Raw genomic sequence first — 57,671 nt, forward strand, 5'->3', positions numbered from 1 at the left:
ACGATATGGTGAACGGAATGATGTCGCGCACGTTCTCGTCGATGCGAATGTCGCGGTCGAGGGGCGGGAAGGCCCTGAGGTCGCAGTCGCGCCGCGGACAGATGCGGCACGACACCCCGAGCGAGGCCACCGGCGCCGCCTTAAGGTCGAGGCCGTCCGCATAGACCATGTCGTGGGCGAAGGAGACTTCGCACCCAAGGCCCAGCGCGAAGGCGCGCACCGGCCCGCCGTGGCGCAGCGGCGGCGCGGTCACCGCCCGCGCCAGGCAGATGTAGCGCACCCCATCCGGCATCTCCCCCACCTGCACAAGGGTGCGGCCGGGCATCTCGAACGCCTCGTGGGCGTTCCAGGCGGCGCAGGCGCCGCCGTGGCGGGCGAACTGGAAGCGCGTCGCCGAATGGCGCTTGGTGATGTTGCCGGCGCGGTCCACCTTGGCGAAGTAGAAGGGCACGCCCTTCGCCCCCGGCCGCTGCAGGGTGGAGAGGCGATGGCACACCTGCTCCAGGCTGGCCCCGGTTTCCAGCACCAGCCGGTCGAGGTCATGCCGCAGCGCCCGGGCGAGGTCCAGGAAGCGGCGATAGGGCAGCATCACCGCGCCGGCGAAATAATTGAACAGGGCCAGCCGGCAGATGTCGGCGGCGGTCTGGCTGCGGAAGCGGGCCGAGGCCACCGTTTCGGCCACCAGGTCCGCGTGCTCCAGCTGGGCGATGGTGACCGCCATGCGGAAGGCCCGCGTCGGCGCCGACAGCACCCCGGACAGCTTCAGCCGCCGCAGGCGTGGGTCGTATTGGGAGAGCGGCGCCGCCGGGTCGGCGTGGCCGACCTCCACCGTCACCCCGTGCCGCTTCGCCAGGTGGGCGACGAAGGCGGTGGCGGGGTCGGCGCCGTCCAGCACCCCCAGGGCGAGGGCGGTGGCTTCCGCGGCACGGTCCAGGCGGTCCACGTAATTGTCGATGTAATGGAAGAAATCGCGCACTTCCTCATAGGGAATGAGCTTGGCCTCGTCGGCGCGGGGCGGCACGCCGGCGGTCAGCATGTCGTCGAGGGAGGCGCGCCATTCGGCGGTGCGCCGCAGCGCCACATGCATGCGCAGCACGGCATGGGCGAAGGCCGGGGACAGATTGGCCACCGCCTTCACGTCCTGCAGGCCCAGGCCCAGGTCCTCGAACAGCGGGTCGGCGGTCACTTCGCGCAGGTCCGCCACCAGGCGATCCAGGTCCTCGGCGCCGAAGCTGGTGATGTCCACAGCAAAGGTGCGGGAGATGGAGATGAGCACCGAGGCAGTGAGCGGGCGCTGGTTGCTCTCGATCTGATTGACGTAGGAGGGGGACACGCCCAGCCGCTGCGCCAGTTCACCCTGCTTCAGGCCCAGCTTCTCGCGCAGGCGCCGCACCGCGTGGCCGGCATAAACCTTCTGGCGCAATCCACCCTCCCCCGGCGGCGGCTCGACACATCGAGATTGTGAAGCCTTCACAAATCACAACACAAAACTTTTACATATTCAAATCGATCGAGAGTGCTGCTAGCGACCAAGCCGGCAAAACGCCGGTCAGGGTGCGAAGGAAGGTGCGCGCGTCGTGCTTTCCTTCGCGCTGGCCGCCGCTAAACTCGGCTTCCATATACACCCGCAACTGGGGGGCGCGTCGCATGAAGGAAATCCTCGAAGAGCTGGAAAGCCGCCGCGAAATCGCGCGGCTGGGCGGCGGCGAACGGCGCATCACGGCGCAGCACAAGCGCGGCAAGCTCACCGCCCGCGAGCGCATCGAGCTGCTGCTCGACCGCGGCACGTTCGAGGAATACGATACCTTCGTGCAGCACCGCTGCGTCGATTTCGGCATGGAGGATCAGCGGATCCCCGGCGACGGCGTGGTCACCGGCTGGGGCACCGTGAACGGCCGCAAGGTGTTCGTGTTTGCCAAGGACTTCACGGTGTTCGGCGGCTCGCTCTCGGAAGAGCACGCCCGCAAGATCACCAAGATCCAGGACATGGCGCTGAAGACCCGCGCCCCCATCATCGGCCTGTTCGATGCCGGCGGCGCCCGCATCCAGGAAGGCGTCGCGGCGCTCGGCGGCTATGGCGAGGTGTTCAAGCGCAACGTGCTGGCCTCGGGCGTGATTCCGCAGATCTCGCTTATCATGGGCCCGTGCGCCGGCGGCGACGTCTATTCGCCGGCCATGACCGACTTCATCTTCATGGTGCGCGACACGAGCTATATGTTCGTGACCGGCCCGGACGTGGTGAAGACCGTCACCAACGAGACCGTCACCTCGGAAGAGCTCGGCGGCGCCAAGGTGCACACCACCAAGTCGTCGGTTGCGGACGGCTCGTTCGAAAACGACGTGGAGATGCTGCTGGAGACCCGCCGGCTCATCGACTTCCTGCCCGCCAACAACCAGGAGGGCGTGCCCTCGTGGCCCTCGTTCGACGACCCGGGCCGCTATGACGAGAGCCTGGACACCCTGGTTCCCGACAATCCGAACAAGCCCTACGACATCAAGGAACTCATCCTCAAGGTCGTGGACGAGGGCGATTTCTTCGAGATCCAGGCCGCCTACGCGAAGAACATCGTCACCGGCTTCGGCCGCATCGAGGGCCGCACCGTGGGCTTCGTCGCCAACCAGCCGATGGTGCTGGCCGGCGTGCTCGACTCGGACGCCTCCCGCAAGGCCGCCCGCTTCGTGCGCTTCTGCGACGCGTTCGAGATCCCGATCGTGACCTTCGTGGACGTGCCCGGCTTCCTGCCCGGCACCGCGCAGGAATACGGCGGCCTCATCAAGCACGGCGCCAAGCTGCTGTTCGCCTATTCCCAGGCCACCGTGCCGCTGGTCACCGTCATCACCCGCAAGGCCTTCGGCGGCGCCTATGACGTGATGGCCTCCAAGCACGTGGGCGCCGACGTGAACTACGCCTGGCCCACCGCCCAGATCGCGGTGATGGGCGCCAAGGGCGCGGTGGAAATCATCTTCCGGGCCGACATGGACGACCCGGAGAAGATCCAGGCCCAGACCAAGAATTACGAGCAGCGGTTCCTTTCGCCCTTCGTGGCGGCGGAGCGCGGCTATGTGGACGAGGTCATCATGCCCCACTCCACCCGCCGGCGGCTCGCCCGCGCGCTCGCGATGCTGCGCACCAAGAAGCTCGAGCAGCCCCCGCGCAAGCACGACAACCTGCCGCTCTGAGCGGCACCGGCGCCCCGCCCGGGGCGCCTTTCTCCACCCTCCCCCGCAAGCGGGAGAGGCCGGTCTTCCCGGCGCGACGCCGCTCCCCCTCCCCGCCCGCGGGGGGCCGTTCGGGGCGGGGCGCGCCGGTTGACGGACTGGCCAAGGCTTCTTCAGATTTCAGCGCCCATGGCGCGGGAGACATTTGAATGTTCTCGAAAATCCTGATCGCGAACCGGGGCGAGATCGCCTGCCGCGTCATCAAGACGGCGCGCAAGATGGGCATCAAGACCGTGGCCGTCTATTCCGAGGCGGACAAGGACGCGCTCCACGTGGAGATGGCGGACGAGGCCGTGTTCATCGGCCCGCCCCAGGCCGCCCAGTCCTACCTCATCGCCGAGAAGATCGTCGAAGCGTGCATGCTCACCCACGCCGAGGCGGTGCACCCCGGCTACGGCTTCCTCTCCGAGCGCGCGTCCTTCCCCAAGCTCTTGGCCGAGCACGGCATCGTCTTCATCGGCCCGAACCCCCATGCCATCGACGCCATGGGTGACAAGATCGAGTCCAAGAAGGCGGCGGCGGCGGCCAAGGTCTCCACCGTTCCCGGCTATCTCGGCGTCATCGAGAATGGCGAGGAAGCCGCCCGCATCGCCGATGAGATCGGCTATCCGGTGATGATCAAGGCTTCCGCCGGCGGCGGCGGCAAGGGCATGCGCATCGCCCATTCCCGCTCGGAAGTGCAGGACGGCTTCGACCGCGCCCGCTCGGAGGCCAAGTCCTCGTTCGGCGACGACCGCGTGTTCGTGGAGAAGTTCATCGTCGATCCGCGGCACATCGAAATCCAGGTGCTGGGCGACAAGCACGGCAACGTCATCTACCTGGGCGAGCGCGAATGCTCGATCCAGCGCCGCAACCAGAAGGTGGTTGAGGAAGCCCCCTCTCCGCTGCTGGACGAGGCCACCCGCAAGAAGATGGGCGAGCAGGCCGTGGCCCTCGCCAAGGCGGTGGGCTATGACAGCGCCGGCACCGTGGAGTTCGTCGCCGGCCAGGACAAGAGCTTCTACTTCCTGGAGATGAACACCCGCCTGCAGGTGGAGCATCCGGTGACCGAGCTCATCACCGGCATCGACCTCGTGGAGCAGATGATCCGGGTCGCCGCCGGCGAGCCCCTCTCCATCACCCAGAACGACGTGAAGCTGACCGGCTGGGCGGTGGAAAGCCGCATCTATGCGGAAGACCCCTACCGCAACTTCCTGCCCTCCACCGGCCGCCTGGTGCGCTACCGGCCGCCGGTGGAAGGCAAGACCGGCCCCATCACCGTGCGCAACGACACCGGCGTCTACGAGGGCGGCGAAATCTCGCTGTTCTATGACCCGATGATCGCCAAGCTGGTCACCCACGCCCCCACCCGCGCCCAGGCCATCGAGGCCCAGGCGGTGGCGCTCGACGCCTTCGCCATCGACGGCATCGGCCACAACATTCCCTTCCTCTCGGCGCTGATGGCGCATCCGCGCTGGCAGGATGGACGCCTGTCCACCGGCTTCATCGCCGAGGAATATCCCGACGGCTTCTTCCCCCGCGTGCCCGATGGCGAGCTGGTGCACACCCTGTCGGCGGTGGCGGCGGTGATCGACCACATCCACAACACCCGCAAGCGGCAGATTTCCGGCCAGACCTCCGGCGTACCGGTGGCCTTCGCCAAGCGCCGCATTGCCCAGCTCACCGCCGGCGAGGACATCATCGCCACCCCGTGCGAGGTGGATGCGGTGGACGGCGGCTACAAGGTGCAGATCTTCAATGCCGATGGCACTCCCGGCCATGCGCACCTGCTGCGCTCGGACTGGAAGCCCGGCGACGCGGTGTGGAGCGGCACCATCGACGCCGATCAGGTGGCGGTGCAGGTGCGCACCATTCCCAATGGCTACGCCCTCGCCCATCGCGGCATCGCCACCAAGGCCCGGGTCTACACCGAGCTGTCGGCCGGTCTCGCCGCCCTGATGCCGAAGAAGGAGAATGCCGGCGGCGGCAAGGAACTGCTCTGCCCCATGCCGGGCCTGGTGGTTTCCATCGCCGTCGTTCCCGGCCAGGAGGTGAAGAACGGCGAGATCCTCGCCATCGTCGAGGCCATGAAGATGGAAAACGTGCTGCGCGCCGAGCGCGACGGCATCATCAAGGCGGTCCATGCCAAGGCCGGCGACAGCCTCGCCGTCGACGCGGTGATCCTGGAATTCGCCTGATGCCTGTGGCGTCCCCGGCCCCGCGCCTGCCCGCCTCCGCCGTTTCGCCCCCACCCGGGCGAAACGGACGGCCGGGCATGCGCGGCGCAGCCCCCCTCACCGGGGCGGGGACCGGCTTCCGTCCGGCGCGGCCGGATGCGATGGTGCGCGGCGTGGCGCTCCCGGCAATGCGCCACGCCCCCCTGATCGCCGCCCGGAACCTCTGACATGCGCCTGCTCTCCCACCTCCTGAAGCGCTTCGTGGAGAAGGGCCGGCTCACGGTGCTGACCGTGGACGGACAGCGCCACGTGTTCGGCTCCGGCGAGGGTGGGCCGTCCGTCACCGTGCGCCTGCACGACAAGCGGCTGGAGCGCGACCTGTTCTTCAATCCCGAGCTCACGGCCGCCGAAGCCTATATGGATGGCCGCCTGACATTTGAGGATGGCGCCGGGGCGTTCGAACTGCTCTCGCTGTTCTCGGTCAACCGCAAGGGTCTCGGCAGCCACCCGGTGCAACAGGCGCTGCGCCAGGCCTGGCGCTCGGTGCGGCGGTTCCAGCAGGCCAACCCGGTGGGCAAGGCCAAGGAGAACGTCTCCAGCCACTACGACCACCCGGCCGCCTTCTACCGGCTGTGGCTCGATGAAACCATGACTTATTCCTGCGCCTATTTCCGCGCGCCGGATGAGCCTCTGGCCGAGGCGCAGCGCAATAAGTTCCGCCACATCGCCGCCAAGCTGAAGATCACCCCCGGCATGACGGTGGCGGAGATCGGCTCCGGCTGGGGGGCGCTCGCCATCTATCTGGCGCGCGACTGCGGCGCCAAGGTCACCGCCATCAATGTCTCGCCCGAGCAGCTGGCCGAGAGCCGGCGCCTGGCGCAGCTGGCCGGCGTGGCCGACCGCATCGACTTCCGCGAGGTGGACTATCGCCACCTGAAGGGCAAGTTCGACCGCGTGGTGTCCATCGGCATGATGGAGCATGTGGGCGTCGCCCATTTCGATGCCTACTTCACCACCATTCGCGCGCTGCTGAACGAGGGCGGCTTCGCCTTGGTGCACGCCATCGGCCGCATGTCGCCGCCCGGCACCACGGCCCCCTTCATCCGCAAGTACATTTTCCCCGGCGGCTATGTCCCGGCCCTGTCCGAGGTGTTCGCCTCCACCGAGCGCAGCCATCTTTGGGTGAATGACTGCGAGGTGCTCCGCCTGCACTATTACTGGACCATTCGCGCCTGGCGGCGAAACTTCATGGCCCGCCGCGCCGAGGCCGACGCCATGATGGGCGAACGCTTCGGCCGCATGTGGGAATTCTATCTCGCCGCCGTGGAGCTCGGCTTCCTGCACGGCTCCAACATGGTGTTCCAGCTGCTGCTCAGCGACCGGCGCGACGACGTGCCGGTGCTGCGCGACTACATGATCGACGACGAACGCCGGCTGGCGGCCCAGGAGGGACGATGATGGCAGTGCCACCCGCCCCCGCCGCCGCGCCGTGCCCCCTCTCCCGCCTGTTTCCGGAGGCCCAGCCATGACCACCCTGCCCTTCGCCACCGACCTGCCGCCCGTGACCCGCGAGGACTGGCTGAAGCTGGTGGACGGCGTGCTCAAGGGCGCGCCCTACGACAAGAAGCTCGTCACCGCCACCTACGAGGGCCTGGCCCTCGACGCGCTGCCGCCGCGCAAGCCCCAGGCGCCGATCCTGGCCGGCCGCGCCGCCGGCGCCCCCTGGATCATCTCCCAGCGGGTGGACCAGCCCGACCTTGCCGCTGCCAACGCCCAGGCGCTGGAGGATCTCGACGGCGGCGCCTCCGGCCTGTCCCTGGTGTTCGCGTCCGCCCCCGAGGCGCGCGGCTTCGGCCTGCCCGACGGCGCCGACCTGGAGGTTGTGCTCAAGGACGTTCTGCTCGACCTGATCGAGACCCGGATCGAAAGCGGCGCCTTCGTCGGCCGCGAGGATGCGCTGGCCTTTGCCGCCGTGGTGGAGGCCCGCGGCCTCGACCCCAAGGCGGTGTCGGTGTCGTTCGGCCTTGATCCCCTGAGCGATTTTGCCGCCGCCGGCACGCTGCCGCTGGCGTGGCCGCTGCTGGCCAAGCGCTTCGCGGAAACCTCCGCCCTGCTCGCCGCCAAGGGCTTCCAGGGGCCCCTCGCCCGCGCCTCCGGCACGGTCTTCCACGCCGCTGGCGCCTCCGACGCGCAGGAGCTGGCGGCGGTGCTCGCCGCCGCCGTGGCCTATCTGAAGGCCTATGCCGAGGCCGGCGTGCCGCTGGAAGAAGCGGCGACCCGCATCGAGGCGGCCCTGGTGGCCGACGTGAACCAGACCGCCACCATCGCCAAGTTCCGCGCCATCCGGCTGCTGTGGGGCGCGGTGCTGCGCGAATCCGGCCTGCCGTCCACGGCGCTGAAGGTGCATGCCACCACCGCCTGGCGCTCGCTCACACGCCGCGACCCCTATGTGAACCTGCTGCGCACGACGGTGGCGGCGTTCGCGGCCGGCGTCGGCGGCGCCGACAGCGTCACCGTGCTGCCCTTCACCCAGGCGCTCGGCCTGCCGGATGCGTTCGCCCGCCGCCTCGCGCGCAACACCCAGGTGATGCTGATCGAGGAATCCAACGTGCACCGGGTGGCCGACCCCGCCGCCGGCGCCGGCGCGGTGGAGGCCTATACCGATGGCCTCGCGCAGAAGGCCTGGGACCTGTTCCGCACCATCGAGGGACGCGGCGGGCTCGCCGACGTTCTGTCCGATCGCTGGCTCCAGGGCGAGATCGCGGAGGTGAAGGCCCGTCGCGACAAGGATGTGGCCACCCGCAAGGCGCCCATCACCGGCACCTCCGAATATCCCATCCTGGTGCAGGAAGCCCCCGAGGTGCTGGCACCCCTGGCCGCCCGGCCGGCCCCGGCTGCCGATGGCGCGCTCCAGCCCTACCGCGTCTCGGAAGCCTTCGAAGCCCTGCGCGACGCCGCCGAGGCCGCGCCCCGCACGCCCACCGTGTTCCTGGCGACCCTGGGCCCGGTGGCCGCGTTCACCGCCCGCGCCACCTTCGCCAAGAACTTCTTCGAGGCCGGCGGCATCGCCGCGGCCGTGCCGGACGGCTTCGCTGACCTCGACGCGCTGGTGGCCGCCTTCAAGGCGGCGGGAACCCCCTTCGCCTGCCTGGCGTCCTCCGACGAGGTCTATGCGTCCGACGCGGCAGCCGCAGCCACGGCGCTGCAGGCCGCCGGCGCGGGTGCGGTGTGGCTTGCCGGCAAGCCGGCGGCGATCGAGGCCGAACTGAAGGCCGCCGGCGTGAGCGGCTTCCTGTTCGCGGGCTGCAACGTGCTCGACACCCTCGCCGCCGCGCAGGCTGCGGCCGGGCTGGAGTGAGCTCAGGGAGGCCAGTGCCATGTCGCCCGCGCTGAAGATGGCCGCGTGCCTTGCCGCCAGCGTCGCGCTGGCGGCGCCGGCAGCGGCCGCCTCCCGCCATGACGGCACCTGGAGCATCACCACGTCGGCGGAGGATGGCGCCTGCGCCACCAATTTCGACTTCAAGCTCAAGGTGCGGGATGGCAAGGTGACCTACGCCGGGTTTTGGCCGGTGAAGGCCACCGGCGGCATCAGCCGGCTCGGCGTGGTGCGCATGACCCTCGCCCACGGCCGCCAGCGCGTGCTCGCCACCGGACGGGTGGAGGGCGACGCCGCGTCCGGGGACTGGACATCGCCACAGCCGAAATGTTCCGGCTCGTGGTTCGCCAAACGCGCCTGACTGCGCGCACGGCGCGGACGGGTCACCGGATGCACCGCGCCAGGTGCTGCGGCAGCGCCCCCCGCGCGGGGCGCAGGGAGAGTTCGCCAGATGCGCCGCACGGCGCGGACGGTTCGCCGAATGCGCCACACGGCGCCAGATGAGTGCAGGCGGGTGCGCTGGGCAAGCCGCGACCCGCGCCAGAAGCCGACGTCTTCGAGGGGACAGAACCATGAGCCAGATCCCGAATTTCGCCGCCATCGACTGGCGCGCCCCCGAACTGCAGGCGCCGGCTGCGGCGCAGCCTTTCCCCGCCGGTGGCGGGGTGTGGACCACGCCAGAGGGCATCGACGTGAAGCCCCTCTATGGTCCCGCCGACATCGCCGATCTCGGCTATATCGACACCTATCCCGGCATCGCCCCGTTCCTGCGTGGCCCCTATGCCGGCATGTACGCCACCCAGCCCTGGACCATCCGCCAGTACGCCGGCTTCTCCACGGCGGAGGATTCCAACGCCTTCTACCGGCGCAACCTGGCCGCCGGCCAGAAGGGCCTTTCGGTCGCCTTCGACCTCGCCACCCATCGCGGCTACGATTCCGACCATCCGCGTGTCGCCGGCGACGTGGGCATGGCGGGCGTCGCCATCGACAGCATCTATGACATGCGCACCTTGTTTTCCGGCATCCCGCTGGACCAGATGAGCGTATCCATGACCATGAACGGCGCCGTGCTGCCGGTTCTGGCGCTCTATGTGGTGGCGGCGGAAGAACAGGGCGTCTCCCACGCCAAGCTCTCCGGCACCATCCAGAACGATATTCTTAAAGAATTCATGGTGCGGAACACCTATATCTATCCGCCCGCACCCTCCATGCGCATCATCTCCGACATCTTCGCCTATACGTCCAAGGAGATGCCGCGCTTCAACTCCATCTCCATTTCCGGCTACCACATGCAGGAAGCCGGGGCGACCCAGGACCTGGAGTTGGCTTATACCCTGGCGGACGGCGTGGAATATGGCCGCGCCGGCTCCAAGGCGGGCCTGCCCATCGACGTGTTCGCCCCGCGCCTCAGCTTCTTCTGGGCCATCGGCATGAATTTCTACATGGAGGTGGCCAAGCTGCGCGCCGCCCGCCTCCTGTGGACCCGGCTGATGGGCGATCTCGGCGCCAAGAATCCCAAGTCGCTGCCGCTGCGCACCCACTCGCAGACCTCCGGCTGGTCGCTCACCGCCCAGGACGTGTTCAACAACGTCATGCGCACCGCCATTGAGGCCATGGCGGCCACCCAGGGCCAGACCCAGTCGCTGCACACCAACGCCCTCGACGAAGCGCTGGCCCTGCCCACCGACTTCTCCGCCCGCATCGCCCGCAACACCCAGATCCTGTTGCAGCAGGAAAGCGGCACCACCCGCCAGATCGACCTCTGGGGCGGCTCCTATTATGTGGAGAAGCTCACCTACGACCTCGCCGCCAAGGCCTGGGCCCACATTCAGGAGGTGGAGGCGCTGGGCGGCATGGCCAAGGCCATCGAGGCCGGCATCCCCAAGCTGCGCATTGAAGAGGCCGCCGCCACCACCCAGGCCCGCATCGACGGCGGCGCCCAGACCGTGGTGGGCGTCAACAAGTTCAAGCCGCACAAGGACCGCCTCATTGACGTGCTGAAGGTGGAAAACGCCACCGTGCGCGCCGCCCAGATCGACAAGCTGAAGCGCCTGCGCGCCGAGCGCAGCCCGGCCGAGGTGGAGGCCGCCTTGACCGCCCTCACCAATGGCGCCGCCGGCGGCGGCAACCTGCTGGAGCTCGCCATCAATGCCGCCCGGGTGAAGGCCACCGTGGGCGAGATTTCCGACGCGCTGGAGAAGGTGTTCGGCCGCCATCGCGCCGAGATCCGCGCCATTTCCGGCGTCTACAAGCGGGAGGCCAGCGCCATGAATGACAAGGTCGGCAAGGTCCAGAAGCTGGTGGAGGCGTTCGAGCAGGCCGAAGGCCGCCGGCCGCGCATCCTGGTGGCCAAGGTGGGCCAGGACGGCCACGACCGCGGCCAGAAGGTGATTGCCTCCGCCTTCGCCGATCTCGGCTTCGACGTGGATATCGGCCCGCTGTTCGCCACCCCGGAGGAGGCCGCCCGCCAGGCGGTGGAAAACGACGTGCACGTGGTGGGCATCTCCTCCCTCGCCGCCGGCCACCTCACCCTGGTGCCGGCGCTGAAGGCGGCGCTCGAAGCCGAAGGGCGCGGCGACATCATGGTGGTGGTGGGCGGCGTTGTGCCGCCGCAGGATTACGAGGCGCTCAAGGCGTTCGGCGCCGAGGCCATCTTCCCGCCCGGCACCGTCATCGCCGATGCCGCTGGGGAATTGCTGAACACGCTGTCGCACCGCCTCGGCCACACCCTGGAAGCCGCCGAGTGACATTCCCTGCTCCCGGCGGCGCGGACGCCCCCGCCGCCGGGACGGCCCCCCTGGCGCCCCTGGGCTCCACCTTGCGCCTCCTGCAGCCGGCCCCCCACGTGCTCGCCTTCTATGACGGGCGCGTTCCCGGCACACGGCTCCATAGCGCCGCCGAGAACTGGCTGGACGACGGCGCCTATGCGCTCGGCATCGCCTCCTATGCGGTGATCGACGGCGCCGAGGCGCTGCTCTATGACAGCCACATTTCCCTCACGCACGCTCACATCATCCGCCAGGCTCTGGAGAAGCGGGGCGTCCGGACCATTCGCCTTGTGCTGAGCCACTGGCACGACGACCATGTGGCCGGCAACGCCGTGTTCGCCGATTGCGAGATCATCGCCAGCGTCGAAACCGCCGCCGCGCTCGAAGCGCATCGTGCGCGGCTCGAGGCCGCCGACCCACCCATCCGGCCCCTGGTCGGGCCCACCCGCACCTTCTCCGGCCGCCTGGACTTGAGCGTGGGGGAACTGGCGGTGCAATTGCACCACATGGACATTCACAGCCGGGACGGCGTGGTGGCGCTGCTGCCCGGCGGCCTGCTGCTGGCCGGCGATACGCTGGAAGACCCCATCACCTATGTGGACGAGCCGGACCGGCTCGCCATCCACCTGTGCAACCTCGATGCCCTGGCGGCCCTCGGCGCGCGACGCCTCCTGCCCAACCACGGGGCGGCGGAGGTGATCGCCGCTGGCGGCTATGGCCCGGACCTGATCGCCGCGACCCGGCTCTATGTGGCGCGCCTGCTGCGGCTCAAAGCGGAACCGGAGCTGGCGGCGCTGGACCTGCGCACCTTCGCCGCCGACGCCTTTGCCACCGGCGCCATCACCTATTTCGCGCCCTACGAGGCCGTGCATCGCAAGAATGTCGAGGCGGTGATGGTGCCCCGGTAGCACGCGGCACCTGGGCGGCGGGCCAAAGAGGTGGACCAAAGAGGTGGACCAGGAGAGGCGGCGAGGGGCGGCGGCCACGGGTGGGGAATGATCCGCATGCGGTTTGCGACGGGTGCCGCATCGGCCGGCACCACAGCGGGACGCCCGATTCGACCGGGAAGCGACGCATGGGAAGCGCGCCCTTTGATGCGATCGGCCCCGGTCTTCGACGGGGGCCAAGCGGGTCCTCTCAACTGGGTCCGCTCAAGCCCCGCGGGGGCTTGACCAAAAGCCCATGTGTCACGCTCAGGGGCCTTTGGTATCGGCCCGTCTTCAGCGCCCTACATATTGTCTATTAAATCTATATACTATATAAAATGATGGCTTTCCCGCCGCTCTCGCGGCGGCGAGGACGGAGAGCGCCGCGCCATGGCCCATGCCTGGCGATCGACAGGAGACGCCGATGCCATCTTCCGCAGCCGCCCAGTCTCATGCCCCCGCACCCGGCACCCAGGAGGCCCACGCTCCGCTGTCGCCGGCCGAGCGCGAGCGCTACGAAGCCAATTACCTCGCCCTGTTCGGCGGGGCCTCGGACACCGCGCGCCGGCGCTGGGACGTCACCTCCCGCCACGGCCGCGCCGACGTGGCCCGCCTGATCGAAGACGTGCGGATCAAGGTCATCCACGAGAACCGGCTGGACCTGAAGGTGCAGCAGCTCGTGCACTTCGCGCAGTTGCTCGCCCTCGGCAAGAAGGCGGCGGCCGAGCACCACGCCCAGGCGGCCCTGAAGGCCGGCGCCAGTGTCGAGGACCTGCTCGGCGTGGTGGAAACCGCCTTCATCACCGGCGGCGTGCCAGCCTATTCCATCGGGATCGAGATCATTTCCGAGATCGACGCCGCCGACGCGAAATGACACCCGGAAAGGGCGCCCGCTCCGGCACGCGGCGCCCTTCTCCTATCCGGCGCGCCCCCATGGCGATACACGCAAGCGGGCGGCGGCCGCGCGATGATGGCCTTGGAGCGCGACCGCCCCAAGGCGGATCGCCCAAAGGCGGATCGCCCCAGCCTCGCCGCATCAGACCATCGGCCCCGGTCTTCGACCGGTGCCAAGCAGATCCCCTCAAGTCAGTCCGCTCAAGCGCCGCGCGGGCTTGACCAAAGGCCCAGGTGTCACGCTCACCGGCCTTTGGTGTCAGCCGTCGCCTCAACCGGCCTTGGCCCGGCCCCTCTCCGCCTGCCCTGCGCGTAGCAGCCCCTCGGCCTTGGTGAGGATGGCGTCGGCGTCGAGCCCGGCCTCAGCCAATTGGCGGGCCTGGGTTTCCTGGTCGATATAAAGGTCCGGCAGCACCATGGCGCGCGCCTTCAGGGCGCCGGAGTCCAGCGCGCCTTCATCGGTGAGGAGCTGCAGCACATGGCTGCCGAAGCCACCCACCGCGCCCTCCTCCACGGTGATGAGCGCGCGATGGCCCGCTGCCAGCTTCAACAGCAGGTCGCGGTCCAGCGGCTTGGCGAAACGGGCGTCGGCCACGCTCACCTTGAAGCCCTTTGCCTCCAAGCGCTCGGCGGCCTTCAGGCAATCGCCAAGGCGCGTGCCGAGGGACACGAGCGCGACATCCCCCTCGCCGGAACCGGCCACCAGCCGGCCCTTGCCGATGGGCAGCACCGCGCCCCGGTCCGGCCGCTCCACCCCCACCCCCTCGCCGCGCGGAAAGCGGATGGCGAGTGGCCCGGCGTCATGGGCCACGGCGGTGGCGATCATATGGGTCAACTCGGCCTCGTCGGCCGGCGCCATGACCGTCATGCCCGGCAGGCACGCCAGGAAGGCGATGTCGAAGGCGCCGGCATGGGTCGCCCCATCGGCCCCCACCAGGCCGGCGCGGTCGAGGATGAAGCGCACCGGCAGGCCCTGCAGGGCCACATCATGCACCACCTGGTCGTAGCCGCGCTGCAGGAAGGTGGAATAGATGGCGCAGAACGGCTTGAAGCCCTCCGCCGCCAGCCCGGCCGCGAACGTGACCGCGTGCTGCTCGGCGATGCCCACGTCGAAGGTGCGGCCGGGATGCACCTGACCGAACAGATCGAGCCCGGTGCCCGAGGGCATGGCGGCGGTGATGGCCACCACCTTGTCGTCGCGCCCCGCCTCGGCGATCAGGCTCTCCGCGAACACGCGGGTATAGGCGGGGGCGTTGGACTTGGCCTTCTGCTGGGCGCCGGTGAGCACGTCGAACTTGACCACGCCGTGGTACTTGTCGGCGCTCGCCTCGGCGGGGGCGTAGCCTTTGCCCTTCTGCGTCACCACATGCACCAGGATCGGCCCGGTCTTGGCGTCGCGCACATTGCGCAGCACCGGCAGCAGGTGGTCGAGATTGTGGCCGTCTATGGGACCGACGTAATAGAAGCCCAGCTCTTCGAACAGGGTACCGCCGGTCCAGAAGCCGCGCGCGAACTCCTCGGCCCGCTGCGCCCCGCGCTCCACGAACTTGGGCAGGCGGCCGGCGATCTGCTTGCCGATCTCGCGCAGCGAGCGATAGGTGTGGCCGGAGATGAGCCGCGCCAGATAGGCCGACATGGCCCCCGTGGGCGGGGCGATGGACATGTCGTTGTCGTTGAGGATGACGATGAGGCGCGAATCCATGGCGCCAGCATTGTTCATGGCCTCGTAGGCCATGCCCGCCGACATGGCGCCGTCGCCAATCACGGCGACCACGTTGCGATCCCCGCCCGAGAGGTCGCGCGCCACCGCCATGCCCAGCCCGGCCGAGATGGAGGTGGACGAGTGGGCGGCGCCGAACGGATCGTACACGCTCTCCGCGCGCTTGGTGAAGCCCGACAGTCCGCCGCCCTGGCGCAGGGTGCGGATGCGCCCGCGCCGGCCGGTGAGGATCTTGTGCGGATAGCACTGGTGCCCCACGTCCCAGATGAGCCGGTCGTGGGGCGTGTTGAACACATGGTGCAGGGCCACCGTCAGCTCCACCACGCCGAGCCCGGCCCCCAGGTGCCCGCCGGTCACGGAGACCGCGTCGATGGTCTCCGCGCGCAATTCGGCAGCGAGCTGGGCCAGCTTGTCCTGGGGCAGGCGCCGCACGTCGGCGGCATCGGTGATGGCATCGAGCAACGGGGTCTTCAGGGGCGTCACAGAACCACTCCGCGCCGGACCCGCCGGCGACAAGCGAGGCTTACACAGGGAAATGATATGGCGCAACGCGCGGCATTAACCATTAGACCTGTGGCGGGGCGCATCTTGTGGCGCCCCGGTGCGGCGGCTTCAAGGCGCGCGGCGGGGCGCCGGGGGCCTCACAGCCCCGGCACGAAGCGGGCCAACTGGCGCTGGACCTGCCACACGAATCCCTTCGGCAGGTGCGCGCCAGGCTTCAGGTGACCGGTCAAATGCTGCCACGGCGCGACGAAATCGGCATCCGCGGCCAGGTCGGAAACCTTCAGCCGGCGGCCGTCGGCGATACGCTTTTCCAGCTGGATGCCGACCGTCGGGCGCACATGGGCGAGACGAATGGAGCGCTCCACCAGCTCCGGCGAAACCGCGCCGTCGTCCACCGCCGCGAACAGCGCCTCGAACCACACCCACCCCAGCGGATTGTTGTGCGACACCCAGGGCTGGTGAATCATGTCGGTGTAGTGGATGAGGCTGGTGACGCCGGGCTCGTAATGTTCCAGGTCGTTCCAGACATGGGGGATCACCCGTTCCGGCGGGCGATTGTTCACCACCATGTCCTCCATCAGCCTCTTATAGGTGATCTCGCCCCGGTCGAGGCGGGCGACGATGTCGCCGATCTCCCATTTCAGCCGGGCGCAATTGAGCAGCAGCACCGAATTCTGGGCCACACGGCCGGAACCGGGGCGCAGCTTGACCGTGCGCAGGTCGAAGTCATCGTCGGAAACCGACCAGAAGTTGCGGATGTCCTTGAACACCTGCATATCGGAATCCACATAGACGCCCAAGCCCTCGTAGCCGCACAGCTGCGGAATGAGGAAGCGCTGGAAGCTGAACGGCGTCTTGCCCCGGTTGGCCGGGTCCCTGGCCTGGGGAATGGGGATGTTGGCCTCGGCCAGCGACACCACGTCCACGGCAATGGAGGAGAAGCGCTGAATGGAATCGGCCAGCACCTCCACCGCCAGTTCCTGCTCGGGCTCGGCGCCCACGAACACCTTCACCGGGGCCTGGATGCCCAGCGGATGAAGCCGCGCCTTGGTGCGGTAGAGAATCTGGGCGAACTTCTCGAACTGGATGTCGAAGCTCTGCTGCGCGTTGGACAGCCGGGTGCTGGCCTCCAGGTCCTTGAAATCGCGCGCATAGGCGGTGCCGCCGTCAATGCCGATGGTATGGATCGTCTTCTCGCCGCCCAGCGCCAGCAGGCCGAGCGCCGCCTCGGCACTGAAATAGGAGAGCGGCACCACCGGCCCCTCACCGCGGCGCTGGCTGGCGGGCGCGGTTTCCGCATCATAGGTCAGCAGCCGGCCTTCCTTCTGCAGCTTGGCCAGGATCGGCAGCTCGCCGACATAATCCTGGAGCGTCTTTTCGCGCGGGCGGAACTCCTTGTGGGGAATCCACGGCACCACCAGGAAGCGCGCGTTGGCGTCGATGGCCTCGGCGCAATCGGCCACCACGTCGATGTCCACGGCGTGGGTGAGCAGCACCGGCCGGTCGCGCACCACGTGGTTCAGGCCGAACAGGTGATAGCCCTCGGGGCCGAACGCCCCGATGTTTCCATAGGTCGGCCCCTTGCCGACGATGAGCCAGGGCTTGGCCCGGCGCTCCGCGAAACGGTCGAACCATTGGAAGAAGTTCTGCACAGCACGCTTCCCTGTGTGCGGCCCGACACGGCGGCGTGCCGGGCAAGTCCTCACATGCCCATCCCGGCGCACGCGCCTCGGCACCAGGGCCGATCATGCCGCCGCCGGCTGCGGGTCATCACCATGTGAGCACCCGATTTCAACGATCCGGCGCGGAACCGCGCGCCAGCTTCCAGGGCGCCTCCGCCCGGCCACGACGGCTCCGGGGCCGGCCGTCAGGTGGGGCCAGCATAGCGAAGCGAAAATCGAATGGGAAACGGATCGCGCGGTCCATAATGCCGCTGCCGCCCTGTCCACCCCCCGCCGCGGAGACATCGAGGCCCCGGGCCGCGGGGCGCGCCTGCGCGGGTTCCGCACCGGCCCGTCACGCCACCAGCAGCGCCGCCGCCGGCAACGGCTGGGCGCCGAGATGCAGGTTCAGCGCCGCAAGGTCGAAACCGCCGGCCTGGAGCGTCGCGCGCCAACCCGACAGGTCGATCTTGTAGGGATTGTCGCGCAGAAGCTGCACCTTCACCAGGGGCAGGCCGCCGGCGAGCAGCGCCCGCCAATGGGTGAGCGTGGCGTTGCCGGCGCCGGGCACCTGCGCCAGCACCTCCACCCGGGCGCCACCCGCCTCCAGCGCGGCCTGAAGCGGCACCTCGTAGGCGCGGATCACCGCATCCTTATCGGCCAGGGCGCGAATGCCGGCGAAGAAGGCGCGGGTGCCGGCCCGCTCCAGGGCCGCGCGCTTGAGCACGAAGAAATAGCTCTGCACATGGGGCGCGAACAGGTCGCAGCCGGTGGCCGCCACCGCCGGCGCGGCGGAGCCCGCGACCCGCGCCGCAAAGGCGGGAAACAGCGCCGGGGAATGATAGACGCTGTCGTTGGCGAACCACAGCGCCTCGCTCTCCCACAGCCCCGGCCACAGCCGCAGCACGCTGGCCCAGGCGGCGAAATCGTAGCCGTGGTTGGCGCGCACCACCACCGCGTCGGCCACCTGCGGCCCCGGATCGAGGCAGCGCAGGTCGGCCCGGTCGGTGGTGGCGATCAGCACCACCCGGCAGCCGGCGGCCCGCAGGCTGCCGGCATAGTTCAGCAGATGCGGCCAGAAGCGGCCGTCCGGGCTGAAGCTCACCAGCAGGCACACCGGGCCGGTTCCTGGCGGCAGCGCGCGCACCACGGCGAGGCGCTGCGCGTCCACCTCGGTGTCGCCGGCAGGCCCGGCCACCACCGCGGTGCGCCCCGCCTGGAGCAGCGACAACGCCTTGCGCAGATTGAACGCCGGGTCGCGCCGCGCCAGCAGCTTCAGCGCGGCGGTGGCGAGATGGCGCGCCGCGCGCGGGCGGTCGATGGCGTCTTCAGGCTCGGTCATGGCGCCTCACTTCCCCGGTGCCACCGGCAGCGGGTCGAACAGGCCACGCAGCTTGCCGGCACGCACCGCCACCCGGTGGGGATTGAACAGCAGCCCCGCCAGCACGCAGCCGGCCGCGAGCTTCAGCGCCACCGCCGCGCGCGAGGGCAAGCGGCCGTATTTCGCGCGCACATAGCGCTCGGACTGCTGCTTGAAACGGTTGATGGCGAAGGTCTGCGCGAAGCTCGGCGTGGAGGAGCGCCCGCCCGCATGCATCGCCCGCGCGCCTGTCACCACCACGATCGGCACCCCGCGGGCAATGGCGCGCAGGGAAAAGTCGTCATCCTCGTGGTACAGAAAGATGGCCTCGTCGAAGCCGCCGAGATCGAAGAACGCCTGGCGCGCCATCAGGAAGGCGGCGCCGTGGACGAACCGGGTGCAATAATCGCCGGCGATCTCCCCCGCCCGCAGCCGGGCCCGGCGGGGCACCGGCTCCAGGATGGTGCCTTCCTTGCGCATCAGGCGCCCATCCTCGCCGACGATGGCCGGCATCAGCACCGCCGGATCGCCATAGGCGCGCACGGCGGCGAACAGCACGTCGATGGCGTCGTCCGCCAGCACCGCATCGGGATTGAGGAACATCACATAGGGCGTGGTGGCGCGCCGGGCACCGGCGTTGCAGGCGGCGCCGAAACCGGCGTTGCGGCCCATGTCCACCACCTGCGCCGGCCGCGCCAGCCGCTCCCGCCACCGCGCGCCATCCGGGCTGGCATTGTCGACGATGATGACCGCGCAATCACCCGGCACGCTCGCCACCGCGCGAGCGATCACGGCGCCGCTGTTATAGGTCACGAACACCACGGTGAGGCGCGGCGCGGCGACGGGGGATGTGGCGGGCACGGGAACAGCCTCGGATTCGCCCGGCGGCCGTCGATCGGGCGGCACCGGCGCGCCCTTCCTGCCCCCGCCGGGCCGCCAAGACAAGCCCCCGCCTCCGCGCGCCGCAGCGACCGGGGGCCCGCGCGCCGGCGCGCGGGCCCCACAACACACCGCCCCCCGGACGGCCTGCGCTGCAGTGGAAACGGCGCTGCGGCGCTGCGGAAAGGATGAGCCCGAAGCCCGGCATCTGGCCTAATCCCTCGGCGCAGCGCGCGAAGCACGCCCGCTGCGCCCCGGAAAAGCCGCCCCCGCCAACCCTGGCGGGCACCGCCGCGCCCACCTTGGTCCCCAATGGCGCGCTTGCCTCGGCTGCGTGGCGGCGCGGCCCGGCCAATGGAGCGCAGCGGAAGCCAGAGCTCCCGGCGGCCCCTACTTGCCCCAGCTGTCGTACGGAACGCACGCGACCGACAGAACAGGACGCAAACCAGATGACCTCGGCGGCCCTCGCCGATGCGGGAACGGCACCCCAGCGCCGCCCGCTCCACCGCAGCGGAAAGGACGAGCCAGAGGCCCGACATCTGGCTTCTCCATCGGCGCAGTGCGCCTGATATTCCCGCTCGGCAGCCCCTGGAAAGCCGCCTCGCCAGCGCTGGACACCATCACCGAGCCCCCTGACCCAGGGGGGGCGTGTGCCACGACCGCGTTGCGGAACTGCCCCGCCCGACCCTAAAGGAGCGAGGCCAAGCCCCCGGCGCCCCACGCCTGCCTCGGCTGTGGCGCCGGACGCGCGCCCGACAACGCAGGGAGCAAGCCAGGCGACCGCAGGCCGGCCCCAAAACCGGAATGCCCCTCCAGCGCCGCGCGCGCCATCGAAGCGAAAGGGGCGTGCCAAAAGCCCGGCATCCGGCTTTTCCATCGGCGCAGTGCGCGAAATACGCCCGGGAGCGGGGGCCGCAATGCGGGCGTGCCGCGCCCGACGCGGTGGCAGCGGCGGCGCAGCGCAGCGCGATTGCCGCCCCAGGCGGCGGGACCGAAGCCGCCGCTTCGGCATTTGACCTTCCACCGGCGCAGCGAAATGCTCTAGAAGCCCCGCCCATGCGGGACGGTTCGAGCGGGCGCGTGATGCGTCGCCATGTGTTTTTCGCGGCGGGGTATCACCCCATGAGCGTGGCTGAGCACTTCCGGGTGTTCACGCGCGAGCTCGGCCGCTTCGCCGGCGTGTGGTCGGTGGAGGCCTGCGGCCTGGATGCCGCCCCCGAGCCCACGGCCACCGGCGCCTGCTGGCGCGCGCGGGCCACCGGGCCGGGCTGGACCACCCACGTCACCTACGAAATCCTGGCCTGGGACGACCTTGCCCGCGCCGACATGGCGCGCTCGGGCTGGTCCCATGCGAAGGGACAGGTGAAGGCGGTGGCCGACATGGTGGCGAGCGGCACCCTCGCCCGCTACTTCCGCGCCAGCCGGCGCTATGGCCTGTTCTTCGTCTTTACCTATCTGCTGCTGGCCGGGCTGTGGACGTTCGCCGCCGGCATCGGCCTGCTGGCCGGGCTGGCGCTGGCGCCCACGGCCGGCGCCCCGGCGGCGGCGCTGGCCGGCGGCGCCATCGCGCTCGCCTGCGCCCTGCTGCTGATGCGCTGGCCGGGGCGGCGGCTGCATCTCAAGCAGTCCCTCGATCTCGCGGAATTCTCGGTGGACTTCGCCCACGGCCGCCACCACGAGGTGGACACGCGGGTGGCGGCGTTCGCGGAGCGCATCCGCGCCGTGGTGGCCACCGCCGCCGAGCAAGGCCTGGACGAGGTGGTGATCGCCGGCCACAGCCTCGGCGCCATGCACGTCATCTGCGCCCTGGCGCAGGCGCTGCGGGACGAGCCGGCGCTGGGCCGCGCGGTGCCAGTGCGGCTCATCACCCTCGGCAGCACCACCGCCAAGTTCGCCCTGCACCCCGCCGGCATCCGGCTGCGGCAGGCGGCGGAGCAGGTGGCGGCGGCGCCCGCCATCGGCTGGCTGGAAATCCAGTCGCGGGATGACATCGTGAGCTTCTACAAGGTGAACCCGGTCACCCTCGGCCCGGCCGAGATCATCGACCGCAAGCTCAGGCGCGGCGACTTCACCCAGCGGCCCCTGGTGCGCCACGCCGCCATTCGCGACATGATCACCCCCGCCACCTACCGCCGCTTCCGGTTCGACGTGATGCGCCTGCACTGCCAGTGCTTCCTGGCCGGCGACCTGCGCGCGCCCCACGATTTCTACGCCTATGTCTGCGGCCCCCTGCCGTTCGACGCGCTGGCTGCGGACACGGGCGGCCTTCTGTCCTATGTGGATGCCAGCGGCCGGCTGAAGCCACGCCCCGCCGCCGCCCCGGATTCTTCAAACCCCTGAGAGCTCGATGACCCTCCTCGCCTTTTCCAAGATCGCCTGGGCGGTCGGCGTCGTGGCCTGGTATGTGCTGCGCATCCCGTTCGAGCGCAAGGCGCGCCGCATGGCGGTGACCAACGCCCGCCATCGCACCGCCCGCGACATGACGCTGCTCACCATCTCCACCCTGGGGCTCGGCGTCACCCCGGCGGTGTACGCCCTCACCGGCCTGCCGCGCTTTGCCGCCTACCCCCTCGGCCCGCTGCAGGTGGCCGCCGGCATCGCCGTGTTCGTGTTCGCGCTGTGGCTGTTCTGGCGCACCCACAAGGCCATCGGCCGCAACTGGTCGGTGACGCTGGAGATCAAGGAAAAGCACGAGCTGGTCACCACCGGCATCTATGCCCGGGTGCGCCACCCCATGTATTCCGCCTTCTTCCTGTGGGCCCTGGCCCAGGCGCTGCTGCTGCCCAACTGGATCGCCGGCCCGGCCGGGCTGGTCGGCTTCGGCATCCTGTTCTTCTTCCGCGTCGGACGGGAGGAGCAGATGATGCGCGAAGCCTTCGGCGCCCAGTATGACGCCTATGTGCGCCGCACCAAGCGCATCATCCCCGGCCTCTATTGACGCACGACCGGCCCACCGGCCCCACGGGAACAAACGCCGAAACCGCGCGGACCAGCGATTCGCTCCCGCTGCGTTCCCGTTTCCGCCCCCGCACCGTCCCGGATCGGGACGGCCGACCGGCCAGCCCGCGGGACGAAGCGGGAACCCGGCAGGTGCCGCGATTCGCCCCGGCTTTGTTCCCGCTCCCCCCTCGCGGCGCGCCGGCCCGGTCCCGGTGCGGGACGCCGGCCGACGGGGGAACAGCTGCGGAACCGGCGGCGGGACGCGATTCGGTCTCCACCTGTTCCCGCCGCGTCCCGCCCCACCGCTCCGCCGTGCCAGGGTGGGACAGCGTGACCCTCAGTTCTCCGGATCGAGGGGGGTGAGACCGGCCGGGCGGCCCTCGGCGTCGCGGGTGATGGTGTCGACCCGCGCCTCGGCCTGCTTCAGCAGCGCCTCGCACCTCTTCTTCAGCGCCTCGCCGCGCTCGTAGATGGCGATGGATTCCTCGAGCGGCACGTTGCCCTTCTCCAGGCTGGCAACGATCGCCTCCAGTTCCGCCAGGGCCTGCTCGAAGGTGAGACCCGCCACGTCCGCCGCCTTCGCCGCCTTGGCACCCTTGGTGGCGCCGCCCGTTCCCGCTTCGGCCATGGCCGTCTCCCGCTGATTCCGTGGCCGCCACCATAGACGAGCCGCGCCGGCTCCTTGAAGGGCGGCGCGACGGGGTGGCCCAACCGCGCCCCCTTTGGTAGAAGGCCCGCACTCAGATGGAAACCAGCCCCATGTCCGCCGCGGCGCCCGCGTCCCCTCCCCCGCACGACCCCCGCGTTCTCGAAGAGGCCCTCATTGCCCGCTTCGACGCCGCCGGCTATGTGCGTCTCGATCCGCCCATCCTGCAGCCCGCCGACGTGTTTCTGGACCTGTCCGGCGAGAGCATCCGCCGCAGCCTGTTCCTCACCGCCGATGCCGAGGGGCGCGACCTGTGCCTGCGGCCGGACCTGACCATCCCCGTCGCCCGCGCCGTGCTGCAGAATGCGCTGCCCCTGCCCGCGGCGGTGAGCTACCTCGGCCCGGTCTTCCGCTTCCGCGACGTCGGCTCCGGCGAATTCCGGCAGGCGGGCGTTGAATCCTTCGGCCGCGCCGACACCGAGGCGGCGGACGCGGAAATCCTCGCCCTGGGGCTCGATGTCTGCGCCCTCTACGGCGTGGAGCAGCCGGAAATCCGCCTCGGCGACGTCGGCCTGTTCGCCGCTCTGCTGGACGTGCTGCCCCTCGCCCCGGCGCTGCGTCGCCGGCTGCTGAAGGACTTTGGACAGGGACGGCTCGGCACCGATGTCGCCCGGCTCGCCACGGACAGCCCGGCCGCGACCCATTCCGGCGTGCTGAACGCACTCGCGGGCGCGGACCCGGCGGCGGCGCGGGCCCTCATCACCGACCTGCTCTCCATCGCCGGCATCTCCACCGTGGGCGGGCGCACGGTGTCGGAGATCGCCGAGCGTTTTCTCGAACAGGCCTCGCTGGAGGCCGGCGGCCTCTCCGACGAGACCGCCACGATCCTCTCGCGCTATCTCGCCATCCAGGGCGAGCCGGACGACGCCTGCGCTCAGCTGCGCGCCCTCGCCGGCGACGCCGGGATCAACCTCGCCCCCGTGCTCGACCTGTTCGACCGCCGCACCGGCTTCCTCACCGCCCACGACGTGAACCTGACCGACGTGCGTTTCTCCACCGCCTTCGGCCGACCGCTCGATTACTACAGCGGCATGGTGTTCGAGCTGCACGACCCGGACGGACGCGGCGGCGGCGCCCTGGTGGCCGGCGGGCGCTACGATCGCCTGCTGTCGCGCCTCGGCGCCGGATCGGCGGTGCCGGGTGTCGGCCTCGCCGCCTGGGTGGATCGCCTGGCCGGCCTCGACGCCCTTTCCAGCCGCGGGAGCCAGCCATGACCGCCCCACGCCCCGCTCGTCCCCTCATCCTCGCCGTTCCGTCCAAGGGACGCTTGCAAGAGAATGTCCACGCCTTCTTCGCCCGGGCCGGCATGCCGCTGACCCAGGCCCGCGGCGCCCGCGACTATCGCGGCGCGCTGGCCGGCGTCGAGAATGTGGAAGTGGCCTATCTCTCCGCATCGGAAATCACCGCCGCCCTCGCCGCCGGCACCGCCCACCTGGGGGTGACCGGCGAAGACCTGGTGCGTGAGAACATCCTCGACGCCGAATCCCGCGTCGCGCTGCTGGAGAAGCTCGGCTTCGGCCATGCGAATGTGGTGGTCGCGGTGCCACAGGCCTGGATCGACGTGCGCACCATGGACGATCTCGACGATGTGGCTACCCATTTTCACGGCCGCACCGGCCGGCGCATCCGCGTCGCCACCAAATACGTGAACCTCACCCGCAGCTTCTTCGCCCGCGCCGGCATCGTCGACTACCGCATTGTCGAAAGCGCCGGCGCCACCGAGGGCACGCCGGCGTCCGGCTCCGCCGAGCTGATCGTGGACATCACCACCACCGGAACCACCCTGGCCGCCAACGGCCTCAAGGTGGTGGACGACGGCGTCATCCTGAAATCCGAAGCCAATCTCGTGGCCTCCCTGACCGCGGACTGGAGCCTTGAGGCCCGCGCCGCCGCCCGCGCCATGTTCGATCGCCTGGAAGCGGAGAAGCGCGCGCGGACCAAGCGCGAGGTGCGTACCCGCTTTTCCAGCTGCGATGCCTCTCTGGTGGACGAGGCGGTGGCCCTGTTCCGCTGCGTGGCGCCCTTCGGCGGGCCCACCTCATCGGGCATGCTGACCCTGCATTGCCCGCCCGACACGCTGCACGGCCTCGCCACCTTCCTGCGCGCGCGCGGCGCCAGCATGGTCACGGTGGCGCCCATCGAGTACGTGTTCGCATCCGACAACCCGCTCCACGCGGCACTGGAATCGCGGCTGCCCGCCTGAAGGCGGTGGCTCGGGCGCGGCCGTCAGCACATCGGCCACGCCCGGCAAGGCCTGGAATTGGGCCTGGCGGGCCGGGCCTGAGCGAACACCGATTTAGGCGCCACATCACTGCGGTGCGGATGTGGCGCCCCCTGCCGCAACCGAGCGGCTGCCGGGCAGCCCCTCCCCGCTGAATGCTCGCAGCCTGTTGCACGCAGCCGAGGTCTCCCCGCCCCCCGATCGCAGCCGCACGCCATCGGCGGACTGCAGACCCAACGGCCCCCGCCCGCCACATCCAGCCGCCCGCCGTCCGCCCGGGCGCATCTGCGTGTGCCCCGCCCGCGCCCGAAACGCGACCCTTGAACGGCCCGCCGGGAAAGGCGCCACGCGCCGCTGCTCAAAGCTGTTCCCATATGAATACATCTTTTACTTTAGAATATACCTGAAGCTATATCCTATATTCATTCATATACTACTATTTCAATGGACTTTTAGGCCGTTTCGACCCATAAAAACCCTCGAAAGTCTCCTATGAAGATTTAGCGATGCACGCCCCCTCACGCCCACTCTTCACATTCTCCGTCGGAGGCGCCATCGGCGCGCTCGGCGGGTTGATCGGGCTTGGGGGCGCCGAATTCCGGTTGCCGCTTCTCATTGGCGCTTTTCGCTTCGATGCGCTCGACGCGGTGATCCTCAACAAGGCCGTGAGCCTCGTGGTGGTGGCCTCGGCGCTGCCATTCCGCACGGGCGCGGTGCCTTTGGCGGACCTGATCGGCCAGTGGGGCGTGGTCGTGAACCTGCTCGCCGGCAGCCTGATCGGCGCCTGGATCGGCGCCGGCTGGGCCACCCGGCTCGCCTCCCACGCATTCTTCCGATTGATCTCGGTCTTGCTGGCGGTGATCGCTCTGGTGCTGGTGACTCTGCACCATCCCAACGCCCATGCCGCGCTTTTTTCCGGAGCCACGCTGATGGCGGCGGGCGTGGCGGCAGGCTTCGTGATCGGCATCGTGGCCGCCCTTCTCGGCGTCGCCGGAGGCGAACTGCTCATTCCCACCCTGGTGCTGCTGTTCGGGGTGGACATCAAGCTGGCCGGAAGCCTGGCTCTGGTCGTCAGCCTGCCGACAATGCTGGTGGGCCTTGCCCGCTACAGCCGCGACCGCGCCTTTGGCGTGCTCGGGCAAAACAAGGGCTTCCTGGCGCTGATGGCGCTCGGCTCCATCGCCGGCACCTTCGTGGGCAGCCGCCTGCTGGGCATCGTGCCATCGGCGGTGATGATGCCGGTGCTGGCCCTGGTGTTGCTCTGGTCCGCGGTCAAGCTCTGGCGCCACCCCTGATCCCGCCGCAGCCTCAGCGAACGCCAGGACGAGCGAAGCCGGGCATGACGCGAGCCTGATCGAGGCCCGCGGCAATGCACTGGACGCCGGCCGGTCCCGAGCCCGATCGAACCGACCAGGGGCGTCCGATCGGCGCCGACGCGCGCCCGACTTTCCTCCGCCGCGCTGGCGCACTACTCTTCCGGCCGAAGCGCATCGCGGGTTGCGTCACCCCCCGCATTTCCCCATGCCCGCCGGTGCCCACAGGAGCAGAAGTCCATGCGTGATGCCGAGCCGCAGCCCATCCGCCTCGCCGATTACCGTCCGCCCGAGTGGCTGGTGGACAAGGTGGACCTGGATTTCGCGCTGCATCCCACCCAGACCCGCGTCACCGCCCGCCTGGCGCTGCGCCGCAATCCGAAGGGCACCGCCGGGGCACCCGTGATCCTCGACGGCGACGGGCTGACCCTGGTGCGGCTCGCCATCGACGGCGCGCCGTTGGCCGGCTCCAGCTTCGAGGCCGCGCCCGACCGCCTCGTCCTGGCCCATCCGCCGGCCGACAGCTTCACGCTGGACGTCGAGACGCTGGTGGACCCCACCGCCAACACGCAACTGATGGGGCTCTATCGCTCGTCCGGCAATTACTGCACCCAGTGCGAGCCGGAAGGCTTCCGCCGCATCACCTACTTCCCCGACCGGCCGGACGTGCTCGCCGTCTATACCGTCCGCATTGAGGCCGAGACCGGCGAAGCGCCGATCCTGCTGTCCAACGGCAACCTGGTGCAGTCCGGGCCGGTGCTCGGCAGCACCCGCCACTTCGCGATCTGGCACGACCCGTGGCCGAAGCCGTCCTACCTGTTCGCGCTGGTGGGCGGCAGGCTGGCCAAGGTGTCGGACCAGTTCGTCACCGCTTCCGGCCGGCACGTGGCGCTCGGCATCTATGTGGAAGAGGGCAAGCAGGACCGCGCCGGCTATGCCATGGACGCGCTCAAGCGCTCCATGCGCTGGGACGAGACGGCGTTCGGCCGCGAATACGATCTCGACGTGTTCAACATCGTCGCCGTCTCGGATTTCAACATGGGGGCGATGGAGAACAAGGGGCTGAACGTCTTCAACGACAAATACGTGCTGGCGAGCCCCCAGAGCGCGACCGACGCCGACTATTCCGGCATCGAGGGGGTAATCGCCCATGAATACTTCCACAACTGGACCGGCAACCGCATCACCTGCCGCGACTGGTTCCAATTGTGCCTGAAGGAGGGGCTCACCGTGTTCCGCGACCAGGAGTTCTCCTCCGACCAGCGCTCCCGCCCGGTCAAGCGCATTGCCGACGTGCGCGCGCTGAAGGCGGCGCAGTTCACCGAGGATTCCGGCCCGCTCGCCCATCCCGTGCGACCGCAGACCTATCGGGAAATCAACAATTTCTACACGGCAACCGTGTATGAGAAGGGCGCCGAAGTCGTGCGCATGCTGAAAACCCTCCTCGGGGAGGCGGGTTTCCGAAAGGGCATGGACCTCTATTTCCAGCGCCACGACGGCGAAGCGGCAACCATCGAGAATTTCGTCGCCGCTTTCGCCGACGCCACCGGCCGCGATCTGGCCCACTTCGCCTTGTGGTACGAGCAGTCGGGCACGCCGGTGGTGACCGTGAAGGGCACCTATGACGCAACCGCCGCCACCTACCGGCTGGACGTCTCCCAATCGGTCCCGCCGACGCCCGGCCAGCCGGTGAAGGCGCCGATGGTGATTCCGCTGGTGGTCGGCCTTGTCGGGCCGGATGGCCAGGACCTGCCCCTCGCGCTTGGCAACACGCCAGTCGAACGCGGCGTGCTGGAACTGAGCGCGCCCACGCAGAGCTTCCTGTTCACCGGCATCGAAGCCCGCCCGGTGCCCTCGCTCAATCGTGGCTTCTCGGCCCCGGTCAATGTGGTGAGCGACCTCACCGCCGACGATCGGGTGTTCCTCGCGGCCCATGACTCCGATCCCTTCAACCGCTTCGACGCGGCCCAGGGGCTGGCTCTGGAAGTATTGAAGGCGGGCGCCCGTTCCGGTGCTCCGGCGGCGCCCGACGCGCTGGTCGGCGCGGCGGGGAGCCTGCTGGCCGACACCGCCCTCGACCCGGCCTTCAAGGCCCAGGCGCTGGCCCTGCCGGGCGAGGGCGAGGTCGCCCGGGAACTTGCCACCGACGTAAACCCGGACGCCGTCCACGCCGCTCGCAAGGCGCTCAAGATCGCGGTGGGCTCCGCTTTGGCGGATGGCTTCCTGGACGCCTACGGCGCCCTGGCGGCCACGGGCCCGTTCGCGCCCGACGCGGCTTCCGCCGGCCGGCGGGCGCTGCGCAACCTGGCGCTCGATTATCTGGCGGTCGCCGCTTCGACCGCGGGCATCGCCCGCGCGGCCGCGCAGTTCGAGGCCGCCGACAACATGACCGACCGCCTGGCCGCCCTGGCGGTACTGGCTCAGCACGACGTGCCGGAGCGGGAGCAGGCCCTGGCCGCCTTCTACGCGCGCTTCAAGGATGACGCCCTGGTCATCGACAAATGGTTCATCCTGCAGGCGCAGATTGCCGCGCCGGACACGCTGGAGCGGGTGCGGGGGCTGATGGCGCACCCTGCCTTCTCGCTGGGCAATCCAAACCGGGTGCGCTCACTGATCGGCGCCTTCGCCGCCGGCAATCCAACCCAGTTCAACCGCCCGGACGGCGCCGGCCACGCCTTCGTCGCCGATGTGGTTCTCACGCTGGATTCGAAGAATCCGCAGGTGGCCTCGCGCCTGCTGTCCTCGTTCCGCACATGGCGGCAGCTGGAGCCGGTGCGCCGCGCCAGCGCCGAAGCCGCCCTGCGCCGCGTGGCGCAGACGCCCGGCCTGTCGCCGGACGTCTCCGACATCGCCACCCGCGCCCTGGGTTGATGCCGGGGCGGCCGGCCCAGGGCCGGCCGCCCCGCCGATTGCTGTCGGAAACGGCATAAACTCATTCATGGAGGACCTATTATCCTGAAGCCTGCGCGCTCCTAACTCTCCCCCATCGAAAGCAGCTCTTCGGAGCCGCCGGTTTCAAGGGAGAAGAAAATGCGTACCCTCACCATTGCCACCCTCGCCGTTGCCGCCTCGCTCTCGCTCGCTGGTCTTGCCCGAGCGGATGAGACCGTGTCCCGGGAAAATGCGGAAACCGCCGCGGTGGCCGCCCAGTCCTGGCAGGAAGCCCACCAAGCGCACCATGCCGCATCGGCGCTGGGCTACAGCACGCCGGCATCTCAGCGCGCTCAGCAGATCGAGCAAATCTTCCCCCAGCCCGCGCACGAGAATACAGACACCCAGTTCCTGGAGCAGGGAGACCGGGGCCTCGGCGGCAATTGACCTGGCAACCGGCGATCGAACGCCTATCTCTGATCTGGGGCCGGCGGGCTGTGCTCGACGACCTCGGGTCGGATCGGATCGCCACCGCGCAAGACCACCTGATGCCCGCCGGAAGCGGCGCTGCCAGCATCCGGCGGGGTGAGAGGGACGCGCACATGCGCCGCGCGCCGCGCGCAAAAAGGCAGGGGAAGGGATGCCGCCCATGGCCAGATTCGAGGATGTGGAAGTGTTTCTGCGGGTGGTGGAACGGGGCAGCTTCCACGGCGCCGCATTGCAGCTCGGGTTGCCCGCCACATCGGTGAGCCGCAAGGTGAAGGCCCTGGAAGATCGGCTCGGGGTCCAGCTTCTCCACCGCACCACCCGCCGGGTCTGGCCGTCCGACGCTGGACAGGCCTATTATCAACGCTGCGTGAGCGCGGTAACGCTGCTGGATCAGGCCGACGCGGAAGTGCGGGCCCTGACCGAAGAGCCGGAAGGCCCCCTCAAGGTGCTGCTGCCCCACGCCACCGGCATCATGATCCTGGAACCGGAGCTGGCTGCCTTCCGTGCCCGCTACCCCAAGGTTCAGCTCCACATCACCCTCGACAACCATGCCCTCGACCTGGTGGAGCATGGGTTCGACCTCGCGGTACGGCCCGGACCGGTGCGAGACTCGAGCTATCATGTACGGCGGCTCGGCCTGTCGCCGCTCCATCTTCTGGCCAGTCCCGCCTATCTCGATGAATTCGGGCGGCCGGAGCATCCGCGCGACCTCGCCCGGCATCAGCTGATCGGGCTGCGCTCGGGCCCAGGCCAGATCCTCTGGGCGCTGGAGGGGCCAGACGGCGGGGTGGAGCTGAAGATCGACCCCGCTCTGGTCACCAACGACGCCATCATGGCCACCCGCCAGGCCATCGCCGGCAGCGGCATCGTTTTGTTGTCGCGCTGCCTCAGCCTGCGGCGGGTGGAACTGGGCGAACTGGAGGTGGTGCTGCCGGAGTGGCAGCGTCGCGAACCGCTGGAGACGGTCGCCCTGTTTCCGGCCCGCGCCACGCTGGATCTCAAGGTCCGCGTGTTCGTCGACTTTCTGGCCGAGGTGTTCGGCCGGTGGCACAAGCGGCAGACCCTCACCCGCGCCACCGGAGCGACCACCGCGGCCTGAGCCGTCGCCGCGCCGGCGAAAGGCGCCTATGCTGACGGACGCCCACAGCGGGCGCCGCCCGTCATGCCGGAGCGTCGCCGCACCACCGAAGCGAGGACGCCCATGGCCGACCGGCGCGCCGATGCCGATGCTCCGACCCCACCCCCGCGCGAAACCATGCCACGGCTCGCCACCGATCCGACATCCGGGAATGCCGGCGCCCTCTCGGCCATCGAGGCGATCCGCAGCCGTCGCTCGGTGCGCGCCTTCCTGCCCACACCCGTGGCGCCTGATGTGGTGGACGCGATCGTCGCGCTCGCCGCCCGCGCGCCCAGCGGCACCAACATGCAACCGTGGAACGTGCTGATCCTGTCCGGGGAACCGCTGGCAGAACTCGGCCGCGCGCTGGTGGCCCGGACCATGGAGGGCGAGGCCGGGCCACCCGCATATGCCTATTATCCCAAGCGCTGGCGCCCGCCCTACGTATCGCGACGACGCAAGGTGGGGTGGGATCTCTACAACGCGCTCGGCATCGCCAAGTCGGACACCGCGCGAATGACCGCGCAACACGCCCGCAATTTCTGCTTCTTCGACGCCCCCGTCGGTCTCCTGTTCACCATCGACCGCGACCTGGAGCTGGGCTCGTGGCTCGATTACGGCATGTTCCTGGAAAACATCATGGTGGCGGCCCGCGCGTTCGGCCTCGACACCTGCGCGCAGGCGGCCTTCATCCACCATGCCGACGAGATCGCGCGCCGCCTGGCCATTCCCGACAGTCAGATGCTGGTGTGCGGCATGGCGCTGGGCCACGCCGATCCGGACGCCCCGGAAAACGGCTTCGCCACCGAGCGCGAACCACTGGAGGCCTTCGTGCGGCGGGTGGATCGCCTTGAGCCGTGAGGCGCCACCCGCCGCCCGGTTTCAATACTCCACCACCCCTTCCAGGGCGTAGTGCTTCACGCTCTTGCGGTTGGCGATCAGATCGTCGATGGACGGTTCGCCCTTAAGGGCGCGGGCGATGGCGAGCTTGGTGGCCTCGTAATTGGTCCGGTAGAGGTCCGCCTTGTCCAGGTTCGGATCCTCCGGGCAACGCGGGTCGAGCCACACCATGATGATGATGGCCAATTCGTCCACCGCATCCTTCGGGATGACGCCCTCGCTCACGCAATCCACGATGGCGTCGCCCATGGCGCCCTGCACCACGCCGCCCAGCAGCTCCACATACTCGGCGGTATGGATGGTCGCCTTCGTCGTCATCATGGTGGCCGGGCGCACGAGCTGGTTCAGGTCGCGCACCACGAACATGCGGGTGTGCCCCACCACCTGCCCCATCATGGAGGCGAAGGCCTGCCCCACGGGACCGCGCACCGAGCCGATCAGCACCTCCGGCATGGCATCCGTGAACTGCCCGTCCGCCGCAAGCACCGTGGCCTCACCCGTCTTGAACCAGATATCCGTCATGTCCTGTCCTCCCCTGCGGTCTCGCAGCGCCGCTTATAAAGTAATATTCCTGAAGAGAAAATTCATTTTCCTCCCCCTGTTCCTGCCTCAAGGTTCCGTTTCACCCCAGCAGGCCCCCCGGGGGGACCGCCAACTTGTCCCCGTTTTCCCCAGACGCCGGCAAACGCCCCGCCGGCCCTCCGAACGACTCGCACCCCTCAATTCTTACCGCCGCACTGCGGTATTTTTCATATCTTGACAGGCCAGCGGCGCTGGACAAATCACCCCCGATTCGATTCCAATGGTCACGATTCGGAGAGATGCGGCACGTCCCTCCAGATCGAGGACGTGGAAGCCTTGCGCTTAGGCCGCTCAAGGCTTTCGAATGACCCGGAGGAGACCGGCGATGGCACGCGCCAACGCTGCGAGCGTCGGCGTGCGCGACCAAGCCATTCGAGGTCTGGCAAGGTCGATCGCGCGCCCCGCCTACCAGCGACTGCTTGATGCAGAGCCGGTCCTTCGGCGGATCGTGCCTGCCCTTATCGTCACGTTTCTCGTCGTCATCGGCGCGGGCGCGGTTGTGCAGGTGCACAGCCACCGGCTCACTGTGATCGAGAACGCCAAGGACGATCTGTCCTTGCTCGCCCTCGCCACCGCCGAGGGCCTGTCCCAGCAGATGGGCAGCGCGCTGGACCGCGCCCCGCTGGCTCTGGCGGACAGCCTGCCGCCCCGCGCCACCGATGCCGGGCGCCGTGTCTATGTGACCGACCCCGCAGGGCGCATCGTCGCGACCGCGCCGCGCATGGAGCGGGCGCCGGCGACCCTCGCCGACCTGATGGACCCAGCCCAGCCCCTGGTCATCTTCGCCGAGCGCGCCGGGGTGCTGGAGGTGCCCATCGGCGGCGGCGAGACCATGCTCGCCACCGTACGCAACCTGAAGGCGCCGCTCGGCCAGGTGGTCTATGTGCAACCCATGGACGAGGCGCTTGCCGCATGGTCGGACACCACCACCCTCACCGTCACCCTTTTCACCACCACCGGCGCGGTGCTGCTCATCCTCGGCTTCTCCTTCCACTGGCAGGCGAGCCGGGCCCGCGAGGCGGATCACATCTACGACACCGTGCGCCGGCGCATCGACACCGCGCTTAATCGCGGCCGTTGCGGAATGTGGGACTGGGACATGGCGCGGGGACGCATGTACTGGTCCGACACCATGTTCGAGATTCTCGGGCTGGAGCGAAAGGACGAGCTGATCTCCTTCGGCGAGATCGCCAAGCTGGTGCATCCGGACGATGTCGATCTCTATGAGCTTGCGAAGGAGCTCGCGGATCGTCCCGGCGCCGCGGTGGACCGCGTGTTTCGCATGCGCACCGCGCGCAACGACTACGTCTGGCTGCGCATGCGCGCCGAGGTGGTGCAGCAGGGCGGCGAGGACGGCCCTCACCTGATCGGCATCGCCATGGACGTGACCGAAGCTCAGCACATGGCCGAGCGCACCAACACCGCGGACATGCGCCTGCGCGATGCCATCGAGAGCATCTCGGAAGCGTTCGTGCTGTGGGACAGCCGGAACCGCCTGGTGCTCTGCAACTCCAAGTTCCAGTCGCTTCACGAGCTGCCCGACGAGGCAATCCAGGGCGGCACGCCGTTCGAGGTGATCGCCTCCATGGGCCGCCACCCCGTCACCCGCACCCCGCTGAAGCCCGAGGACAAGCCCGAGGAAGGCTCGCGGGCGTTCGAGGCCCAGCTGTCCAACGGCCGCTGGCTCAAGATCGCCGAGCGGCGCACCAAGGACGGCGGCTATGTGTCGGTGGGCACCGACATCACCACCATGAAGCGCCACGAGGAGCGCCTCATGGACAATGAGAAGCGCCTCATGGCGCTGGTCGCGGACCTGCGCAAATCGCAGCAGACCCTGGAGCATCAGGCCCAGCAGCTCGCCGAGCTGGCGGAGAAGTATTCGGAAGAGAAGACCAACGCCCAGGACGCCAACCGCGCCAAGAGCGAATTCCTCGCCAACATGAGCCACGAGCTCCGGACTCCGCTCAACGCCATCATCGGCTTCTCGGAGATCATGGAGAGCGGCATGTTCGGTCCGCTGGGCTCTGCGAAATACGCCGAATATTGCTCCGACATCAAAGGCTCCGGCACCTACCTCCTGGACGTGATCAACGACATCCTCGACATGTCGAAGATCGAGGCCGGCCGCATGCAACTTGAGGTCGAGGACGTCGCGCTCGACGAGATCATCGCCGACGCCATGCGTGTCACCGCCGTGAAAGGCAACGAAAAGGGCCTCGCCATGACGGTCGCGGCCGGAGAAAATCTGCGCATCAAGGGCGACCGGCGGGCGCTCAAGCAGATCCTGCTCAACCTGCTTTCCAACGCCGTCAAGTTCACACCCGAGGGCGGCGAAATCTCGGTGCGCGCGCGGATCAACGGATCCGCGGCGGTGGTGGCCATCGACGACAGCGGCATCGGCATCGCCAAGGACGCGCTCGCCCGCCTCGGCCGGCCGTTCGAGCAAGTCGAAAGCCAGTTCACCAAGACCCACAAGGGTTCGGGCCTCGGCCTCGCCATCGCCAAGTCGCTGGTCGAGCTGCACGGTGGCGCCATGCGCATCCGCTCCACGGAGGGCGCCGGCACCACGGTCATCGTTCGCCTGCCGGTGGACGGGCGGGCCGCCAATTCCAACGAGACACCCAACCTCGCCGCGGTCATGTGATCCATTCCCGCCGCGCGACACTTCAGGCTCGCCCGATGACCGCACCTGCACGGCCTCTTCCCCCAAGCCATCGCATGCGCCGCCGCCCCCTCGCGCGACGCACCCGATGGCGCGCCCTGCTGCTGGCCGGAGCCTGCCTTGGCGGCCTGGCGGCGACCGGCGCCGCGCTGGGAGCCGATGGGCTGGCCATCGACCCCAAGCTGCCACCACCCGAGACGGTGGCCCTTGGCATCCCCAAAGGTCAGATCGACGCCGCCATCGCCAAGCTCGACGATTTCGCCACCGCGCTCATGAAACGCTCCGGCGTGCCGGGCCTGGCGGTCGTGGTCGTGCATGAGGGCAAGACGGTCTATCTCAAGGGCTTCGGCGTCCGCAAAGTCGGCGAGAGCGCGGCCATCGACGGCGACACCGTGTTCCAGATCGCCTCCCTGTCCAAGGCGGTCGGCGCCAGCGTGGTGGCGCACGAGGTGGGCCAGGGCAGGGTCACCTGGGATACGCCGGTGAAGAAGCTGATGCCGTGGTTCGCGCTCAAGGACCCATGGGTGAGCGACCATGTCACCATCGCCGACCTCTACACCCACCGTTCCGGCCTGCCGGATCACGGAGGCGACGAACTGGAGGACCTCGGGTTCGATCGTCGGCAGATCCTGGAACGCCTGCGGCTGCTGCCCCTCGCCCCATTCCGCGTGACCTATGCCTATACCAACTTCGGCGTCACCGCCGGCGCGGAGGCCGTCGCCACCGCCGCCGGCAAGGACTGGGCGGACCTGTCCGACGAGGTGCTCTACCGGCCGCTCGGCATGAGCGTGACTTCCTCTCGCTTCGCCGACTACATCAAGAGGGCCAACCGCGCCGTGCCCCACGTGCGCGAAAATGGCAACTTCGTCGCCAAGTACCAGCGCCAGCCCGACGCCCAGTCGCCTGCTGGCGGGGTGAGTTCGTCGGCGCGGGACATGGGACGCTGGCTTGCCTTCGTGCTCGGCAACGGCACCTTCGAGGGCAAGGAGATCGCTCCCGCGGCAGCGCTGCTGCCGGCGATCACCGCCCAGATCGTCTCCGAGCCCTCGGCCACGCCCTGGGCCCGGCCCGGCTTCTACGGCCACGGCTTCGGCGTCTCGGTGAGTCCCGCCGCCCGCATCATCGTCGCCCACTCGGGGGCCTTCCTGCTCGGCGCCAGCACCACCTTTTCCATGATGCCCTCGGAAAAGCTCGGCATCGTGGTGCTCACCAACGCGCAGCCGCTCGGCGCCCCCGAGGCGCTGGCCATGCAGTTCATGGACATGGTCGAGTTCGGCACCCTCACCCGCGATTGGTTTGCCGCTTATGGCACGCTGATCGCGCCGCTCTACAAGCCGCTCGGGGTCCTCGCCGGGCAACCCGCCCCGGCCCAGCCGGAGCCCGCGAAATCGCTTGAGACCTACGCGGGAACCTACACCAACGCCTATTACGGCACAGCCACCGTGAGTGTGCTGGGTGATCGGCTGGTGCTCAGCGTGGGGCCGAAGCCAGTGGAAGCCACCCTTGGCCACTGGAGCGGCGACACCTTCACCTTCGCGCCCATGGGAGAAAGCGCGCCACCCGGCACGCTCTCGGAGGTCACTTTCGCCCTGAAGGGCAAGCACGCCTCCGCCATGACGGTCGAATTCTTCAACGAGAACGGCCTCGGCACCTTCACGCGCCAGCCTGCGGCACGAAAAGGCGCGGGCGATAAGGCCCCCGGCCGGAAGTAACCGCCCCTCCCCCACGCCGGCGACGGCGCGGGGGAAATCGCTCCCCGGATCAGGGGAGCGGGTCCGCCGCCGGTACCACCAGCGCGTCGCAGGCCAGCCCGTCGAGCACCGATTTGGCGGTGGAACCCACCAGCAGCTCCAGCAATGCGCTGCGCCCCTCCGTGCCCACCACCACGAGGTCGGCGCGAAAAGCGGTCACATAATGCTGGATCAGCTGCGCCGGGTCGCCCCGCTCCACCATGATGTCGATGACATGGCCAGGCCCGATGCCTGCATCGGCCAGGAATGCCTCCAAATCCTGCGTGGCGAGTTGGCCGAACGCGGCACGATACTCGGTCGGATCGCTCAGCAAACCGTCGAGTGGCGGGTCGAAGGCGTGGAATACGTGGAACGGGGTGTCCGGAAAAAAAGCCGCCGTCTGGCGCAGCGCCGCCCGTGAGGCCGGCGACACGTCTGCCGCCACCACGATGCCGCCATAGGAGTGGCGCGGGCGCTGGCGCACCACCAGCACCGGCACACGTGCCCGCCGCAGCACTTTGTCCACCGTCGCGCCGAGCAGGAAGCCGCCCAACGGCAGATCCCGCGCCACGGCCGTAACGATGAGGCCGCAGCCATGGGCGTCCGCTGTCTTCAGGATCACATCGGCGATGTCACCGACCTCGACGATGGGGGTGACCGGCACCGAAACGCCTTCCAGGTCGAGGTTCAAGGCCTCCGTCATAATCGCCAGGGGCTCCGGCCCCCGCTGCCATGACGGGAGCTCCCGTTCGGCCGCGCATGGCAACCGCGCGGCGCTCTCGTCCAGGACGTGCAAAACCACCAGCTCCGTGCCCCACTCGGCCGCCAGCCGCGCGGCGCGGTCCATCGCCCGATCACAGCGCGCGCTGAGATCGGTGGCCAGCAGGATCGGGCGCCGTGTGCCATGCGGCTCGGCCTCATGCGTCATGTCGAACTCCCTGAGATTTCCGCCCACGCCCGCGGCACGCCTCACGCGACGATGCCGAACCGGCGCAACAGCGTTTTCTCCCCTTCAAGTATGGCCATGAAGATCACGCCGATGGCGACAATGATCAATCCATCCACGACAGTCACCGGTTGCGTGCCGAACACCTCATGCATGATCGGCAGGAAAGTGAAGGCCAGTTGCGCCACCACCACCGCCGCCAGCGCCAGCAGCACCGCCGGCGTGCCCAACGCGCCCCGCAACGTGAACGAGGTCGCATGCGTGAAACGCACGTTGAACAGATAGAAAATTTCCAGCACCACGATGGTGTTGACCACCAGCGTGCGCGCCGTGGCCAGGTCCCGTCCCTCGCCGAGGGAATGGAAGAACATGCCCAGCGTGCCCACCGTGAACAGGAACGACACGAACACCACGCGCCACAGCAGGAACGGCGTCAGCAACGGCGTATCCGCGCGGCGTGGCGGCCGGCGCATCACGCCCGGCTCGGAGGGCTCGAACGCCAGGACCAGCCCGAGCGTGATGGTGAGGATCAGGTTGATCCACAGGATCTGCGCCGCCGACATGGGCATGACGAAGCCGAACAGGATGGCGGCGATGACCGCGAGCACCTCGCCGCCGTTGGTGGGCAAGGTCCAGGCGATCACCTTGCGCACATTGTCATAGACCGTCCGCCCCTCGTGCACGGCCGCGACGATGGAGACGAAATTGTCGTTCAGCAGCACCATTTCGGAGGCCTCCTTGGCCGCCTCAGTGCCTTTGACGCCCATGGCGACGCCCACGTCCGCCTGCTTGAGAGCGGGCGCGTCGTTCACCCCGTCCCCCGTCATGGCCACCACCGCGCCAGTGGATTGCAGCGCGCGCACGATGCGCAGCTTGTGTTCCGGGCTGGTACGAGCGAACACGCTGACGCGGGACGCCAGCACCGCCAATTCAGCATCTGACGCCGCATCCACATCAGCGCCAGTGGCGGTTTCGAGATGCGCAGCCAAGCCGAGCTGGGCTGCGATGGCCGCAGCGGTGGCCGCATGGTCGCCCGTGATCATCTTGACCGCGATGCCGGCCGCGCGACACTCCGCGATGGCCGTGATGACCTCCGGCCGGGGCGGATCGATGAAGCCGACGACACCCAGAAAGACCAATCCGTCCACATCGCCAATGTGAAGAGCCGTGCCCTCCTCCGCCGCCGGAGTGTTCGCCACCCGCGCCGCGAAGCCAAGCACCCGCTCGCCGGCCTGGGCCGCGATCGCGATCTGCCCGTTCCAATATGTCACATCGAGCGGCTCCGGGCCGCCCGCGCCCGCCTGCAGCCGGGCGCGGGCGAGCAGCGCCTCCGGCGCGCCCTTCACGAACAGGACCGTTCCGCCTCGCGGATGACCGTGCCGGCTGGCCATGAAACGGTGCTGGGGGTCGAAGGGGACTTCATCGTGCCGCCGCCATTCCGCGCGCAGATGCTCCGGGTTGAGCCCCGCCTTCAGCGCCAGGGTCACCAACGCTCCTTCCATCGGATCGCCATTCACCCGCCAGAGACCGCCAGTCTCGGCCAGGGTCGCGTCATTGCACAGGACGCCACAGCGGATCAGTTCCTCGGCCGCCTCCAGGGCTGCCACGTCATCGTCGGAACCCAGCGCCTTGAAATCGCCCTCGGGCGCATAGCCCGATCCGCTCACCTCCAGCCGATGGGTGGCGGTGACGAGCCGGCGCGCGGTCATCTCGTTGCGGGTGAGCGTGCCGGTCTTGTCCGAGCAGATGATGGAGGTGGCGCCCAGGGTCTCCACCGCCGGCAGCCGGCGGATGACCGCGTTGCGCGCCGCCATGCGCCGCACGCCGATGGCGAGCGTGATGGTGATGACCGCCGGCAACCCCTCGGGTATCGCGCCAACGGCGAGCGCCACAACAGCAATCAGCGCCTCGACCCAGTCATGGGACCTCACCAGCACGGCAAAGGCGAAGAGCGCCGCCGACACCACGAAGGCAACGACGGTGAAGCCGGTGCCGAAGCTGTTGATCTGCCGCAGCAGCGGCGTGGTCAGGGGCTGCACCGTGGACATCAACGTGCTGATGCGGCCGATCTGGGTCTTGCCGCCGGTCGCCACCGCCACCCCCATCCCCTGCCCCGCCGCCACCAGCGTGCCGGAGAAGGCCATGGAGGTGCGATCCCCCAGCGGCGCGTCGATGGCGACCGGGCCCTCGTCCTTCTCGGCTGTCACCGATTCCCCGGTCAGCATGGCCTCGTCCACCAGCAGATTGCGGGCCCGGACCAGCCGCAGGTCGGCGGGCACGCGATCTCCCGCCTCCACCATCACCACATCTCCCGGCACCACCTCCTTCACTGGAATGGAGGTGCGCGTGCCGTCGCGGATCACGGCGGCATGGGGCGAGATCATGTTGCGAATCGCGTTGAGGGCCTGCTCGGCCTTGCCTTCCTGGATGAAGCCGACCACCGCGTTGACCGTCACCACCGCGACGATCACGAAAGCGTCGACGCCATGGCCCAGGACCAGCGCGGCCACCGCAGCCGCCAGCAGGAAATAGATGAGCGCATTGTTGAACTGCGCCAGAAAACGGAAAACCGGGTGCGGCGCGGCGACCTCCGGCAGCGCGTTGTCGCCGTGAAGGGCAAGTCGCCGCCGGGCTTCATCGCTTGAAATCCCCGTCGCGGATGTGCTCAGCGTGCTGAAGACCGTCGAATGAGGCAAGGCATGCCAGTCGATCCCTTCGACATCATGCACCAAATGAGCCTTGGAATCGCTGCCCTCATTTACGCCGTTCACGGCACCAACTCCTCCGGGCGAAAGAAGGAAGTCGACATGACGCGCCACATCGGGCGCATGACTTGACACAAGTCAACATTCCGCTACGGAATAGCATAGAGGCAGATACGCACGCAGGGCAACCCGTGGCGCCCAGGGCGCGCACGCGCCAACCGCCGCACCCCGCCGGGCGTGGGGTCCCGGCGTCAGGCCGCCCCCGCCTCCAGGATGCGCGTGAAGACATCGCGCACCTTCTCCTGGGTGTCCGTGAGATCGGCCTCCAGGGTCGCGAAGTCCGGCATCTCGCCGGCGCGCGCCAGCAGGGCCTTGAGCGCGGGGCTCGCGTCCGCCGGCACCACGTGGGCGTCCACCGAAAGCCGCAGCACCTGCGTCATGTCCTGGTACAGCCGGCAGGCGCGGATGAGCACATCCGCATCAGCCGCTTCGAGCAGGCCCAGCCGCTGGGCATGGGCCAGGATGCGGGCGGTGGCCGAATCGACGATTTCCGGATGCTCGTGCGCATGGGCCAGCACGAGGTATTGTGCCAGGAACTCGACATCCACCTGCCCGCCGGCGGCATGCTTGAGGTTCCACTTATCGCCTTCACCCTTCTCGGCGGCGATGGCGCGGCGCATGTCCAGGATATCGCGGGCCAGCGACCGCCGGTCCCGCGGTTGACGCATGACCCCGCAGATGACTTCCTCCACGCGGGCGCGAAAGTCCGCATCGGCGGCGATGACGCGGGCGCGGGTCAGCGCCATGTGCTCCCAAGCCCACGCTTCCTCCCGCTGGTAGGCGGCAAAGGAGGCAAGGCGGGTCGCCAGCGGCCCGGAACGGCCCGACGGCCGCAGCCGCAGGTCCACGTCATAAAGCTTGCCGGCGTTGGTCAGGGAGGTCAGCGCCGTGACCAGGCGCTGGGTGAAACGGGCGAAATATTGCGCGCCCTGCAACGGCCGCGCCCCGTCGGACGTGGGATCGGCATCGGTCGCGAAGTCGTAGAGCACGATCAGGTCCAGGTCCGACCCGGCCGTCATCTCACGGCCGCCGAGCTTGCCCATGGCGAGCACCGCCGTGCGCGCGCCCGCGATCCGGCCGTGTGCCTCCACGAACCGCGCCCAGACGCGCCAATGCAGGGCCCGGATGATGACCTCCGCCAGCCGGGCATAGGCCTCACCCGCCCGCGCCGCCGGCAAAGTGCCGGAGGCGATGCGCACGCCGATGAGGACGTGCTGTTCCTGGCGGAATCGCCGCGCGCGGTCGAACTGCTCCTCGTCGGTGTCGGCGGTGTCCAACAGGGCATTGAGATGCGCTTCGAGGCCGGGCTCGTCCGGCAGCACGTCGAAGAAGGCCGGGTCCAGCAGCGCGTCGGCGAGGGAGGGCCGCCGCGCCAGCGTTTCCCCCAGCCGCGGCGCGGCGGTGAGAATGGTGGCGAGCAGCCGCACCAGATCGGGGTGGCGATCGAGCGCCGCCAGCAGGTGCGGGCCGGACAGGTCGGTGAGGAAACGGTCGGCGGCGATCAGCGCGCCGTCCGGGTCGCCCCCGCGCGCGAGGGATTCCAGCAGCAGCGGCACGATGCGGGCCAGGTGCTGGCGCGCCGTATCGCCCTTGAGCGCGCGGGGACGGCCGGCCAGCCAGCCGCGCACGATGCCGCTGGCCGCAGCGGGATCGCGAAAGCCCAGCCGCGCCAGCGCCGCCAGGGTCGGCCGGTCGTTTTCATGGGGTGGGAAGATGAGCTCCGCGTCGAGCACCGCCGGAGGCGGCGCATCTTCGAACAGTTGCGCATAATGTCCCTGCACGCGCTGCAGCCGATCCACCAGAGCGGCGGCGAAGGCATCGCGGTCAGCGTAACCCATGAAACGGGCAAAGCCCTCCATGGCCTCGCGGCTGTCCGGCAGTTCATGGGTCTGCGCGTCCGCCACCATCTGGATGCGGTGCTCGACCCGGCGCAGGAACAGATAGGCCTCGCTCAGTTCGTCCCGCACCTTGGGCGCGATCCAGCGATGTTCGGTGAGCGCCTGCAACGCTTCCAGCGTCCGCGAGGTCCGCAGCAAAGGATCGCGCCCGCCGGCGATGAGCTGCTGGGTCTGGGCGAAGAATTCAATCTCGCGAATGCCGCCACGCCCGAGCTTCACATTGTGGCCTTCCACCGCCACCACGTCATGGCCGCGGAAGGCGTGGATCTCCCGCTTCATGGCATGGACATCGGAGATGGCCTGAAAATCCAGCACCCGCCGCCACACGAACGGCAGCAACTCGGTGAGGTAGCGCCGGCCGAGATCGAGATCGCCGGCCACCGGACGCGCCTTGATGTAGGCAGCGCGCTCCCAGGTCGCCCCTTCGCGCTCGTAATAATCCAACGCCGCGTTGATGGAGAGCGCGACCTGGGTTGAGCCGGGATCGGGCCTCAGGCGCAGGTCGACGCGCAGCACATAGCCGTCGCCGGTGCGCTCCTGGAGCATCCGCACCAAACCCTTGGTGATCTTCACGAAAAACGGGGAAACCGCGACATCAGCGGCGACCGGCGCCCGGTCGCGGTCGTAGACGACGATCAGGTCGATGTCGCTGGAGTAATTGAGTTCGCGGGCGCCGTGCTTGCCCATGGCGATGACCGCGAGGCCGGAGCCGATGGCCGGCTGCGCCGGATCCTGCGGCGTGAGACGCCCGGCCCGGGCGGCATCGGCCAGAAGGAAGTCGAGGGCGCCCCGCACCGCCGCATCCGCCACGTCGCTCAAGGCCGCAGTCACATCGACGAGGTCGAACACCCCGCCGATGTCGGCCAGCGCGATCAGGAGCGCCGCTTCGCTGCGCAGCCGCCGCAGCGCCCGCATCACCACCGCCTCGTCGGTGGCGGCGAGGCAGGTCTCGGCGCACGCGTCGATCAGCCGGTCAAGGTGCCCGCAGGGACCGTGCCCCAGGATGCGCAGCAGCCGCGCCGGCTCGGAACGGATCAGTTCCAGCAGGAAGGGCGAGCCCTCCGCGACGCCCAGCACAGCCGCCCGCGCCGCCGGACCGGCAACGAACAGGGCCTCAAGGCTCTCCCGTTCCGCCGGCGCCAGCTTCTCCAGGGCATGCGACAGCCGGGCCGCAGCCGCAGCCGCGTCGTGAACCACGGGCGCCTCCCGCATCATGACGGCGAGAGCTGGCTCCGTAGAGGAATCCGATACGTGGTCCGGGGCTTGGGGCGCGCGCATGGACTGACCTAAAGGCACGGGGGCGCACAATGTGCAAGCCCCACATAAGGACGCGGGAACGCCGTCGCGGCAAGCCCGCCGCTTCGAACGGTGACAATGCCCCTTCTGGCCGACAAAGGTTAACGCCCGCTGGCCATCTCGGATCCCCCGCCGAGGCCGGGCCGGAGCGGCTGCGCAGGCAGGCGCAAGGTCACGACGAGGCCCGGCCCGTTGTCGGCAAAGCTCAATTCGCCACCATGCAGGCGCGCCACCGCCGCCACGAGGGACAGGCCGAGCCCCGACCCCGGCCGGGTGCGGCTGGCCTCCAGCCTCACGAAGCGCTCGACCACCCGCTCCCTGTCGGCGGCGGCGATGCCCGGACCGGAATCGGCGACCCGCAGCACCGCCGCGGTGTCGTCGCGTACCAGGGTGACCGCGATGCGCCCACGCACGCCATCGGCCGGCGCACCATACTTGATGGCATTGTCGAGAAGATTGGAGAGCGCCTGGGCCAGCAGCTCGCGGACCCCATGCACCGTCACCGGCTCCAGCGCCACCGTGAGGTCGAGCCCCTGCTCGTCCGCCAGCGGCTCATAGAGCTCGGAGACATTCGCGGCGATATCCGAAAGGTCGACCTCGGTCATGCTGTCCCGCGCCTGCCCTGCCTCCGCCCGGGCGATCATCAGCAAGGCGTTGAAGGTGCGGATGAGCCCGTCGCTTTCCTCGATGGTGGTCTCCAGCGCCGCGCGCCAGTCATCATCGGTGCGGGCGGTGCGCAGCGCCTCCTCGGCGCGGTTGCGCAGCCGGGTCAGAGGGGTCTTGAGGTCATGGGCGATATTGTCGGAAACCTCCTTCAACCCCAGCATGAGCGCCTCGATGCGCTCGAGCATGGCGTTGAGCGAATGGGCGAGGCGGTCGAACTCGTCCCCGGTGCCAGCCACGGCGAGCCGGCCGGACAGGTCACCCGCCATGATGGTTTCGGTGGTGGCGGTCATGGCATCGATGCGCTTCAACACCCGGCGCGTCACGAACACGCCACCGGCCAGCCCCAGCACCACGATGAGCACCACCGCCCCCTGGGCCGGCCGCGCCACCAGGTCGCGCAGCGTATCGCGCTCCTCGATGTCGCGCCCGACCAGCAGCCGGTAGCCGCCGGGCAGCATGAAGACCTGCACGAACGCCACATGGCTGCGGCTGGCACCGCCGTCGTCACTGCGGTTGTAGGTGGCGAAGCGGGTGCCGGCCTCGTTGAGAAGGCCCAGGGACAGGTCGGCCACATTGGTGGCGAGCACCTCGCCCTGGAAGTTCGCCAGCATGTAGAGGGCCGAGCCCGGCCGCCGGGAGCGCCGATCGATGACATAGACCAGCCGCTGGATGCCGCCGCTGCGATATTGATCCGACAGGAAGCGCACCTCGCGATCGAGGTCGTCCGCCACCTGATTCTGGATCAGCTCACGGGTGTGCCAGGCGGTATAGCCGATGACCGACACCGCGAAGATGGCAAACACAGCCAGATAGGCCGCCAGCAGCTTGAAGGCGGTGGTCCGCACCAGGCGCGCGAGATGCCGGACGCCCCTCATCGCCGCCCCCGCGCCCGAAGACGCCGGAGACCCGCGCCCCGCTCCCTCATGCCGCACCGGCCCGCACCATGTAGCCGGCGCCGCGCACGGTATGGATCAGCGGCACGTCGAAGCCCTTGTCGACCTTGGAGCGCAGCCGCGACACATGCACGTCGATGACGTTGGTCTGCGGGTCGAAATGATAGTCCCAGACGTTTTCCAGCAGCATGGTGCGGGTCACCACCTGGCCGGCATGGCGCATGAGATATTCCAACAGGCGAAACTCCCGCGGCTGCAAGGGGATTTCCTTGCCTCCACGGGTGACGCGATGGGCGAGCCGGTCCAGTTCCAGGTCGGCCACCTTGTAGACGGTGTCGGTGGCCTGCGGCCCGCCCCGCCGGGCCAGCGCTTCCACGCGCGCCAGCAGCTCGGTGAAGGCATAGGGCTTGGGCAGGTAGTCGTCGCCGCCGGCCCTCAGCCCCTGCACCCGGTCGTCCACCTGCCCCAGCGCGGACAGGATGAGCACCGGCGTCGCGTGGCCGCGCCCGCGCAACTCCGCCACCACCGACAGGCCATCGCGCAGCGGCAGCATGCGGTCCACGATCAAAACGTCGTATTTGCCGTCGATGGCGAGCGCCAATCCCTCCTCGCCGTCGGCGGCGTGGTCCACCACATGGCCCGCCTCGCGGAAGGCCTTGCGCAGATAGTCAGCGGCGTCGCGGTCGTCCTCGACAAGGAGGAGGCGCATGATGGTGAGTGCATCCGGATCGAGATTCGCGTTCATGTCACTCTAGAGCGATTTCGAGCGAAAAGGGTACCGGCGCCGGCGGGATCGCGCGCCCGTCTCACTGGCGCCCGCGCGTCATCCGACCCGGATCACGAAAAACCTTGAAACGCCATGTCGGGCGGAGCACCGCCCCGGCGGGCTTCTCTCCCTCCAGCCGCTCCCCGCTGAGCGAGCGGGAAACCGGCGCCGCGCCGCGCGGAGGGCGCCGGCGGACCCGCCAAAAGGAAAGCGCGGAAAGCCCTCTGGAGCTTTCCGCGCCGCTGAAGCCGAGCCCGCCCGGACGGCGACGGGAATGAGCGGTCCCGGCTCCGAAAATGATCCGACCGGCGGAGCGGGGGGGCGGGCCCCGCCGATCGGCTCCAACCGGACCGGCTCAGCCGGCCCGGGACCTCGGAAGGTCGATCGTTCAGTCAGCCCGGGATCAACCCTTGGCCTTGCCCTCAAGGCTGATGGCGACGAAGCGCACGCCCTGCTCGCTCTTCACCTGGATAAGCACGGCCTTGCGGTTCTCCGCCTTGGCGGCGGCAAGACCATCGCGCACATCCTTGGGGGTGGTGACGGTCTTGTCGCCCACCTTCAGGATCACGTCGCCGGTGCGGAAGCCGCGGGCGGCGGCAGGCCCGTTCGGGTCCACCCCGGTCACCACCACGCCCTCGCCACCGGCGCCGTCCACGCCCTTGGCAGGCGCCAGCTGCAGGCCGAGGCGCGGCAGATCCTTGCCGGCCGCGTCCTCGTCCCCCTTGTCGGCGCGGGCGACCTGCTCGTTGGGGAGCTGGTCGAGCTTCACCGCCACGGTGGTCGGCTTGGCATCGCGGATCACCGCGAGCTGGACCTCGGTGCCCGGCTTCATCATGCCCACCTTGCGGGTGAGGTCACGCGCGTCCTTGATCGCCTCGCCGTTGATCTTGACGATCACGTCGCCAGCCTTGAGCCCGGCCTTGGCACCGGGGGTGTTCGGCTGCACCTGGGCCACCAGGGCGCCCTCGGTCTCCTTGATGCCGAGGCCGGAAGCCAGTTCCTCGGTCACCGGCTGGATCTGCACGCCGATGTAGCCGCGGGCCACCGAGCCGCTGTCGCGCAGCTGGTTCACCACCTGCTTGACGGTCTCCGACGGGATGGCGAAGGCAATGCCCACGTTGCCGCCCGAAGGCGAGACGATGGCGGTGTTCATGCCAATCACCTCGCCGTTCAGCGAGAAGGTCGGGCCACCGGAGTTGCCCCGGTTGATGGGGGCATCGATCTGGATGAAGTCGTCATAAGGACCCGAGCCGATGTCGCGGCCACGCGCGGAGACGATGCCGGCAGTCACCGTTCCGCCGAGGCCGAACGGGTTGCCCACCGCGATCACCCAGTCACCCACGCGCGGGGCGCTGTCGGCGAGCTTCACCCAGGGCAGGTCCTTGGCGTCGGCGATCTTCAGCAGCGCCACGTCGGTGCGCGGATCGGTGCCGATCACCTTGGCCACATGCTCCTTGCCGTCGGTGGTGGTCACATCCACCTCGTCGGCGCCGTCCACCACGTGGTTGTTGGTCACCACGTAGCCGTCGGCGGAGATGATGAAGCCAGACCCCTGGCCCACCACCGGACGCTCGCCGCGGGGACCGCCCTTCGGGCCGCGCGGACCCATCGGACCCATCGGGCCCTGGCCGTCGCCGAAGCCGAAGCGCTTCATGAACTGCTCGATCTGGGGCGGAATGTTGCCGCCGCCGAGACCTTCGCCGTCGTTCATGGCCACCTTGTCACCACCGTCCTTCTTGACCTTCACGGAGACGACCGCGGGGCTCACCTTCTCGACGATGTCGGCGAAGGAGAACGTGCCTGCGGGCTGGCTGGTGGTGATCTGAGCGAGGGCGGGGGTCGCGGTGCCCGGCAGCAGCTCGCCGGCCACCATGCCGGCGACCGCGAGGCCGAACACGCCGGCCAGCAGGGCCTGGCGGCGACGCTTGGTCACGGAGGGGGTCTTGTCAGTGCGGGTCATGCGATCGGGCCTCGTCTTGGCAATTGGTGCCCTGCGTCATCTGCAGGTTGGAGAGTGAAACTAGCGGCCCGTGCCTTACGGTTCCCTGGCCCGGGAATTACGGTTCGGTAATGTGGGTCACACGGGCGTGACAGGGCGGGCGGGAACGCCGGAGGCGGCGGGGCGTTCAGCAGCGGGACGCGAGCACGCGCGTTCCGGCGTCCGGCGGGAACCCGGCGCCCCTTTCGGAGGTGACGCCATGCGCCCATCGCTTCTTCGCCCCGCAGCGGCTGCCTTGCTGCTGGCCCTCGGCACCCTGTCGGCCGTCGCCGATCCCGCCAGCGTGGCCGAGACCGCCAAGGGCAAGGCCCTGGTCAATCCCGCCGGCATGACCCTGTATGTCTTCGCCAAGGACGAACCCGGCAAATCCGCCTGCACCGGGCCTTGCGCCACCAACTGGCCGCCCCTGAAGGCCGCCGCCGGCGCCAAGGCCATGGGGGCCTGGACCCTCGTCACCCGCGACGACGGCTCCAGCCAATGGGCCTACAAGGGCAAGCCGCTCTACAGCTGGTCGAAGGACCAGAAGCCCGGTGATGCCACCGGCGACGGCCTGATGAGCGGCGCCTGGATGGTGGCCAAGCCCTGAGCCGGGTCGCGCGCGAAGGCTGAGGCCTCAGCCCACCGCGCGGGACGCGTTGTCGCGATAGTCTTCCTCGGCGTCCTCCATCCGCGCAGGGCTGAGGCTTTGTGCATCCGCCTCCGTCGGCTCGGAATCGTCCTCCATGGCCGGCGTCGCGGGTTCGGATTCCTGCTGGCGGCGCCAGAGGTCCGCATAAAGGCCGCCCCGGGCCAGCAGCGCGGCATGGCTGCCGCGCTCGGCCACTCGTCCGTTCGCCATCACCAGGATCTCGTCGGCGCTCACCACGGTGGACAGGCGGTGGGCGATGACCAGGGTGGTGCGCCCTTCGGACACCTTGTCCAGCGCCTCCTGGATATCGCGCTCGGTGTGGCTGTCGAGGGCAGAGGTGGCCTCGTCCAGCACGAGGATCGGCGGCGCCTTGAGCAGGGTGCGCGCGATGGCCACGCGCTGCTTCTCGCCGCCGGACAGTTTCAGACCGCGCTCGCCCACCTCGGTCCGGTAGCCTTTGGGGGTGGACCTGATGAAATCGTCGATCCGGGCGCGCCGCGCCGCCTCTTCCACCTCGGCCTCGCTGGCATCCTGGCGACCGTAGCGGATGTTGTAGGCGATGGTGTCGTTGAACAGGACGGTATCCTGCGGCACCATGCCGATGGCCGCGCGCAGCGAGGACTGGGTCACGGTGCGAATGTCCTGCCCGTCGATCAGGATGCGGCCGGACGAGACATCGTAAAAGCGGAACAGCAGACGCGACAGCGTGCTCTTGCCGGCCCCGGAGGAGCCGACGATGGCCAGCGTTCGCCCGGCCGGCACCTCGAACGACACGCCCTTCAGGATCTCGCGGTCGCCCTCATAGGAAAAGCGCACGTCTTCGAACCGCACCGTGCCGCCGGACACCACCAGGTCCAGCGCCCCGGGCCGGTCCTTGATCTCGGGATCGCGCGCCAGCACGGCAAACATCGACTCGATGTCCAACAGGGCTTGCTTGATCTCGCGATAGATGAAGCCAAGAAAATTCAACGGCACGTAAAGCTGGATCATCATGGCGTTGACCATGACGAACGAGCCCACCGTCTGCCGCCCCGCACGGATATCGTAGACGCACATGACCATGACGATGGCGAGGCCGATCGAATAAATCACCGCCTGCCCGGCGTTGAGCCAGGCAAGCGAAGTGTAGGTGTGGATGGTGGCGGTCTCGTAGCGCGCCATGGAGCGGTCGTACCGGGCATTTTCCCAGCGCTCGGCGCCGAAATATTTCACCGTCTCGTAATTGAGCAGGCTGTCGACCGCCTTGGTATTGGCCTCGGTGTCGCTGTCGTTCATCTCCTTGCGGATGGCAAGGCGCCACTCGCTGGCGCGGTAGGTGAACAGGCCGTAGGCGGCGATGGTCAGCGTCACCACCACCACATAGCGCCAGTCGAAGGCGAACAGCAGCACGCCGAGCACCATCACCAGCTCGACGATGGTCGGCGCCAGCTGCAGCACCAGCATGCGCACGATAGTTTCGATGCCATTGCGCGCCCGTTCCAGAACCCGCGTCAGGCCGCCGGTCTTGCGCTCCAGGTGGAAGCGCAGCGACAGGTCATGCATGTGCCGGAAGGTGGCGATGGCCAGCTTGCGCACCGCATGCAGCGCCACCTTGGCATAGATGCCGTCGCGCAGCTGGGTGACGGCGGCCATGACGATGCGGGCAAGGCCATAGGCCAGGGTCAACGCCACCGGGGCGGCCAGCACATAGGCCCATCCGGACGGGACCGGAGTGCCGTTGGCCTCGGCGCTGAGGGCGTCGGTCGCCCATTTGAACACGAACGGCACGACCATGGTCGCGCCCTTGGAGCCGAACAGCAGCACCAGGGTGACGATGACCCGCGCGCGCAGATCGGCCCGGTCCTGCGGCCACAGATAAGGCCACAGCCGCGACAGCGTGCCAAACATGCGCTCCCCCATGACGCCGGATGCAGGACGTCCGCCGGCGGGGGCGCCGGGGGCGTTCTCGTTGGACCTGTCAGACATGGAACCTAGCCTTCCGCCGGTGTGTCGAGGGGCCCCTCTGCGAGCAGCACATCGAACACGGCATCGATCTCGGCCCGCAACGCGACGAGCGCCGCGCGGTCGAGGCAATAACTGGTGCGCGTACCCTCCGCGCGACTGCAGATGAGCCCCGCCTCGCCCAGAACCTTCAGGTGCTGGGACACGGTGGATTGCGCCAACGGCAGACCGCGCACGATCTCTCCGCAAACACAACGATTGGCACGCGCCAGCCGCTGCAGCACCACAAGGCGCGCCGGGTGCGCCAAGGCGCGCAGGCGATCGGCCAGGGCATCCAGGGCCGCGGTTGTGGCGTCCTCAGCGTCACCGGAGGCAGCATCGGGAGAGGTCATCATCGTTTATCGGCGATAGACGATGACAATGACCATTTCAAGACGCGTGTCACGCGGTCGTCGCGGCCGCCGGCGAGGGTGCCCCGCGCCGCGCGAACGGTGCTAGCATCGCTCGCGCGACGCACCCGCTGCGGCCACCACGGGCGGCCCGCGAATGCCGGAGCCACGCACGTGGACCGGAGCGCGCGGATGGCAGCCCGGGCGCACGGCGCGTCACGATGACATTCACGGGGCACCGGTCAGGCGCCGGCGCCCGCGGCATGAAGCAGGGTCATGGCACGAATTGATAGCATCTGCGTCTATTGCGGCTCCTCGCGCGGCGCCGATCCCGTCTTTACCGACGGCGCGCGGCGCTTCGGCCAGATGCTGGCTGGGGAGGGAATCCGCCTGGTCTACGGCGGCGGCGGCGTGGGATTGATGGGGGAGGTCGCGACCGCCGCGGCCTTGGGCGGCGGCGCCGTGACGGGCATCATCCCCACTTTCCTGGTGAAGGCGGAACGCGCCTTCCGGCACCAGGCGGAGATGATCGAAGTCGCCGACATGCATGAGCGCAAGCGACTGATGTTCGAGCAGGCCGACGCGTTCGTCGCTTTGCCGGGCGGCATCGGCACGCTGGAAGAATTGGTGGAGCAGATCACCTGGGCCCAGCTGGGACAGCATCGCAAGCCGATCCTGCTGGCCAATTTCAAAGGCTTCTGGGATCCCTTCCTGGCGCTGATCGCGCACATGGGGAACGCCGGCTTTCTGCCCCGCGACCTGCCGATGACGATCCTCACCGCCACCCGTGTCGAAGACATCTTGCCCACCCTGCGGGCGGCCGCAGCGGCCATCCCCGACCGCGACGTCCATGACCGGGACGCCGACATTGCCCGGCGGATGTGAAGCACCCAGGCCTCAGGCCCCGCAATACTCGGCGGACGACAGGGGGGTTTCGAACACCCGCACGCTGGCGAGCTGCGGCAAGGCCGGCTTCACCCGGGTCCAGATCCAGACAGCGATATTCTCGGCGGTGGGGTTTTCCAGTCCCGCCACGTCATTGAGACAATAGTGGTCGAGCTGCGCCAGAAGCGGCGCGAACACCGCCTCGATGTCGAAGAAATCCGCCACGAAGCCGGTATGCAGGTCGACCTCCCCTTCAAGGGTCAGCTCCACACGATAGGAGTGGCCGTGCATGCGCCGGCAGCGGTGCGTCTCGGGAACGCGTGGCAGGAAATGGGCGGCCTCGAAGGCAAAGCCTTGGGTAATGCGCATCTTGCGCGCGGTTTCGGTCATGGAATGCCGATCATCTTATGGGACTGAAGGGAAAGGCGCCATCGCGGATGCGCGAGGCAGTAAGCGACCGCCGCCCGGGTGTGGGCCAACCGCTCCGGCCCATCCATGGGTTGCAGGAAGAAATGGGTGAAATCGAGCCCCGCGACCGCGTCCGGTCCAAGCCCGGATTGCGGAAACACCAGCTTCAGCTCGTTGCCATGGTCCTGCACCACAGGAACGCCGGCCTTGGGGCTCACGCAGATCCAGTCGATGCCGTCCGGTGCCGCGAGGGTGCCGTTGGTTTCCACGGCGATCTCAAAGCCATGGGCATGGGTCGCTGCAATCAACGCCGCATCGAGCTGCAACAACGGCTCGCCGCCGGTGAAGACAACGAAGCGGCGCTCCAGCCCCGGCCCCCAGGCCGCCGCCAGGGTGTCCGCCAGCGCCCGCGCCGTCTCGAAGCGGCCGCCGCCAACCCCGTCCATTCCGACGAAGTCCGTATCGCAGAAGCGGCACGCCGCCCCCTCCCGATCCGCCTCACGGCCGGACCACAGATTGCAGCCGGAAAAGCGGCAGAACACCGCCACGCGGCCCGCCTGCGCCCCCTCGCCCTGGAGGGTCGTGAACATCTCTTTGACAGCGTACGCCATGGGCCGATGCCTTTAGACCGATCCCGCCCGCGGGGGAAGTCGCGGACACCGCGCCGCAAAAAGAGCTATAGGAGCGGGCAGGGTGCTGGGATAAGCACCGTTCATGCCGCACCGAGCCTTTCATCATGACCAGCATTGACCTCGACGCCCGTTTCGACCCGCGCGCCCTGCGCAACGCCATGGGCCGCTTCGCCACCGGCATCGCCGTGGTGATGGCCGGCGACGACGAAGGGCTCATGGGCGTCACCGTGAATTCCTTTTCCGCGGTCTCCCTCGACCCGCCCCTCGTCCTGTTCTGCATGGCGCGCTCGCTCCATTCGCTGCCGCGCCTGGAACAGGTGAAAGCCTATTCCGTGAACATCCTGCTGGAGCATCAGCAGGAGGTGTCCAACCGCTTCGCCAAGGCGGGAGAGGACAAGTTCGCCGCCACCCGGTGGGAGCACGGGCCAAGCGGCGCGCCGCGCCTGCTGCCCGCCCACGCCTGCTTCGAATGCGTGCCCTACGCCCATTACGACGGCGGCGACCATGTGATCTTCGTCGGCCGCGTGGTGCACATGCACGCGGAGGGCGAGGAGGCGCCGCTCCTCTATTACCGTGGCCGCTACCGGATGCTGGAGCCGGCGCCGCGGGAGGATGGCGCTGCGCAGCCCCCCAGGCCAGCGCAGGGGTAGCGGTGGACATCGGTACAACCACCGTGGCATGACGTCCCCGGGAGTCGCGCCAGATCCTCCATGCCCGATACGCTCAGGATACCGGCCAGTGCCAGACTCAGGGGCTTTGGAGGGCGGGCCGCATGTCACGGCAGCATGGAACCAAAGAACAGCGAGAAGCCGCGCGCCCCCGTGGCTCCCGGCGATACGGCATGACTGACCGCGAGCCGCGCTTGGTCGCCGTTCGATCCGACTTGAAAGGCGTCGTTCGATGAATGCCGAAGCCCCTCCGGGCCCCGACGAATCGCCCGCCGTCGCGGATGGTGGCCTCATTGCCCTGAGCGGCATCGCCGCCTATTTTCACATTCCGTCGGACCCGCAGGCCTTGCGCCGCGACCTGGCGCTCGACAGCGCCACCACAGCCACCCGCGACCATGTGGTGCGCGCGGCGCGCATGCTGGGGCTGAAGGCCTCCGTGGGCACCCTCAAGCTTCCCTCCGGTCTCGACGGCCTGCCCGCTCCATCCATCGTGTGCACCCGGGACGGCGCCTTCCGCGTGTTCGGCGGACGGCTGCCGGACGGGCGCTATCGCATCATCGACCCGGTGACCCGCCAGGAAAACGCCCAGGACGCGGAGACCCTCGCCGCCGGCCTGGAGCCGGTGGCCCTGCGCATCACCCGCCGCTTCCTGGGCCCCGGCGGGGACCAGGCTTCCTTCAGCTTCAAATGGTTCCTGCCCTCGATCTGGCGCTACCGCCGGCCGCTCGGGCATGTGATGCTGGCGTCCCTGTTCATCCAGCTGTTCGCGCTGGTGACCCCCCTGTTCTTCCAGGTGGTGGTGGACAAGGTGCTTGCCCATCAGAGCGTTTCCACCCTCATGGTGCTGGTGGTGGGGCTCGTGATCATCGGCGCCTTCGACGTGGTGCTGCAGCACCTACGCACCTATGCCCTGGCGCACACCACCAACCGCATCGACGTGGAATTGGGCCAGCGCCTGTTCGCCCATCTCATGCGGCTGCCCATCAGCTATTTCGAGACCCGTTCCGCCGGACAGACGGTGGCCCGGGTGCGCGAGCTTGAAACCATTCGCGCCTTCCTCACCGGGCAGGGCCTGTTCTCCGTCCTCGACTTCCTGTTCACCTTCATCTTCATCGGCGTGCTGCTCGCCTATTCCGTCTGGCTGACGCTGATCGTGCTGCTGACCATCCCGGTCTACCTCCTCATCAGCTTCGCCATCCGCCCGGTGCTGCGCGACCGGATCAAGGAGAAGTTCGACCGTGGCGCCCTGAGCCAGCAATTCCTGGTGGAAACCGTGGTCGGCGCGCAGACGGTGAAGGCGGCGGCGGTGGAACCCATCGTCCAGCGCGAGTGGGAAGAGCGCCTCGCGGCCTATGTGAAGACCTCGTTCCAGGCTACCCAGCTCGCCGCGCTGGGCCAGAACTCCATTCAATACGTCTCCAAGCTGTCCACCGCGCTGATCCTTTATTTCGGCGCGCGGGCGGTCATCGACGGCGAGCTGACCGTGGGCCAGCTCATCGCCTTCAACATGATCGCCGGACAGGTGGCCCAGCCGGTGCTCCGGCTGTCCCAGATCTTCCAGGATTTCCAGCAGGTCCAGATCTCCGTGGAGCGGCTCGGCGACATCCTCAACGCTCCGGCGGAACGCATGCCGCGCACCCGGTCCGCCCCACCTCCGCCACGGGGCCAGATCGAATTCCGCAACGTGACGTTCCGCTACCGCCCGGGCTCCCCGGACGTGCTGAAACAGATCTCGCTCGGCATTCGTCCCGGCGAGGTGATCGGCATCGTCGGCCCGTCCGGCTCGGGTAAGTCCACCCTCACCAAGCTGATCCAGCGCTTCTACATTCCCAACGAGGGACAGGTGCTGCTCGACGGGGCGGACCTGTCGCAGGTGGACCCGGCCTGGCTGCGCCGCCATACCGGCGTGGTGCTGCAGGAGAACCTGCTGTTCAACCGCACCATCCATGAGAACATCGCCATCTCTGATCCCGCCATGCCGCGCGCCCGGGTGATGGCGGTGGCGCGCCTCGCCGGGGCCGACAGCTTCATCTCGCAGCTGCCGGAAGGCTACGACACCCTGATCGAGGAGCGCGGCGCCAACCTCTCCGGCGGCCAGCGCCAGCGCATCGCCATCGCCCGGGCGCTCGCCACCAATCCGCCGATCCTGATCTTCGACGAAGCCACATCCGCCCTCGACTACGAGAGCGAGCGGGTGATCCAGGCCAACATGCGCCAGATCGCGAAAGGCCGCACCGTGATCATCATCGCCCACCGCCTCGCCGCCGTGCGCGACTGCAACCGCATCATCGGCATGGTGGACGGACGAATCGTCGAAGCCGGCACCCACGATCAGCTTCTGGCGCGCCCCAACGGGCTCTATGCCCGCCTGTGGGCGATGCAGACGGCGAGGCCCGAGGCATGAGCACCGAACCCCACCCGCCGTCCCCCCCGCCCGCCCCGGCGACCGGCGCGCCAGCGCCCAAGGGTGATCGCCGGGCCCCGGTGGATCGCGAATTCCTGCCGGCGGCCCTTGAGATCCTGGACACGCCCCCCTCCCCGGTGCGCCTCGCCATGCTGGTGTCGATCTGCGCCCTGGCCGCCATCGCCCTGGTGTGGAGCTGGATCGGACGGGTGGACGTGGTGGCGATCGCCACTGGCAAGATCCAGCCCACCGGCCGCGTCAAGGTGGTGCAGCCGGTGGAACCGGGCCGCATTCTCTCGGTTTCGGCGGCGGACGGGCGACCGGTGCGTCAAGGCGAAGTGCTCGTGCAACTCGACCCGCGCGAGGCCCAGGCGGATGTCGCGACCATTTCCACATCCCTGACCGCCTTCAACGCCGAGGCCCAGAGGCGCCGCGCGGCGCTCGACGCCGTGCAGAACAAGCGCCCGCCCGCCGAACCCGACTGGAGCCCGGACATCCCCGCCACCGTGCGCGAGCGCGAGGCCCGTGTCTTGTTCGGCGAGGTCAGCCGCCTGAACTCGGACATCGCCACTCTCGACGCCCAGCTGGCGCAGGCCAAGGCGGAGGAAGCCCGTCTTGAGACCACCATCGCCGCCCAGCAACGCCTGCTCTCGACCCAGGACGTGCGCATCGGCATGCGCACCGAGCTGATGGAGCGCGCGGTGGGGTCCAAAGCCCAATTGCTCGATGCCCAGGAGGTGCGGCAGACCCAGGAGGTCAATCTCCGGGTCCAGGAAGGCCAGCTGCAGGAAGTGCGGGCCTCCATGCAGGTGCTGGAACGCAAACGCGTCAGCCTGCTCGACGGCTTCGTGGCCGACAATGTCCAGCGCCTCGCCGACGTGGAGCGGCGGATCGATGACGCTGGCGAGCGCCTCGCCAAGGCACGCGCCGCGCTCGACCACATGTCCATCACCGCGCCCATCTCCGGCACCGTCACCGCGCTTGCCGTGATCGGCCCCGGGCAGGTGGTGTCCATGGGCGAGGAGATCATGCGCATCGTGCCGGAAGGCTCGCGGCTGGAACTCGAGGTGTACATGCCCAACCGCGACATCGGCTTTGTGCACGAAGGCGCGGCGGTGGTGGTGAAGATCGACTCCTTTCCCTTCACCCGCTATGGCATGCTGTCGGGGAAGGTGGTCCGTGTCGCCCATGACGCGGTGGCGGAGCCCGACGTCCAGCAATCGCTGGCCTCCCCGGCCAACACCCCGCGCACCAGTGGCCTCGGCGGCACCCAGCGCATGCAGAATCTGGTCTTCCCCGTCACCATCGCCCTCGACCAGCAGGTCATCGCGGTGGACGGCAACGACATCCCGCTGTCGCCGGGAATGACGGCCGCCGCGGAAATCAAGACCGGACAGCGGCGCATCCTCGAATACCTGTTCTCGCCGCTGGTGGACGTGGGATCACGCGCGCTGCGCGAGCGCTGAAGGCGCCCTGCGGCCGCTCCCGCACGA

Annotated in this window: 43 protein-coding genes (1 of these 43 cut by a window edge); 25 read left to right on the forward strand and 18 right to left on the reverse strand. The window is 69.0% G+C overall.

The annotated features are described in order from the left end of the window. Together V5F53_RS09925 and V5F53_RS09930 are read right to left on the reverse strand one after the other, a co-directional pair. Window positions 1–1,423, reverse strand: partial view of a short-chain fatty acyl-CoA regulator family protein gene (locus V5F53_RS09925; RefSeq protein WP_393996275.1) — the 5' portion only. 2 nt of this gene lie to the left of the window's left edge; the window shows 1,423 of its 1,425 coding nt (coding positions 1–1,423); its start codon is at window positions 1,421–1,423; its stop codon straddles the left edge of the window (only 1 of its three bases is visible, at window position 1). A 70-nt stretch (window positions 1,424–1,493) separates the two neighbouring features. Beyond that, complete coding sequence (locus tag V5F53_RS09930) at window positions 1,494–1,649, reverse strand: hypothetical protein (RefSeq protein WP_393996276.1); 156 nt, start codon at window positions 1,647–1,649, stop codon at window positions 1,494–1,496. On the opposite strand from V5F53_RS09930, the gene V5F53_RS09935 reads away from it, so the two are divergent. The 8 genes from V5F53_RS09935 to V5F53_RS09970 all read left to right on the forward strand — a co-directional run bounded on the left by V5F53_RS09935 (window position 1,648) and on the right by V5F53_RS09970 (window position 13,319). Continuing rightward, the gene (locus V5F53_RS09935) at window positions 1,648–3,180 is read left to right on the forward strand and encodes an acyl-CoA carboxylase subunit beta (protein WP_393996277.1); all 1,533 of its coding nucleotides are present in this window, start codon (window positions 1,648–1,650) and stop codon (window positions 3,178–3,180) included. The genes V5F53_RS09930 and V5F53_RS09935 overlap by 2 nt on opposite strands. 188 nt (window positions 3,181–3,368) lie before the next feature. After that, entirely contained in the window at window positions 3,369–5,396 is a 2,028-nt protein-coding gene (locus V5F53_RS09940) for an acetyl-CoA carboxylase biotin carboxylase subunit (RefSeq protein WP_393996278.1), read from the forward strand. Between the two features lie 207 nt (window positions 5,397–5,603). Then, window positions 5,604–6,833: a class I SAM-dependent methyltransferase gene (locus V5F53_RS09945; RefSeq protein WP_393996279.1), complete on the forward strand. Its 1,230-nt coding sequence runs from the start codon at window positions 5,604–5,606 to the stop codon at window positions 6,831–6,833. Between the two features lie 67 nt (window positions 6,834–6,900). Then, window positions 6,901–8,733: a methylmalonyl-CoA mutase family protein gene (locus tag V5F53_RS09950; RefSeq protein ID WP_393996280.1), complete on the forward strand. Its 1,833-nt coding sequence runs from the start codon at window positions 6,901–6,903 to the stop codon at window positions 8,731–8,733. Between the two features lie 19 nt (window positions 8,734–8,752). Further along, complete coding sequence (locus V5F53_RS09955; RefSeq protein ID WP_393996281.1) at window positions 8,753–9,112, forward strand: hypothetical protein; 360 nt, start codon at window positions 8,753–8,755, stop codon at window positions 9,110–9,112. Window positions 9,113–9,323: 211 nt separating this feature from the next. Next, window positions 9,324–11,498 (forward strand): methylmalonyl-CoA mutase, encoded by a 2,175-nt coding sequence (gene scpA / locus V5F53_RS09960; RefSeq protein WP_393996282.1) that lies wholly within the window; start codon window positions 9,324–9,326, stop codon window positions 11,496–11,498. After that, window positions 11,495–12,427: an MBL fold metallo-hydrolase gene (locus V5F53_RS09965; protein ID WP_393996283.1), complete on the forward strand. Its 933-nt coding sequence runs from the start codon at window positions 11,495–11,497 to the stop codon at window positions 12,425–12,427. Before scpA ends, V5F53_RS09965 begins: the two co-directional genes overlap by 4 nt. A 442-nt stretch (window positions 12,428–12,869) precedes the next feature. Beyond that, the gene (locus V5F53_RS09970; RefSeq protein ID WP_393996284.1) at window positions 12,870–13,319 is read left to right on the forward strand and encodes a carboxymuconolactone decarboxylase family protein; all 450 of its coding nucleotides are present in this window, start codon (window positions 12,870–12,872) and stop codon (window positions 13,317–13,319) included. 291 nt (window positions 13,320–13,610) lie between these two features. On the opposite strand, the gene dxs is transcribed toward V5F53_RS09970, so the two are convergent. The 4 genes from dxs to V5F53_RS09990 form a co-directional block, all read right to left on the reverse strand. After that, entirely contained in the window at window positions 13,611–15,542 is a 1,932-nt protein-coding gene (gene dxs / locus V5F53_RS09975; protein WP_393996285.1) for a 1-deoxy-D-xylulose-5-phosphate synthase, read from the reverse strand. Window positions 15,543–15,700: 158 nt separating this feature from the next. Next, window positions 15,701–17,215 (reverse strand): hypothetical protein, encoded by a 1,515-nt coding sequence (locus tag V5F53_RS09980; RefSeq protein ID WP_393996286.1) that lies wholly within the window; start codon window positions 17,213–17,215, stop codon window positions 15,701–15,703. A gap of 364 nt (window positions 17,216–17,579) precedes the next feature. Beyond that, on the reverse strand, window positions 17,580–18,566 hold the full coding sequence (locus tag V5F53_RS09985; RefSeq protein ID WP_393996287.1) for a hypothetical protein: 987 nt from the start codon (window positions 18,564–18,566) through the stop codon (window positions 17,580–17,582). A 6-nt stretch (window positions 18,567–18,572) separates the two neighbouring features. Next, window positions 18,573–19,445 carry a glycosyltransferase family 2 protein gene (locus tag V5F53_RS09990; RefSeq protein ID WP_393996288.1) on the reverse strand — a complete coding sequence of 291 codons (873 nt, stop codon included), beginning with the start codon at window positions 19,443–19,445 and terminating at the stop codon, window positions 18,573–18,575. Between the two features lie 1,140 nt (window positions 19,446–20,585). On the opposite strand from V5F53_RS09990, the gene V5F53_RS09995 reads away from it, so the two are divergent. Beyond that, on the forward strand, window positions 20,586–21,803 hold the full coding sequence (locus V5F53_RS09995; protein ID WP_393996289.1) for a hypothetical protein: 1,218 nt from the start codon (window positions 20,586–20,588) through the stop codon (window positions 21,801–21,803). Between the two features lie 7 nt (window positions 21,804–21,810). Beyond that, a complete protein-coding gene (locus V5F53_RS10000) occupies window positions 21,811–22,401 on the forward strand; it encodes a protein-S-isoprenylcysteine O-methyltransferase (protein ID WP_393996290.1) in 591 nt (196 codons plus the stop codon). A 339-nt stretch (window positions 22,402–22,740) separates the two neighbouring features. On the opposite strand, the gene V5F53_RS10005 is transcribed toward V5F53_RS10000, so the two are convergent. Then, entirely contained in the window at window positions 22,741–23,031 is a 291-nt protein-coding gene (locus V5F53_RS10005) for an exodeoxyribonuclease VII small subunit (RefSeq protein ID WP_393996291.1), read from the reverse strand. Window positions 23,032–23,162: 131 nt separating this feature from the next. On the opposite strand from V5F53_RS10005, the gene V5F53_RS10010 reads away from it, so the two are divergent. The 7 genes from V5F53_RS10010 (at window position 23,163) to V5F53_RS10040 (ending at window position 31,981) form a co-directional block, all read left to right on the forward strand. Next, window positions 23,163–24,323, forward strand: coding sequence for an ATP phosphoribosyltransferase regulatory subunit (locus tag V5F53_RS10010; protein WP_393996292.1), 1,161 nt, complete (start codon window positions 23,163–23,165; stop codon window positions 24,321–24,323). After that, window positions 24,320–25,312, forward strand: coding sequence for an ATP phosphoribosyltransferase (gene hisG / locus V5F53_RS10015; RefSeq protein ID WP_393996293.1), 993 nt, complete (start codon window positions 24,320–24,322; stop codon window positions 25,310–25,312). Before V5F53_RS10010 ends, hisG begins: the two co-directional genes overlap by 4 nt. 524 nt (window positions 25,313–25,836) lie before the next feature. Continuing rightward, window positions 25,837–26,625 carry a sulfite exporter TauE/SafE family protein gene (locus V5F53_RS10020; protein WP_393996294.1) on the forward strand — a complete coding sequence of 263 codons (789 nt, stop codon included), beginning with the start codon at window positions 25,837–25,839 and terminating at the stop codon, window positions 26,623–26,625. Between the two features lie 258 nt (window positions 26,626–26,883). Further along, on the forward strand, window positions 26,884–29,514 hold the full coding sequence (gene pepN, locus V5F53_RS10025) for an aminopeptidase N (RefSeq protein WP_393996295.1): 2,631 nt from the start codon (window positions 26,884–26,886) through the stop codon (window positions 29,512–29,514). Window positions 29,515–29,673: 159 nt separating this feature from the next. Further along, window positions 29,674–29,961 carry a hypothetical protein gene (locus tag V5F53_RS10030; RefSeq protein ID WP_393996296.1) on the forward strand — a complete coding sequence of 96 codons (288 nt, stop codon included), beginning with the start codon at window positions 29,674–29,676 and terminating at the stop codon, window positions 29,959–29,961. A gap of 202 nt (window positions 29,962–30,163) precedes the next feature. After that, window positions 30,164–31,102, forward strand: coding sequence for a LysR family transcriptional regulator (locus V5F53_RS10035; RefSeq protein WP_393996297.1), 939 nt, complete (start codon window positions 30,164–30,166; stop codon window positions 31,100–31,102). A 156-nt stretch (window positions 31,103–31,258) separates the two neighbouring features. Beyond that, window positions 31,259–31,981 carry a nitroreductase gene (locus tag V5F53_RS10040; protein ID WP_393996539.1) on the forward strand — a complete coding sequence of 241 codons (723 nt, stop codon included), beginning with the start codon at window positions 31,259–31,261 and terminating at the stop codon, window positions 31,979–31,981. Between the two features lie 21 nt (window positions 31,982–32,002). On the opposite strand, the gene fae is transcribed toward V5F53_RS10040, so the two are convergent. Next, window positions 32,003–32,542 carry a formaldehyde-activating enzyme gene (fae, locus tag V5F53_RS10045; RefSeq protein ID WP_393996298.1) on the reverse strand — a complete coding sequence of 180 codons (540 nt, stop codon included), beginning with the start codon at window positions 32,540–32,542 and terminating at the stop codon, window positions 32,003–32,005. A gap of 385 nt (window positions 32,543–32,927) precedes the next feature. On the opposite strand from fae, the gene V5F53_RS10050 reads away from it, so the two are divergent. After that, complete coding sequence (locus tag V5F53_RS10050) at window positions 32,928–35,246, forward strand: sensor histidine kinase (protein WP_393996299.1); 2,319 nt, start codon at window positions 32,928–32,930, stop codon at window positions 35,244–35,246. Window positions 35,247–35,320: 74 nt separating this feature from the next. After that, window positions 35,321–36,976 carry a serine hydrolase gene (locus tag V5F53_RS10055; protein ID WP_393996300.1) on the forward strand — a complete coding sequence of 552 codons (1,656 nt, stop codon included), beginning with the start codon at window positions 35,321–35,323 and terminating at the stop codon, window positions 36,974–36,976. Between the two features lie 49 nt (window positions 36,977–37,025). Here V5F53_RS10055 and V5F53_RS10060 read toward each other — a convergent pair whose 3' ends face one another. Both V5F53_RS10060 and V5F53_RS10065 read right to left on the reverse strand, forming a co-directional pair. Beyond that, entirely contained in the window at window positions 37,026–37,949 is a 924-nt protein-coding gene (locus V5F53_RS10060) for a universal stress protein (protein WP_509212998.1), read from the reverse strand. A 14-nt stretch (window positions 37,950–37,963) separates the two neighbouring features. After that, window positions 37,964–40,669 carry an HAD-IC family P-type ATPase gene (locus V5F53_RS10065; RefSeq protein ID WP_393996540.1) on the reverse strand — a complete coding sequence of 902 codons (2,706 nt, stop codon included), beginning with the start codon at window positions 40,667–40,669 and terminating at the stop codon, window positions 37,964–37,966. Here V5F53_RS10065 and V5F53_RS10070 point away from each other — a divergent pair. Continuing rightward, window positions 40,640–40,777: a hypothetical protein gene (locus V5F53_RS10070; RefSeq protein ID WP_393996549.1), complete on the forward strand. Its 138-nt coding sequence runs from the start codon at window positions 40,640–40,642 to the stop codon at window positions 40,775–40,777. The genes V5F53_RS10065 and V5F53_RS10070 overlap by 30 nt on opposite strands. A 119-nt stretch (window positions 40,778–40,896) precedes the next feature. Here the strand turns inward: V5F53_RS10070 and V5F53_RS10075 are convergent, their stop codons facing one another. From V5F53_RS10075 to V5F53_RS10090, 4 genes are all read right to left on the reverse strand, one after another. After that, window positions 40,897–43,881, reverse strand: a complete 2,985-nt coding sequence (locus tag V5F53_RS10075) for a bifunctional [glutamine synthetase] adenylyltransferase/[glutamine synthetase]-adenylyl-L-tyrosine phosphorylase (protein ID WP_393996302.1) — start codon at window positions 43,879–43,881, stop codon at window positions 40,897–40,899. 119 nt (window positions 43,882–44,000) lie between these two features. Then, window positions 44,001–45,440, reverse strand: coding sequence for a sensor histidine kinase (locus tag V5F53_RS10080; RefSeq protein WP_393996303.1), 1,440 nt, complete (start codon window positions 45,438–45,440; stop codon window positions 44,001–44,003). Between the two features lie 46 nt (window positions 45,441–45,486). Next, the gene (locus V5F53_RS10085; RefSeq protein ID WP_393996304.1) at window positions 45,487–46,203 is read right to left on the reverse strand and encodes a winged helix-turn-helix domain-containing protein; all 717 of its coding nucleotides are present in this window, start codon (window positions 46,201–46,203) and stop codon (window positions 45,487–45,489) included. A gap of 424 nt (window positions 46,204–46,627) precedes the next feature. Continuing rightward, window positions 46,628–48,184, reverse strand: a complete 1,557-nt coding sequence (locus tag V5F53_RS10090; protein WP_393996305.1) for a Do family serine endopeptidase — start codon at window positions 48,182–48,184, stop codon at window positions 46,628–46,630. Window positions 48,185–48,422: 238 nt separating this feature from the next. Here V5F53_RS10090 and V5F53_RS10095 point away from each other — a divergent pair, with 238 nt between their 5' ends. Next, the gene (locus V5F53_RS10095) at window positions 48,423–48,809 is read left to right on the forward strand and encodes a COG4315 family predicted lipoprotein (protein WP_393996306.1); all 387 of its coding nucleotides are present in this window, start codon (window positions 48,423–48,425) and stop codon (window positions 48,807–48,809) included. Between the two features lie 27 nt (window positions 48,810–48,836). Here V5F53_RS10095 and V5F53_RS10100 read toward each other — a convergent pair whose 3' ends face one another. Together V5F53_RS10100 and V5F53_RS10105 are read right to left on the reverse strand one after the other, a co-directional pair. Beyond that, entirely contained in the window at window positions 48,837–50,816 is a 1,980-nt protein-coding gene (locus V5F53_RS10100; protein WP_393996307.1) for an ABCB family ABC transporter ATP-binding protein/permease, read from the reverse strand. 5 nt (window positions 50,817–50,821) lie between these two features. Continuing rightward, window positions 50,822–51,187: an ArsR/SmtB family transcription factor gene (locus V5F53_RS10105; protein ID WP_393996308.1), complete on the reverse strand. Its 366-nt coding sequence runs from the start codon at window positions 51,185–51,187 to the stop codon at window positions 50,822–50,824. Window positions 51,188–51,457: 270 nt separating this feature from the next. Here V5F53_RS10105 and V5F53_RS10110 point away from each other — a divergent pair, with 270 nt between their 5' ends. Continuing rightward, window positions 51,458–52,066, forward strand: a complete 609-nt coding sequence (locus tag V5F53_RS10110) for an LOG family protein (RefSeq protein ID WP_393996309.1) — start codon at window positions 51,458–51,460, stop codon at window positions 52,064–52,066. A gap of 12 nt (window positions 52,067–52,078) precedes the next feature. Here V5F53_RS10110 and queD read toward each other — a convergent pair whose 3' ends face one another. Further along, window positions 52,079–52,435, reverse strand: coding sequence for a 6-carboxytetrahydropterin synthase QueD (gene queD, locus V5F53_RS10115; protein WP_393996541.1), 357 nt, complete (start codon window positions 52,433–52,435; stop codon window positions 52,079–52,081). Window positions 52,436–52,452: 17 nt separating this feature from the next. Continuing rightward, a complete protein-coding gene (gene queE, locus V5F53_RS10120; RefSeq protein ID WP_393996310.1) occupies window positions 52,453–53,085 on the reverse strand; it encodes a 7-carboxy-7-deazaguanine synthase in 633 nt (210 codons plus the stop codon). Window positions 53,086–53,210: 125 nt separating this feature from the next. Here queE and V5F53_RS10125 point away from each other — a divergent pair, with 125 nt between their 5' ends. From V5F53_RS10125 to V5F53_RS10135, 3 genes are all read left to right on the forward strand, one after another. Next, complete coding sequence (locus tag V5F53_RS10125) at window positions 53,211–53,756, forward strand: flavin reductase family protein (protein WP_393996311.1); 546 nt, start codon at window positions 53,211–53,213, stop codon at window positions 53,754–53,756. Window positions 53,757–54,006: 250 nt separating this feature from the next. Continuing rightward, complete coding sequence (locus V5F53_RS10130) at window positions 54,007–56,178, forward strand: type I secretion system permease/ATPase (RefSeq protein WP_393996312.1); 2,172 nt, start codon at window positions 54,007–54,009, stop codon at window positions 56,176–56,178. After that, window positions 56,175–57,644: an HlyD family type I secretion periplasmic adaptor subunit gene (locus tag V5F53_RS10135; protein ID WP_393996313.1), complete on the forward strand. Its 1,470-nt coding sequence runs from the start codon at window positions 56,175–56,177 to the stop codon at window positions 57,642–57,644. Before V5F53_RS10130 ends, V5F53_RS10135 begins: the two co-directional genes overlap by 4 nt. Window positions 57,645–57,671 lie beyond the last annotated feature (27 nt).

The sequence above is a fragment of the Xanthobacter cornucopiae genome, from assembly GCF_043195065.2.
Lineage (GTDB): Bacteria > Pseudomonadota > Alphaproteobacteria > Rhizobiales > Xanthobacteraceae > Xanthobacter.

What these genes read in the sequence shown, in the direction of transcription:
- V5F53_RS09935 (WP_393996277.1), top strand. Translation starts at nt 1,648, where the DNA reads ATGAAGGAAATCCTCGAAGAGCTGGAAAGCCGCCGCGAAATCGCGCGG.
- V5F53_RS09930 (WP_393996276.1), bottom strand. Translation starts at nt 1,649, where the DNA reads ATGCGACGCGCCCCCCAGTTGCGGGTGTATATGGAAGCCGAGTTTAGC.
- V5F53_RS09940 (WP_393996278.1), top strand. Translation starts at nt 3,369, where the DNA reads ATGTTCTCGAAAATCCTGATCGCGAACCGGGGCGAGATCGCCTGCCGC.
- V5F53_RS09945 (WP_393996279.1), top strand. Translation starts at nt 5,604, where the DNA reads ATGCGCCTGCTCTCCCACCTCCTGAAGCGCTTCGTGGAGAAGGGCCGG.
- V5F53_RS09950 (WP_393996280.1), top strand. Translation starts at nt 6,901, where the DNA reads ATGACCACCCTGCCCTTCGCCACCGACCTGCCGCCCGTGACCCGCGAG.
- V5F53_RS09955 (WP_393996281.1), top strand. Translation starts at nt 8,753, where the DNA reads ATGTCGCCCGCGCTGAAGATGGCCGCGTGCCTTGCCGCCAGCGTCGCG.
- scpA (WP_393996282.1), top strand. Translation starts at nt 9,324, where the DNA reads ATGAGCCAGATCCCGAATTTCGCCGCCATCGACTGGCGCGCCCCCGAA.
- V5F53_RS09970 (WP_393996284.1), top strand. Translation starts at nt 12,870, where the DNA reads ATGCCATCTTCCGCAGCCGCCCAGTCTCATGCCCCCGCACCCGGCACC.
- V5F53_RS09985 (WP_393996287.1), bottom strand. Translation starts at nt 18,566, where the DNA reads ATGACCGAGCCTGAAGACGCCATCGACCGCCCGCGCGCGGCGCGCCAT.
- V5F53_RS09995 (WP_393996289.1), top strand. Translation starts at nt 20,586, where the DNA reads ATGAGCGTGGCTGAGCACTTCCGGGTGTTCACGCGCGAGCTCGGCCGC.
- V5F53_RS10000 (WP_393996290.1), top strand. Translation starts at nt 21,811, where the DNA reads ATGACCCTCCTCGCCTTTTCCAAGATCGCCTGGGCGGTCGGCGTCGTG.
- V5F53_RS10005 (WP_393996291.1), bottom strand. Translation starts at nt 23,031, where the DNA reads ATGGCCGAAGCGGGAACGGGCGGCGCCACCAAGGGTGCCAAGGCGGCG.
- V5F53_RS10010 (WP_393996292.1), top strand. Translation starts at nt 23,163, where the DNA reads ATGTCCGCCGCGGCGCCCGCGTCCCCTCCCCCGCACGACCCCCGCGTT.
- hisG (WP_393996293.1), top strand. Translation starts at nt 24,320, where the DNA reads ATGACCGCCCCACGCCCCGCTCGTCCCCTCATCCTCGCCGTTCCGTCC.
- V5F53_RS10020 (WP_393996294.1), top strand. Translation starts at nt 25,837, where the DNA reads ATGCACGCCCCCTCACGCCCACTCTTCACATTCTCCGTCGGAGGCGCC.
- pepN (WP_393996295.1), top strand. Translation starts at nt 26,884, where the DNA reads ATGCGTGATGCCGAGCCGCAGCCCATCCGCCTCGCCGATTACCGTCCG.
- V5F53_RS10030 (WP_393996296.1), top strand. Translation starts at nt 29,674, where the DNA reads ATGCGTACCCTCACCATTGCCACCCTCGCCGTTGCCGCCTCGCTCTCG.
- V5F53_RS10035 (WP_393996297.1), top strand. Translation starts at nt 30,164, where the DNA reads ATGGCCAGATTCGAGGATGTGGAAGTGTTTCTGCGGGTGGTGGAACGG.
- V5F53_RS10040 (WP_393996539.1), top strand. Translation starts at nt 31,259, where the DNA reads ATGCCACGGCTCGCCACCGATCCGACATCCGGGAATGCCGGCGCCCTC.
- fae (WP_393996298.1), bottom strand. Translation starts at nt 32,542, where the DNA reads ATGACGGATATCTGGTTCAAGACGGGTGAGGCCACGGTGCTTGCGGCG.
- V5F53_RS10050 (WP_393996299.1), top strand. Translation starts at nt 32,928, where the DNA reads ATGGCACGCGCCAACGCTGCGAGCGTCGGCGTGCGCGACCAAGCCATT.
- V5F53_RS10055 (WP_393996300.1), top strand. Translation starts at nt 35,321, where the DNA reads ATGCGCCGCCGCCCCCTCGCGCGACGCACCCGATGGCGCGCCCTGCTG.
- V5F53_RS10070 (WP_393996549.1), top strand. Translation starts at nt 40,640, where the DNA reads ATGCCAGTCGATCCCTTCGACATCATGCACCAAATGAGCCTTGGAATC.
- V5F53_RS10075 (WP_393996302.1), bottom strand. Translation starts at nt 43,881, where the DNA reads ATGCGCGCGCCCCAAGCCCCGGACCACGTATCGGATTCCTCTACGGAG.
- V5F53_RS10080 (WP_393996303.1), bottom strand. Translation starts at nt 45,440, where the DNA reads ATGAGGGGCGTCCGGCATCTCGCGCGCCTGGTGCGGACCACCGCCTTC.
- V5F53_RS10085 (WP_393996304.1), bottom strand. Translation starts at nt 46,203, where the DNA reads ATGAACGCGAATCTCGATCCGGATGCACTCACCATCATGCGCCTCCTC.
- V5F53_RS10090 (WP_393996305.1), bottom strand. Translation starts at nt 48,184, where the DNA reads ATGACCCGCACTGACAAGACCCCCTCCGTGACCAAGCGTCGCCGCCAG.
- V5F53_RS10095 (WP_393996306.1), top strand. Translation starts at nt 48,423, where the DNA reads ATGCGCCCATCGCTTCTTCGCCCCGCAGCGGCTGCCTTGCTGCTGGCC.
- V5F53_RS10100 (WP_393996307.1), bottom strand. Translation starts at nt 50,816, where the DNA reads ATGTCTGACAGGTCCAACGAGAACGCCCCCGGCGCCCCCGCCGGCGGA.
- V5F53_RS10105 (WP_393996308.1), bottom strand. Translation starts at nt 51,187, where the DNA reads ATGATGACCTCTCCCGATGCTGCCTCCGGTGACGCTGAGGACGCCACA.
- V5F53_RS10110 (WP_393996309.1), top strand. Translation starts at nt 51,458, where the DNA reads ATGGCACGAATTGATAGCATCTGCGTCTATTGCGGCTCCTCGCGCGGC.
- queD (WP_393996541.1), bottom strand. Translation starts at nt 52,435, where the DNA reads ATGCGCATTACCCAAGGCTTTGCCTTCGAGGCCGCCCATTTCCTGCCA.
- queE (WP_393996310.1), bottom strand. Translation starts at nt 53,085, where the DNA reads ATGGCGTACGCTGTCAAAGAGATGTTCACGACCCTCCAGGGCGAGGGG.
- V5F53_RS10125 (WP_393996311.1), top strand. Translation starts at nt 53,211, where the DNA reads ATGACCAGCATTGACCTCGACGCCCGTTTCGACCCGCGCGCCCTGCGC.
- V5F53_RS10130 (WP_393996312.1), top strand. Translation starts at nt 54,007, where the DNA reads ATGAATGCCGAAGCCCCTCCGGGCCCCGACGAATCGCCCGCCGTCGCG.
- V5F53_RS10135 (WP_393996313.1), top strand. Translation starts at nt 56,175, where the DNA reads ATGAGCACCGAACCCCACCCGCCGTCCCCCCCGCCCGCCCCGGCGACC.